Genomic DNA, 50,425 nt, shown 5'->3' with positions numbered 1-50,425 from the left:
ATACCAAGGACATCAGCTTCACCGTCAACCGTTCCACAATCGAGACTTTGGAGATGTTGTCGTCGCAGATGATGCCCTTGCCGCCGCAGCGCTCGTTGATGTCCTCCATCAGTTCGAGCGCGAGCTGCTTGTTGGAACGGTTGACGGTGAAGCTGATGTCCTTGGTATCGTCACGGCCGATCGACTGGAGGATGATGTCGACGTTGACCTTTTTCGCGGCAAGCTGGGAGAAGATTTTAAACGCGATTCCGGGCTGGTCGGGCACCCCGATGATCGAAATGCGGGCCACGTCGTTATCGCGCGCCACCCCTCTGATGAGCATCTTTTCCACTTTGACAGCCTCCTTAATCTTGGTGCCGGGGTTCTTGGTATAGCTGGAGAGCACCTCCAGGTTGACATTGTATTTTTTCGCCATCTCCACCGAGCGGTTGTGGAGCACCCCCGCGCCGAGCGTCGCGAGCTCGAGCATCTCGTCGTAGGTGATCTCGTCGAGCTTGTGCGCGCCGGGAACAAGCCGCGGGTCGGCGGTGTACACGCCGTCGACGTCGGTGTAGATCTGGCAGAGGTCCGCGTGCAGCGCCGCCGCCAGCGCGACCGCGCTCGTATCCGAACCGCCGCGCCCGAGGGTGGTGATATCGTCATAGCGGTTGATCCCCTGGAATCCCGCCACGATCACGATGTTGCGTTTGGCAAGCTCGTTGTCGAGCCGCTCCTTGTTGATGCGGCGGATGCGCGCCGCGCCGTGGGTGGAATCGCTCAGGAAACCGGCCTGCCACCCCGTCAGCGAGATGACCGGCAGCCCCATCCGCTCGATGGCCATCGCCAGCAGCGACATGGAAATCTGCTCGCCCGTGGAGAGCAGAACGTCCATCTCCCGCTTGGATGCCATCGGGTTGATCTCCTGCGCCTTGGCAATGAGGTCGTCGGTCGTGTCGCCCTGCGCGGACACCACCGCCACCACGTTGTTTCCCGCGCGGTAGGTGTCGGAGATGATCTGCGCCACGTTGAAGATGCGTTCGGAATCCTTCACGGACGACCCGCCGAACTTCTGTACAACCAGGTTCATATGGTTTTCCTCCAGATCTATGTAGTACGCCCGGGGGAACTTTTGAAAAAGTTCCCCCGGGACCCCTTCAAAACTTTACGTCAGGCCGGCCGCCCTGCCTCAGCAGCAGGCGCTACCCGTGCTCAAAAACATGCCCGGGCCTCTTTCTAAACCCGTTCGATGACGGTGCCGGCATTATCTATAGACAGTGTATGCACCTGCCAGCCGTCCAGTCCCAATTCCGGGAGCCGCCGGGCGATACAGTCGCCGAAATCGCGCAGGTTCGCGTCGACAATCGCCATGATGGTGGGCCCCGCGCCGCTCAGGTAGGCCGCGTAGGCGCCGAGTTGAAAGCAGGCGTCCATCACTTCCCCGCCGCCCTTCACGAGCCCCATGCGGTAGGGCTGGTGCAGGCGGTCGTCCGCCGCGACGCGCAGGTTGTGGTAGTTTCCGCTGTAGAGGGAGACGGACATGAGCGCGGCGCGGGAGAGGTTGAAGACCCCGTCCCGGCGGGGCACCGTGTCGGGCAGGACGCCGCGCGCCTTCGCGGTCGACAGCTCGAAATCGGGGATGATCGCGACAAAGCGCAGGTCGTTTTTGATCTCCTGCTTGACGTACCACACCTTTTTTCCGTCGAAGACAGCGGTGACAAGCCCGCCGGTCAGCGCGGGGGTGGAGTTGTCGGGATGCCCCTCGATCCCGGCGGCGAGGTTCAGCAGCTCGTCGTCCGAGACGGGGTTCCCCATCAGGCGGTTCGCGCCCTTGAGCCCGGCGATCACGCAGGCGGAACTGGAGCCCAGCCCGCGCGTCAGCGGGATATTGTTGATCTGGCCGATTTTGAGCCCCCGGAAGGGCACGCCGCACAGCTCGTAGAGCCGTTTGGCGGTCGTATAGACGAGGTTCGTCTCGTCGGTGGGAATCTCCTTGCCGTCGAGCGATTCGATGGCAAGCCCGTCGTACTCCTCCAGCGTGACATAGTTATAGAGGCCGACCGCCAGCCCGATCGAGTCAAAGCCCGGCCCGATGTTGGCGCTGGTGGCCGGAATCCGCAGCTTCAGCATCAATAGTCGAGCACCCGGATCTTGCTGAGGATCGTCACGCCCTTCTCCTCGAGCTTTTTGCAGGCGGCGTCGATCTCCCGCTCGGTCGCGGCGGGGGTGATGAAAGCGGCCTCGTTGGAGGGCTTGCCGTCGCGGGAGAGCGCCTTGACCTTGCCGAAGAGCTCCACCGCGTCCTCGAGCGAATTGCTCTCGAAGGAGCGGCAGCGCAGGTACATCGCGGTGACGTTGTCCTCACGCGGGGCGACGTTGCCGCCGTTCGATTTCTCCCAGCGCAGCGAGGGGCTGGTATCGGTGGCCTTGGCGCACTCGATCACGTCCCCGACCACCGCCGAGGCGGTCGGGTATTTGCCCGCGCCCTTGCCGTAGAAGACCACGTCGCCCGTCGCGTCGCCGCGCACGAGGATGCCGTTGAAGACGTCGTCCACGTTGCCGAGCTGGCTGTCGTGGCTGACGAACGCGGGCGTCACCATGGCGGTGATGGGCGCGCCATTCACCCCCCGTTTGGCGCGGCCGATCAGCTTGATGACGCTGCCGCACCCGGCCGCGTAGGCCACGTCCTCCTGGGTGATCCGCGTGATCCCCTCGGCGTAGACGTCCCGCGGATAGACGTGGGAACCGAACGCCAGCGAGGCGAGGATGCAGATTTTGCGGCAGGCGTCCTTGCCCTCGACATCGTCGGCGGGGTTGCGCTCGGCATAGCCGAGCTTCTGGGCGAGCGCGAGCGCGCTGTCAAAGGTGACGCCCTCGCGGAACATCTTGGTCAGGATGAAGTTGGTGGTGCCGTTGAGGATGCCGGCGATCTCCTCGATGCGGTTGGCCGCCAGGCACATGTGCAGCGGGCGGATGATCGGGATGCCGCCGCCGACGCTCGCCTCAAAGAGGTAGTTGACATGGCGGCTGTGGGCGATGTCCAACAGCTCCGCGCCGTACTGCGCGACCAGCTCCTTGTTGGAGGTGACCACGCTCTTGCCCCGCTCGAGGCAGGCACGGGTATATTCGTGGGCGGGCTCGAGCCCGCCGATCACCTCGACGACGATCGAAATGCTGTCGTCGTTCAGGATGACGTTGAAATCCTTGACGAACCGGTCGGCATAGAGGCTGTCGGGGAAATCGCGCACATCGAGGATGTACTTGAGATCGAGCTCCTGTCCCGCCTTCCTTTCAAGACTCTCCTTATTTTTGAAAAACACGTCGACAACGCCGGAACCGACGGTGCCGCAGCCCAGAACCGCGATATTGATCATGACATGGTACCTCCAAACGTATTTTGACGGGAAAGGGATCAGATCGTCTTGGCCTCGACGATTCCGTCGAGCGCGCCGAGCATTTCGATCATCTCCGAGCGGGAGAGGCTCGACTGGTTGGTGCGCACCGACACCGTCGCGATCGCCACGCCGTCGACCGGGATGTTCTGGTTGACGGTGATGATGTTCGCGCCGGCCTTGTAAAAGGAGCTCAGCAGCGAGGAGAGCACGCCGGGGCGGTCCTCGAGCGTCAGGTAGAAGGTCACGAGGTTCTCGTTCATCCGCTCGTCGTACAGATAGATCGCGTCCTTATACTTATAGAACGCGCTGCGGGAAATGCCCGCCATCTGCGCCGCCTGCGAGGAGCTTTTGGCCTTGCCCTGCGCCAGCAGCATCTTCGCCTGCACGACCTTAAGGAATACATCCGGCAAAACCTGCGCGTCGACCAGCAGGAATTTCAAATTTTCGGACAAAGCGTCCACCCCTCGCATACTTTTGTATTACAGACAAATACACTATACCACACCTACCCGCCAAAGTAAACCGTCACTTTGTCACAGATTCGCAGATTTTGCAGATCGGTTCTGGTGAAGATGTCCATGGGAAACTGCCTGGCTGGATTTTTTCCATTCCGGCAGCAGTCCTGCCAATGTTTTCGCACCGTCCGAACCGGTGTTTTTTCGCCGCCGTCTGCATACCCTTTATAGGGACCATTTTGTTGAAGGGAGGCGGCGGCGTGCAGGCGGACGACAAATTCCGTGTCGTGGTGGATATCCTCTATTATGCGGCGCTCGGCGCGGCGGTCTATTTTGCTGTGCGCTACCTGCTTTGCTGGACGCTGCCCTTCTTCCTGGGCGCGGGGGTGGCGGCGCTGCTGCGCCCCGCGACGTTGAAATTCGCGAAAAAAACGCGCATGAAGGAGTCCTGCGCCGCCGTCCTTGTGCTCCTCTTTTTCTACCTCGTGGCGGCGGGGATGCTCGCCCTCTTCCTTACCATCCTGCTCGCCCAGCTCTACGAGCTGCTGCTCCGCCTGCCCGAGCTCTACGCCGAAAACGTCGCGCCGCTGTTCGACCAGCTCAGCGGCTGGTTCTACGGGCTCGCCGGGCGCTTCGGGGCCTCGGCGGAGGGCGGACTTGAGCAGTTTTCGGGCGCGGTGTCCGACACCATCCGCCAGGCGGCGGTCGACGGCTCCACCCACCTCGTCAGCTGGGCCGCCGGGCTGGCGGCTAAATTGCCCATCCTGCTGATCGCGGCGGTTTTCACCGTCGTGATCAGCATGCTCACCGCGACCGGCTACCGGCAGGTGGGCGCCTTCCTCTGCGGGCTCTTCCCCGGCAAATGGGAGGAACGCCTGCGCGGGCTCCAGCGGTTCGGGCGGGAGACGGTGTGGAAGATGGTGCGCGCCTACACGGTCATCGTGGCGGTCACCTTCCTGGAACTGCTCGCCGGACTGTGGCTGCTCGGTTTCCAGTATGTGCTTCCGGTGGCCGCCGCCATCGCCCTGCTCGACATCCTGCCCCTCATCGGCACCGGCACCATCCTCGTCCCGTGGGGGATCGTGCTGATCGCGGGGGGCGACCTTGTGGGCGGCGTGGGGCTCATCCTGCTCTTCGCGCTCATCGAGGTGCTGCGAAACATCCTCGAGCCGCGCATCGTGGGCAACCAGATCGGCCTGCACCCCATCGTGACGATCACCGCCATGTACGCGGGACTTAAAATCGCGGGATTCTGGGGGATGCTTGCCGCGCCGGTCGCCGTGCTGCTCGGACGCTACCTGTGGACGGGAGCGGCCCCCGAACGGCGGGCCGAGGCTTAAAGGGCGGTCAGCCGTTCGATCGCTTCGGGCAGCTCGCCCGCGCTTTTGACCTCCGCGTCCGCGCCCGTGACCTCCGTGGGAAACAGCCCGTAGAGGCAGCCGACGAAGGGAACCCCGTTTTCCCGCGCGGCCGTCCTGTCGAAGTGCCGGTCGCCCACCATGACGGCCGCGCCGGGGCGCTCGGTTTCGAGGATGTGGGCCAGCAGCTGCGGCTTGTCCCAGCCGTCCCGGCCCTCGGGCGTGCCGTCGAAGAGGGGCAGCAGCCCGATCTGTCCGAGGACGAGATCGGTATATTCGCGCCGCGCGTTGGAGCAGAGATAGATTTTATAGCCGAGCCTCCGGAGTTCCCGGAGGCTCTCTTCCACCCCCGGATAGGCGCGCGCCAGACCGGGAATCGTCTCCCGGATCGCCTGGACGACGTGGAAATTGAATTCCTCGTATGTCTCCATCGAGCCGTCGGGTGAGATCACCCTGGCGTTGTCGGCGGCGGTCCCGCCGATCAGCGTCAGCAGCAGGCTGTCCGGCAGAGGGTCGCGCCCGGTGAGCGCAAGCGCCTTGCGGTAGGCGGGCAGCAGGAACCTGTCCGATTGGCTCAGGGTCCCGTCGAGATCGAATGCGGCCAGTTTTTTCATCCATACATCCTCCATCCATATGATACCTGTTTTAGTATATCACACAAAAAATCGGAATCATATTGTGCAACATCGAGAAATATTGCCGCGAAGCAAGGAATTTTTTGCCCACCCTCCCACGGATTTCCCCCGCACCGCTCCAATAAAATATTCCTTTGTTTTTTGGGGGGATCATGATATACTGATAATATCTATCAGACCATTCCACGAACCATCGGAAAGGATGTCGAATTATGGGAGAAGCGGGGACTTTTAAGACCACCACTTTTGGCGGCTTTGATAAGAAATCGGTGCTCAGCTATATTGATGCGCTCAACGAGCAGTTCCACGCCGCGGAGGCGGACTATTCCGCAAAGCTGGAGGAATACGCGCGCGCGCAGGACTCGCAGGTCGCGCACATCAAAAAGCTGGAAGCCCAGCTCGCCGACCAGGAGGGCAAGCTGACCGCCGTGGCCGAGCAGCTGGAAAAGGAACGCGGCATCGCGCGGCAGGCGCAGGAGATGATCTCCGAGCTCGACACCCAGAACAAGGCCCTGCAAAAACAGCTTTCCGACAGCGAACGCGAGCTGCAGATCCAGATCGAACGCGGCCGCCAGCTTCAGTTCAAGGCGGAGAGCCTCGACTATAAGAGCAAAAAATACGACGAGCTGTCCGGCCAGATCGGCGACGCGATGATCGAGGCGAAGCGAAATGCAGACCAGATCATCGCCGAGGCAAACGGCAAGGCCGCGCAGATCACCGACCAGGCGCACGCCTACATGCGCAACTTCTACAGCGAGCTCGGCAGCTTCAAGGGGGACGCGGCGCGCCTGCGCAAGTCGATCGAGGAGATCCTCTTCGTGCTCAACGACCGCATTGACGTGATGCAGGAGGTCGTGCGGCAGGTCGAAAAGAAGTTTGGCGACGACACGCGGCTGGATTACACTGAGGAGCAGCCACCCTTCTCCGAGCCCGCGGACGAAGCGGGATACCTGGGAGGTGCCGTGGATGAACACCTTCCGGATTGATGCCTCCGCGCTCTCCGAAAAGGCCCCGGAGTTGCGCGCGGGCGACCGCGTCCTGCTGTCGGGCACCATCTACACCGCGCGCGATGCGGCGCACAAACGGATGATGGCCGCGCTCAGGGCCGGGGAACCGCTCCCCTTTCCGCTTGAAGGCGCGTGCATCTACTTCGCGGGGCCGACCCCCGCGCCCGCCGGTATGGCGATCGGCTCCTGCGGACCCACCACCTCGGGACGCATGGACCCCTACACCCCCGCGCTGATGGACCGGGGGCTGGCCGCCACCATCGGCAAGGGCGGCCGCTCGCGGGAGGTCTATGACGCGATCGTCCGCAACCGCGGCGTCTATCTCTGCGCGATCGGCGGGGCCGGCGCGCTCGCGGCGCAGTGCATCACCTCCTGCGAGGTCATCGCCTACGAGGATTTGGGGTGCGAATCGGTCAAGCGCCTCACCGTCCGCGGCTTCCCCCTCATCGTCGCGGCGGACTGCGCCGGTCAAAACCTCTTTGACGCGGGGCGCGCCGCATACCGCAAAGAAGCGTAGCGCACGAGCGCCGGAGACGAAAGTCTCCGGCGCTCTTTTTGCGTCCTGAAGCCGCGAGGCGTGCCGCTGGGGGCGAGGCTCGGGGGGCGGGACGCGCCGTCCCCCGGACGGCGCGGGCGGGCTCCGCCCGCCTCGCCCTGCCTGCGGCAGGGCGGTCCCGCCCCCGGCCCGTCTTTCCCGCCGCGCCAAAAAGGCGGGCCGCTCACGCGGCCCGCCCGATATTTCCCGTCTATGGTTCCGCGCGCTCCCCGGCGGCAAAGAGCCCGCCGAGTTCGAGCCCCGCGCGCCGTGCCATCTCGGAGGCGAGCGCGGCGTCCTCCGCGAGCTCCCCGGCGGAAAAGCCGGGCAAGCCGCCTCCGAGCTCCGCGAGCGGGTCGGCGATCCGCTCAAACGCCGCGAGCGCGGAAGTGAACGCCTCCCTCCCCACGCCGAAGGAGGCGGCGAGCGCGGCGGCCTCGCCGACGCCCCGCATGAGCTGCGCAGCAAGCGCCCGGCAGATGACGCGCATCGCGCGCCCGCGGCCGGGCGGGCCCGCGTAGTGGCAGTCGGGCGCGAAGCAGCGGATGAGCGGCAGCGCCGCGGCGAACGCCTCGCTGTCGCCCCCCGCGAAGAGGATGAACGGCCCGTCGAGCCCCTCCCGGCCGAACACGCCGCAGTCGATATAGGCCGCGCCGAGGCGGCGCATCCCGTTTGCGGCCGCGTGCGCGAGCGCGGGGGAGGTGTCGGTGAGGTCGATGAAAATCTGCCCCGGACGCACGAAGGGCGCAATGCTGTTGCAAAGGCGCGTCAGGTCGGCGGAGGCGTCAAGCGCGACCACGATCCGATCGCAGCGGTCGCAGAGCTCGGCCGCCGTGGCGCAGACGTTTACGGCGCGGCGGACGCTCCTGCCGTCCGGGTCGTAGACCGAGAGGTTCCGCGCCGTCTTTTCAAGCAGCTGTCCGACGACCGCGCGGCCGTTACCGCCCAGCCCGATCACGCCGATCTCCATGCGCGCACCCCTTCCGCTTTGATGGTTTCATTATAACAAAATCCCCGAAAGATTGCCACAGGAAATAAATATCCCCCGGCAGGGCCGGGGGATATTGGAGATTACGGATTGAGGGAGTAGTTCGGAGCTTCCTTGGTGATGTAGATGTCGTGCGGATGGCTCTCCTTGAGACCCGCGCCGGTGATCTTGATGAACTGGGCGCGCTCGTGCAGGTCGGGGATCGTCCTGCAGCCCGTGTAGCCCATGCCGGCCTTGATGCCGCCGATCAGCTGGTAGATCGTGTCCGCAACGGTGCCCTTGTAGGGGACGCGGCCCTCGACGCCCTCGGGGACAAATTTCTTTTTGCCCTCCTGGAAGTAGCGGTCGCTCGAGCCCTCGCCCATGGCGGCGAGCGAGCCCATGCCGCGGTAGACCTTGAAGCTGCGGCCCTGGTAGATTTCGACCTCTCCCGGGCTTTCCGCGCAGCCCGCGAGCAGCGAGCCGAGCATGACGGTCGATGCGCCGGCGGCAAGCGCCTTGACGATGTCGCCCGAATATTTGATGCCGCCGTCCGCGATGACGGGCACGCCGTATTTGGAGGCGGCGCAGGCCGCGTCGTAGACGGCGGTCAGCTGCGGCACGCCGATACCCGCGACGACGCGGGTGGTGCAGATCGAGCCGGGGCCGATGCCGACCTTGACCGCGTCCGCGCCCGCCTTGATGAGGTCCTCGGTGCCGGAGGCGGTGGCCACGTTGCCTGCGATGATGGGGATTTCGGGATATTTCTGCTTGATGGCTTTTAAGCAAGTGAAAATGTTGGTCTGCTGCCCGTGGGCGGAGTCGAGCACGAGCACGTCGACGCTCGCCTTGATCAGCTCGTCCACGCGGTCCATATAGTCGTGGGTGATGCCGACCGCGGCTCCCGCCAGCAGCCTCCCGCCTCTGTCGCGCGCGGAATTGGGGTACTGGACCGCCTTTTCAATGTCCTTGATCGTGATGAGTCCGCGCAGGTACCCCTCGCCGTCGACGATCGGGAGCTTTTCGATCTTGTGCTTGCGCAGGATCTGGCGGGCGTCGTCAAGGGTGGTGCCGACCGGGGCGGTGACCAGGTGGTCCTTGGTCATGACCTCCTTGATCTTGATGCCGTAGTCCTCGAGGAAGCGCAGGTCGCGGTTGGTAAGAATGCCGACGAGCTTCCCGTTCTCGCAGATGGGCACGCCGGAAATCTTATACTTGCCCATGATCTCGTCCGCGTCATAGACGAAATGCTCGGGCGAAAGGTAGAACGGGTTGGCGATGACGCCGTTTTCCGAACGCTTGACGGTGTCGATCTCGTCGGCCTGCCGCTCGATGCTCATGTTCTTGTGGATGATGCCGATGCCGCCCTCGCGCGCGATCGCGATGGCCATCTTGGAGGTGGTGACGGTATCCATCGCGGCGGTCAGAAAGGGGGAGTTGAGCCGGATTCCCCTGACCAGCTCGGTGGAGATGTCCACATCCGCGGGGACCACCTCGGAACGCGCGGGAACCAGCAGCACGTCGTCGAAGGTGAGCCCTTCCTTCGTGAATTTTTCACTTGCATTCGTATTCAGCATACGTCCTCCATTCCTCATCTCATCAGTATTCCGCGCCCTTACAGGCGGTTATATTTTTACTATCATAGCACTTATCCCTGACGCAATCAATAGCCTTTATTGCTAAATTTTGCACCCCCGAGCACTAAATCCTGTATGCGGTGCACTGCGGCGGTTCTGTGCGCCGAAGAAATACAAAGGACGCCGCGGACGGCGGCTCCTGCCGGTCGTCCGCCTCTCTCCACCCCGGCGGAACAGCGCCGTATTGTCCGCTGTCGGCAGGCAGCTCCACCCCGCCCGGACCAGCCGCGGAGGACGCGGGGCCGGTTGACCGCGCGCCCGGCGCATGATAGAATAGGTCCAGATAGAAATGACGACGTCAGGAGGCGTTTTAATGAAAAGGTTTTTGACCGGCACGCTCTGCGTGCTTCTGATCCTGTCGCTGGCCCTGTCGGGCTGCGCTTCGCGGGAGGCCTCCCCCGTCCCCGAGGAGGAACCGGCTTCCCAGAGCGAGCCGGAGGAACCCGCCAGCGAACTGGAGGAGCCGGAGCCCCAGTCGTCCGAGCCGGACGAGCAGGAGCCAGAATACCCCCTGCCCGAATTGACCGACGCGGACATGAAGCTCATCAACCAGTCGCTGAACCAGTTCCTCAACTATTTCGGCGGCACGGAGAGCCTCTCCTCCACCTCCGAGCTGGACCCCGACCGCGTGCTCTTCTTCTGTCAGATGGAGGCGTTCCGGATGAAGGACCTGCTCGGCTATTTCTTCGACCAGGACGACAAGGGCAACTACCTCATCCCCGACACGGTGATCGATGATATGGCCCAGCGCCTCTTCGGCATCGAGGGCTTCTCCTTCACCGATTCCCCCCGCTACGACCCGGACATGCAGACCTACGGCTACACCCTCGGCTATGAGGGGGAGCTGCAAAACTTCGCGACCTCCGAGCCGAAGGGCGCGCCCGACGGCGGCATCGCCTACGACGTCGACTTCTTCGAGGAGGGGGACACCTCCTTCCTGAGCCCCGTGCGCGCCTCCCTCTTCACCTTCCGCGTCAACCGCCTCAATGGAATGCCCTTCCTCCAGCTCGTCTCGATCGAAGCGAAATAATCCCGTTTGAAGAAGCCGGCCCCGCTTTCTCGTTTAAGAAAGCGGGGCCGGCTTTGCGATCTTTATTTTGCGATATAACCAAAATCCTTTTCCAAGATCCCCCATTCTCCAAGCCGTTTTTCCTTGTGATATTCTTTCCCATAGACATCATGGAACGAGATCGACACCTCCACTCCGGTCAGAGCGTCCTTAACCGCCTGCCGTATGGATTCACTCTTAGGATTAATGGCAATGAGGACGATTTCCTGCGTAGGCAGGATCGTCCGTCCTTCAATCTCGAGGGAAAAGCCCTCCCACTTCTGCTTGACCTTGGGCATCATCTCGATCAAATTGCCATGGACCTCTTCTCCACGTGTCATCATGGCCTTGTCAATTGTCATCGCGCCCAAACCCAGGTTCCTGATCAGAACCGCAAGATTCCCTTCATGGCATTTTTCCACAATAAAGCATATCGGCAAGGTACTGATCCGGTCATGTTTTTTCTGGATATAGGCCGTAAAAACGGAAACAAAGAGCGCACAAGCCGCGATAACCACACTGCAAATTTCAACAATCATGAAACCCTCTCCTTGCTACGGCGTCCAAGATGCATTCGCGATCATTCCATTCCGTGCCGCTGCCGGTAATCGGCGAGCAGCAGGTCGACCATCCGGCCGTAGCTCTTGACGCCGTCCGACTGGTTGTTGGCGCGCAGGTAGGTGTTGTTGACCGCAGTGCTGACCTCGGCGACCGGGCCCTCAAACCGCGCCCAGTAGGCGTTGTTCGCCGCGAAGTCGCGCCGCACCCCGTCGGAAAGCAGCGCGTCCACCTGGAAAAAGAGCTCCCTGTCGGCGGCGTAGAGCCGGTTCTCGGCGTGCACCAGCGCGAGCATCACGCCGCTGTAGCGGAATTCGGGCGAATCGCTCTTCCGGCAGGCGAGGTACCCGATGAAGTTCGCCTCGTCCTCCCGCATGAACCCCCGCGTGTGCGCGAGCTCGTGGCACATCGTGGCGGGCACCGAGTAGTCGGGCGCAAGGGTGTTGATGTTCGCCTCAAAGGTGAGCAGGGTAAATTCCCCGGTGATCTGCGCCATCGACATCAGGGTGGAGTTGAGCACCGGCTTGGGGGTGATCGCAAAGGCCGGGAGGACGTTGTAATCCTCCTTCAGCTTCGCGAAATCCGCCCGCGCCCGCGCAGCGTTTCCCGAAAAATCCTCCGTGAGCCGCATGACGCCGGATGCGTCCTCGGGCAATCCCTCGCGCAGGGCGTTCGCCTCCAGCGCGAGCTCGCCGCAGAGCGCGGCCAGCTCCTCTGCGGAGGAGTCGCGCACCGCCAGTCCGCTGAACGCGGCGAACTCGGGGCGGTAGTAATTGAGCCCGCAGGTGGTGACGAAGAGGAAAAAGAGGATGCTCAGTCCGTTGACGAGCAGCCACAGCGTCTTCCCGAACCGGGGCGGCTCTCCCCTTCCGCGCAGGAAGCGCGCGAGCCGGAAAATCCCCCGTCCGATCCACAGGAGCGCGGCGGCCAGCAGGACGATCACGCCCATCTCGAAGAGGGAGAAGGGCAGCAGCGAGGTCAGCGCGCCGACGGGGCGCGCGAGCAGCGGATAGAGCCCCTCGGAAAAGAGGCGCTCGGTCCCCCACGGGTCCCGCCTCGCGAGCCAGACGAGCAGAAGCCCGGCCGGCGTCAGAAGCACTGGCCACCATCGGCGCAACAGCCCGCGCGGGCGCAGCCGTTCCCGGACGGCGGCGCGCATCAGAGCACCACCAGCGTAACGCCCCGGTTTTCACGGGCGAAATCGCGGTCGCGGGAGAGCTCCGGGCAGAGCGCGAGCGCATTGCGCGCCTGCTGCGAAAAGGGGGAAAATTCCTCCCCCGGGACAAATTCCCGGATTTTGCCCTGCGACTTCATCCGGGCGAGATGGCTATGTACGCCGTCGTGGATCGCGCCGCCCCGGCCGCTGCTTCCGTAGCCGTGGATGAGGCGCACCGCGGCCGCATGCCGCATCCGCGCGTCGGAGAGCCCCAGCTCGAGCCGCCGGAGCGCGATCTCCACCGTGGGCATGCCCGCCTCGAGGTTTACCGCCGCCACCATCTCACTGCTCCAGCGCGGCGATGTCCGCCTCGCTGAGGGTGAGGTCGCAGGCGGACATGCTGTCCTCGAGCTGTTCGAGCGTCGAGCAGCCGATCACCGCGCTGCCCGGCAGCCTGTTCGAGGTGATGTAGCCCAGCAGCACCGCCGCCGGCGACGCGCCGGTGCGCGCGCAGATCTCCCGGAGCGCCGCGAGCCTGCGGCGGTTCTCCGGGCCGTCGTACCGCTCGGCAAATTTGGGCTGGAGCGGCTCGCCAGAAATCATTTTGGAAAAATACCCGCCCGCCTGCGGCGAAAACGCCATGACGGGGATGCCGAGCGCGAGATAGCCCGCGTACTCCTCCGGGGTCATGCTCACAAGGGTCGGGTCAGGCCACGCGCCCGGCTTCACGTAGGCGACGCCCCACTGGATCTGGGACACCGTAAAGGGCGTTTTCCCGTTCGTGCGGGCGTAGGCGTTCGCCTCCGCGATGCGCGCGCAGGTCCAGTTGGAGGCGCCCAGCGCACGGATCCTGCCCGCCTTCACATGCCGGTCGAGCGCGTCCATGATCTCCGAAACCGGCTTTTCCGGGTCATCTCGGTGGAGGAAGTAGATGTCCACGCTGTCCACCCCCAGCTCGCGCAGGGAGGTTTCCAGGTCGCTGTCGATGCAGGCGCGGTTCACCCGCTTTTGCGACGGGTCCTCCATCACATGGTGCGCGCCCTTGGTGATGAGCACCACCCTGTCGCGCGTCCCGCGTGATTTGAGCCACCGCCCGACGATCGGCTCGCTGTTGGAATAGGACGCGTCGCGGGCCTCCGCGCGCCCGTAGATGCGGGCGGTGTCGATGACGTTGCCGCCCAGCTCGAGGTAGCGGTCCATCAGGGAAAACGCCCGTTCCTCGGGGATGCGCACCCCGAAATAATCGGCCCCGCGCGCGATTTTCGCAAGTTTCAGCGTGCCTCCGGCGGCCTGCACGTCCATGAATTTCATCCGAAGCCCTCCTTGTTCGTCCGCATATTCAGCCCTGCGCGGCAGGGAAATTCTTTATGGACATTATATCGAAATTTTGCCTTTTTTACAAGCGCGTGTCGGGATTTGGCGCTGCCAAAGTCAGGCGGATTCCCTTCCTCATTTTACATGCGCGTGGAAACGGCAGATTTACATCCGACCGCATTGAATTGCTCAAACTAAGGTGTTACAATAAACTACAGAACTTCTGATACAGGTGATAGCATGAACGGCAACGATCTGATCCGCGTGATCTCCTTCAACCTCAAGCGGGACTTCGGCCTCCCGCTGAACCGCTCTCATAAATGGTCGGAACGGCGCGCCCTCGCCGCGCAGTACATCCGCGAGAGCGGCGCGACGATCATCGGCGTGCAGGAGCTGCTCCCAAATATGCGCGAGGACGTCAGCCGCCTGCTCGACGTCGACTACAGCGTCCTCGGCTTCGGCCGCTATTCGGGCATCCGGCCCCAAAGCGACGAGCACAGCGACATCATCATCAAAAACGACAGCGCCAAGGTGAATCTGATCAAGACCTTCTGGCTCTCCAAGGAGCCCGAGCACCTCTCGCGCGCCTATTACGCCATCTTCCCGCGCATCTGCACCGTCGCGGAGATCTACCTCAAGGATCTCGGGCGTTCGATCCGCGTCTTCAACACCCACCTCGACCACATCTGCGGCATCGCCCGCACGCTGGGCATCCGCGTCATCCTCGGCTATATGGAGCGCTTCAACGAGGAGCGCGCGCTACCGACCGTGCTGATGGGCGACTTCAACGCCAAGCCGGGCAGCCGCCCGGTCCGGATGCTCCACAGCCAGCTCGAGGAGTTCCCCGGCATCCACCTCACCGACGTCTACTCCCGCTTCGAGCCTTCGGAGGTCCACAACACCCTCCACAACTTCAGCGGACGGGTGAAGCCGGGCTCCCAGCCGATCGACTACATCTTCGTCTCCGACGAGTTTGAGATCGTCGAGAGCCACGTGGTCACCGACCCGATCGACGGCCGCTACCCGTCCGACCACTACCCGCTCGAGGCCACCCTCCGCCTGCGCACCGAGGCGCGCACCTGCACCGCATGACCGCGTCCATACCGAAATAAAAAACGTCCGTGGCGATTCGCCGCGGACGTTTTTCACCGGGTTCCTTTACTTGCACTGAAAGGACAGGCAGTCGGTGCACTGATCCATGGTCGGGTTCATCTCGTGGGTGCCGACGCGGATGCGGTCCAGCGCGCAGAAGTTGGAAGTCTCGCAGTGGTTCCGGCACTGGGTGACGGTGCACTCGATGCACTTGTTCGCTTTGCAGTTGTCCATGAAAAAACGCCTCCTTAAATTCTCGCACGTGTTGCAAACGGGGACGTAACCCATCTTGTTACGTCCCGATTAGTATGTCCCGCGCGCGCGAAAATATGAATCGGGCAACTGGAAAAACAAATCCGCCCCGGCCGGACGGCCGGGGCGGATTCGCGGAAAAGTCAGTTTGCGTTTTTCAGACGGAGCCGCAGCTTGTCGGCGATCATCGCGACGAATTCGCTGTTGGTCGGCTTGCCGCGGCCGTTGTGGATCGTATAGCCAAAGTAGCTGTTGAGGGTGTCGACGTCGCCGCGGTCCCACGCGACCTCGATCGCGTGGCGGATCGCGCGTTCAACGCGCGAGGCGGTGGTGCCGAACTTTTTGGCGACGGTGGGATAGAGCAGCTTTGTGACCGAGTTGATGATCTCGGGCGTCTGGACCGCCAGCATGATCGACTCCCGGACATAGTGGTAGCCCTTGATGTGCGCCGGGACGCCGATCTGGTGGATGATCTCCGTGACCATGAGTTCGAGGTTCGGTTCCCCGCCGGCGGCGTGTTCCGCGCCCGCGCCGATCGGCGCGGAGGGAACGCCCGCCAGCTTGACGATCCGCTCCACCATCACCTCCGGATCGAACGGCATGAGGAAGAAGTAGCAGGCGCCTGCGGACATCAGTTCGTTTTCCAGCATCTGGTTGCTGAAGGTCGAGGTGACCATGAAGCGCGGCTCGTAGCCGAGCCCCATCTCCTTGACCGAGTTCATGACCCCGATGGCGTCGAGCCTCGGCATGAACACATCCATCAAAACCACCTTGGGACGGGTTTCCCCGATCAACTGCGCGACGGCCAGTCCGTCTTTGGGCGCGACCACCGTGTCGAATCCGTAGGTTTTCAGGAGAGACGCGCATTTCGCGCAATATTCTCCGCCACCCTCCACGATTAGCACTTTTGTCTGATCCTTCACTTACTAATACGCCTCCATGTCCTCCCGTTTCCCTGATAAGATCTTATCACTTTTTGGAAATTATGACAACCATTTTCCCGTAAGTTTGACGAAGAAATCCGCGCCCGAAATTGTTAAAAGTTTGTTGAATTTCCCGGTGTCATTCCCGCCCTCTTTCGACGGATGACGACATCTTTTCCATGTTTTCCGCAAAAATTCCGTAGCCTCGAGTCGGATCGTTGACGAAAACATGTGTCACAGCGCCCACCAGCTTGCCGTTTTGCAGGATCGGGCTGCCACTCATTCCCTGCACAATCCCGCCGGTTTTTGCCAGAAGCTCTGAATCGACCACGCGGATTACCATATTTTTGGTCGGATTGTTTTCCCCGATACTGACTTTTTCGATGTTTATCGCGTACTCCTTCGGCCCGCTGTCGTCAAGGGTGCAGCGGATGGTCGCCGGACCCTCGACCACCTCGTAGCGCAGCGCCAGCGGCACCGGCTCGGCCCCCGCGGACGGCTGCCCGCCGGTCCCGAAGATCCCCACCTGCGAGTTGATCAGCAGCTCGCCCGTCCGGGAGCCGGTGAAGCTGCCGCGCAGCTCGCCGGGCGCGCCGCTCTCCCCCTTATGCACGCCGGTGATGCTCACGTCGACGATCTCGCCCGAGTGCAGCGGCATGATGTTGCCCGTGTCCACGTCGCAGATCGCATGTCCCAGACCCGCAAACACGTCGCTCGACGGGTTATAATAGGTGAGGGTTCCGATGCCCGCGGACGAGTCGCGCACCCAGATGCCCGCGCGGTAGCTGCCGTCGTCGCTCTTGACCGGCGTCATGCTGCAGGAGAGCTCCTGCCCGCTGCGCTGGAATTCGATGCTGACCGGCTTTCCGCCGCTGGCCGTCACGACCGCTCCGACGTCCTCGTTGGTCTGTACCGCGTGCCCGTCCATCGCGGTGATGATGTCGCCCACCTTGACGCCCGCCTCCTTGGCGGGATTGCGGCTTTCGCCGCCGCAGGGAATGTCGCTCATGCCGACGACGATGACGCCCTCGGTGAACATTTTAATGCCGAACGGCGTGCCGCCCGGGACCACCATCGAGCGGTCGACCACCTGGACCTGGACCTGCTTGATCTCGATGCCGTAAGGGAGCTTGAGGTCCACATTATAACTGTTGCCCGCGGTGGAATAGGCTTCGACGGGCAGGCTGTCGCCCGAGGATTCCGTCGTGATGGGTAGCGTGGAATTGATCGTGAGGGTCTCGCCCGCCGCCACATAATAGTGGTCGGGCAGGACCGCCTGTGTATAGAGCGCGAGCGATTGTACGGCGACGACCGCCAGGCAGAGTGCTCCCGCGACTTTTTGTATCAGCTTTCTCATTGGAATAATCCCCCTGTATTCATCAAATTCAAAAAAGAAATTTCACGCTTTTACTGTTCCACCGGATAATCTGAATATTGCGGGGAATAACTTCAATGATTTTTGGGAGCAAAAAATATTTGAGCCCGAACGCCCGCGCCGCCGCGCGCCCTGATTTTGCCTGCGCACGGTGGTAAAAAGTTCCGGTATCTGCTATACTGGATCTGGGTGGAGCGCCGCCGGTTTTTTTGAAAAAAAGGCAGCGGAAAGGACGGATGGAAATGCGGGTGGCAATCATCGGGTCCCGGGAAATTTACGGATACGGCCTGGACGAGCTCATCTCCCACATCCCGCAGAACGCCTCCGAGCTGGTGAGCGGCGGCGCCGCGGGCGTGGACGCGCTCGCCGAGCAGGCCGCCGGGCGGCTGGGGCTGCCGATCCGCGTCTTCCGGCCCGATTATGATCGGGACGGGCGCTTCGCTCCGCTCGTGCGCAACAGCGAGATCGTCGGGTACGCCGACCTTGTGCTCGCCTTCTGGGACGGTCGGTCGCGCGGCACGGCGGACACCCTGCGCAAATGCGTTGAAACTGGCACGCCCTTCCGGATCATCCACATTCCATAATTCCCAATTTTTCGATAAATTTTTTTTAAAATAGTCATATGACGGTAACAATACATAAAAGTCGAGTCGGCTCTCAGACGAGCGCCGACCCGGCTTTTTCTTCCGCGCAAGCGCTTATCTGTTACCGGCGCCCGTCCGGTCGATCTCGCAGGAGACCGCCACGTTGTACCCGCAGGAGGCGAGCGCCTCCCCCCAGTTCTCCCGGTGCGCCTCGTAGTAAGCGGGGTACCGCTGGCGCATCAGGCGGGAGAGCCCGAGCAGATCGTATCCCCGGCGCAGGGAGGAAGCCACCATCTCCTCGATCTCCGCGCGAATTTTGATCTCCTGCAGGGCGGAGGCGTACCGACGCGTCCGGTCGTCGAAGCCGCCCGAGAGGAGGCGGCTCTCCAGCGCGGTGCTGCGCACCTCCAGCCGGATGTCGAAGACGGGGACCTCCCCCGACATCTCGACAGTGATCTTCGCCTTCTGCCGGTGGGTCACCGCGGCCACCTCGCCGAGCTGGCCGTCCCCCACCGAGAGGACGCACGCCTTCGCGCGGTTCTGGGTCCACTCGAGCCCGCACGCCGCCGCCGGGCTGATGGAGGCTTCCATCCGGTGCCCCACAAAAACCGCAGCCCCGCCGAGCGAGAGCTTTTTTTCAGGCGGCTTCTCCGCCGCCTGCCGCGCCTCGGAGCCCGTCCCGCCTTCCTCAGACGACGCCTCCGAAGACGGCGACCCGCTTTTCGGCGAATCGGGGGCGCTGTAGCGCAGCAGCGTGACCGCGCCCGCGGCGTTCTCGGCGTTCGCCGCGCCCATCAGGTCCTTGAGGCGGCTGGGCGGCGAAAAGCCGCCCTTGCCCGCGCTTTCGAGCACGTCCGCCAGCCCCTCCGCCGAGAGGGCGGGGTCCTTTTCGCCCGCGCGGATGAGCTCCCCCGCCTCTCCCTCCGCCACCGCGACGAGGGTCGCCGGAGATATCTGGTGATTGGAGTTGAAGAACCCGAGCGGCCCCTCCGCCCCCGCGCGCGCGGCCTCCTGCCCAAACACGATCACCCGGACGCTCCCCAAAAAGAGCTGCCGCCCCTGCGTCGCCGAGGCGCGGGCGAGCAGTTCGGTCATCGTCGCGCCCGTCTCCTCGACCAGCACGGTTTTGGCGTCCTCGGGCGACTGGTTCGCGCCCGCCGCCGCGCCGACCGCCTCGCGCACCTGCATCGTCGCGCGGTAGCCGCCCTCCTCCGCAAGGTCGATGCCGATCGCCTGCACGACTCCCCGCTCGTTGAGCCGCACGCTCGGGACGCACCCGGCCAGCAGAACCAAAATTGCGCAAAGCGCGGCGATCCGTCTCATTGCGCGGCCTCCTTTCCATCCTCCACGGGGCTTTTTGCGCGCGGGAAGCAGAGGGTCACAAGCGGCGCCGCGACCGCCAGCAGCAGAAGCGGCACGCCGCTTTCCCACGCGGAACCGGCCGCCTCCCACAGCGGCGCCGCGGCTGCCGCGGCGATTCCCGCCGCTAGGGCGCAGAGCGCGGAAGCCGCGCCCATCCGCACCTTCGGGAAGAGCCGCCGCAGGCAGGTACAGCCGCAGTAGAGCCACGCGGCGGCGCGTAGGAAGGCGGTAATGATCCACACGGTGATGTGCACGAGGTCCATCCGCCCAAAGACCGACAGGTTCGCCACGGCGGCGGCGGTCTGAAGTGGGAAAAGGCGGGTGCCCGCATAGTCCCCGAGCGCCGTCAGAACGAAGAAGCAGAGCACCCACCACACCGCCGCGGTGAGCGCCACCCACCAGAATCCGGTCTTTCCGCTCCCGCCGCGCACCCGCGGGAAGAGCAGCAGGAAAAGCAGGATATCCGCGTTGCCGGCCACGCCGCGAAGCGTCCCCGCGGCAAGCGCGCCGGGGTCCAAAAAGGGGCTCGCGAGGTTCGCGAGGTCGACCTCGGGCAGCAGCGCGAAGAGCAGGAGCGCCCCCGCCGCCATCGCCGCCGCGAAAAAGAAGCCGCCCGCGCGGGAAAACGCCTCCAGCCCGAGGGCAGCGGCATAGGCGGCCGCCAGCAGGAAAAGGAGGACGAACACCCACTGCTTTGCATTCTGGTAGACGGTGCTCACGAGGAAAAAGCTGAAGTGCCCGGCCGTCGAAGCGGCCATGTAGACGCAGAAGAGCCCGCAGGCGGCGGTGAGCGCGGCGCCGAACGGCCTGCCGACCCGCCAGAAGGCGGTGAGCATGTCGCTGCCCGCCTTCCGCCGCAACAGGAAGAAGGGCAGCAGCATCAGCAGCGCGCCGGCCGCCGCGAGCGGCACGGCCGCCAGTACCGCCGGCCCGGAGAGGTTGTTTTCGGAGCGGGAGGTATAGGTGAAGAGGACAAAAAGACGGCAGAGCAGGAGCAGCATGACGAGCTGCGCCGGAGAGATGTCACGCGGACGGCTACCGGTCATCTGCGGTCCCCTCCCCTCGGATGTCGCTTCCCGCCAGATCCTGCACCCGCAAGTCCTCCTTCGCCAGCGTGCGCCATCCCCAGCGGAAGAGCACGTCCCGCATCGGGTAGAGGGAGAAGGGGGTGGCGGGCGAGGTCGCGGGGACGCCGAGCGGGTTCACGGCGCAGAGGTTGACGATCACGGCGCACAGCGCCAGCACGACGCCGAAGACGCCCGACAGCCCGCCGATCAGGATAAAGGCGAAGCGAAGCACCGTCACCGGCTCGTAGAGGCTCGGCACGACAAACGAGCTGATCGCGGTGACGGCGACGACGATGACCATCGGCGCGCCGATGATGCCCGCGCTGACCGCCGCGTCTCCGATGACGAGCGCGCCGACGATGCTCACCGCGTGGCCGACCGCCTGCGGCATCCGCAGCCCCGCCTCCCGCACGATCTCATAGATGAAAAAGACGGCCAGCGCCTCGAACATCAGCGGGAAGGGGGTCGTCTCCTCGCTGACGACGAGGCTCGTCAGGATCGTCGCGGGCAGCAGCTCGGGGTGGAAGGAGCCGACCGCGACATAGAGCCCCGGCAGCAGGATGGAGAGGGCGAAGGCCGCGTATTTGAGCCAGCGGATGAAGGTGGCGAAATAGGGCCGGTGGGAGTAGTCGTCGAGGCTCTGGAAGTTTTCGGCAAAGAGATAGGGCACGATGAGCGCGTAGGGAGTGCCGTCGACGAGCAGGCCGACGCGCCCCTCCGCGACCTTGGCGCAGAGGGTGTCGGGCCGCTCGGTGACGCCCACCCCCGAAAAGAGGGAGAGCGGCTTCGAATCGAGGAAGGGCTGAAGGTAGCCGCTTTCGAGCACCACGTCGATCTTCACCTTGGAGAGGCGGTATTTGACCTCGCGCAGCAGCTCGTCCGACACCGCGCCGCGCAGGTAGACGAGGGTGCAGTCGGTGCGGCTCTTGTCCCCGAAGACGGTCATCTCGAAGATCAGGTCGGGGGATTTGAACCGCCGCCGCAGCAGCGACATGTTGGGCCGCAGCATCTCGGAAAATCCCTCGCGGGAGCCGCGCACGTTGGTCTCCCCCGCCGGTTCGCCGACCGAGCGGCCGGAGAAGCCCTGGATGCCGAAGACCGAACCGCCTGCGATCCCGTCGATGAGCAGCACGACAAAGCCGGACATCATGAACCGGAAGAGCTCGCCGAAGGTGTGGATCTCCTTCTGGTCGGGCGCGAGCAGAGACTGGTGGCGCACCCAGTCGAGCACCGAATCGGGGCCGGGCTTTTCGAGTCTCAGGCGGGTGAGCGGCTCCGCGAACATCTCCGAAAAGGTCTGGGTGTTCACCATGCCCTCGCACATCAGCACGGCGCAGGGCACGCCGCACACCTGCACCTCGTGGATGATGAGGTCCCCGGAGTCGGTGAACATCGCGCGCACCCCGATCAGGTTGTCGAGCAGCGCGCTCCCCAGCTTTTTGTCCGCGCCCTCGTCCGGGCGCGGCGGCGCGTAGGCGGGCGGCGGTGCGAACAGCCCCTTCAGATAACGGATGACACCCATTCCCATTCCTCCCGTTTTACAGTTTGATACAGCGTTAGTATTGCCAGCAAAGCGGCGGGAATATCCATTCGCTTTCCGGCCAGACTAAGAGTCAGTAAAAATCGATGGAGGTTCGATGGCTTTTGTATATTGTATTCATCCGCGTGCTGATCATCTATGCGCTGATCATTCTGAGCCTTCGGCTGATGGGCAAACGTCAGATCGGCCAGCTCCAGCCCTCCGAGCTGGTCGTCACCATCCTGGTCTCCAACATCGCGACAATGGCGATCGAGGACAGCAACGTGCCGCTGATCGGCGGCATCATCCCCATCCTCACGCTGGTTTCCTTCGACGTTCTCATCTCCGCGATGACCCTGCGCTATAAAAAGATGCGCCGCATCGTCTCGGGTACGCCGCGCGTTATCATCCGCGACGGCAAGATCGACCAGAAGCAGCTCAAGGAGCTGCGCTTCACGATCGACGACATGATGGAGGAGCTGCGCGGCAAGGATATCTTCGACGTGCGCGACGTGGCGTTCGCGATCGTCGAAACGACCGGCTCCCTCTCGGTCTACCCCAAATTCACCGCCCAGCCCGCCACCGCCGGGATGCTCAATCTCCAGGCCCCTCCCGGCGCGGACGCGCCGCCCGTCGTGCTCATCGCGGACGGGGTCGTGATCGACAGCGCGCTTGGCTACTGCAACCTCAAATATGAGTGGCTCGAAAAAACGATCACCGACAACGGCTACACCACACAGGACATCTTCCTGATGACCTGCAACCGCCAGGCCGACTACCTGATCGTGCCCAAAGCACAGCTCAAGCTCAAGGACCGGAAGGAGGATGCGTCATGAAACGGGTCGTTGCAGTCTGCGTCATCATCGCGCTCATCCTCGCGGCGAGCACGGCCGCGCTCATGCACCTGCTGCGCGTGTCGGACGAGATGGAGGCCTCCCTCTCCGCCATTGCGGACGCCATCGACCGGGACGACATGCCGCGGGCCGCGCGGCTCACCGACGAGTTCCACGAGCAGTGGGAGCGCAACGAAACGGTCATGACGCGCTATATCCACCACGACGAGCTCGACACGATCACCGGCATCGTGGCGCGCCTGCCCATGCTCGCGAAATACGGCGAAACCGCCGAATACGCGGCGGAGGTGGCGCGCCTGCGCCACCTGATCTCCCACATCCGCGACGCGGAGATCCCCACGCTGCCGAATATCTTTTAGCACGGGCACAAAAAAGAGGGCCCATCCGGATATCCGGATGGGCCCTCTTTTCGTTTCAAATCATTTTCCGTCCCCGTCGCGGGAGCTCAGCAGGGTCTGGAGCTCCTTCATAAACGAGTCGATGTCCTTGAACTGCCGATAGACCGACGCGAAGCGCACGTAGGCGACCTCGTCGATGCCGCGCAGCTTCTCCATGGCGAGCTCGCCGATCTTGTAGGAGGGGACCTCCTTTTCCAGCGAGTTGCGCAGCGTCATCTCGATGTCCCGCACCGCCTCCTCGAGCACGTCGAGCGGCACCGGGCGCTTTTCGCAGGCGCGCACCATGCCGCCGAGCACCTTGCCCGAGTCGAACTCCTCGCGCGACTTGTCCTTCTTGATGACGATCAGCGGGGTGGTCTCGACGACCTCATAGGTGGTGAACCGCCGCCCGCACTTGATGCACTCGCGGCGGCGGCGGATGCGCTCCGACTCGTCGGTCGGACGGGAATCGATGACTTTGCTTTCGACATATCCGCAGTATGGGCACTTCACAGGACCATCTCCCTCATTCTGTTGGGGCGCTTGTTTATACTATCTGTATTACCCGTATCATAACACAAAATGCCCCGCAAAACAAGGAATTTTAACCATTTTCCGCGTGGATCGCCGCAAGAATCCGTGCATAACTGTCATCGAGCTCCCCATACCCGCCGTAGCTGTCGCGGTAAAGCTCGAGCATCACGCCGCCGTCGAAGCCGTACCCGCGCACCCTTCCGAGCAGCGCGGCAAGGTCGAGCTCCCCCGCCCCGAGCGGCAGGCAGTCGCCGCGCGCCCCGTGGTCGCTCACGTGCAGATGGACAAGGCCCTCCCCCATCGCGCCGGCCATCTCGGCGGGCGAATAGCCCGCCCGCACGCACTGCTTGATGTCGAGGACGAACCGCGCGCCGGGGAGATAAGCGCGCATGTCGGTGAAGAAATCGGGGCAGTAGCCCGCGCAGCGCGGGACGTTCTCCTGCGCGACGGTGACCCCCATCCGCCTCCCCGCCTCGCAGAGCTCCGCGAACCGGTCGAAATAGAACCGGCGGGAGCGGGTGGTGTTCCTGCGGTCGCCGTGGAAGACGAAGAGCTTCGCGCCAAGCAGGTTGGCGGCGTGGAAGTACCGCTGGTAGAAGGCGATCCCGTCCGCGAAGCGGCGTCGGTAGTCGGAGAAGAAGAGCAGCGGCTCGAGCCCCGAGGTGAACGGATGCACCGAGAGGATGCGGGTGCCGCCGCCGTCCGCCGTCCGGCGCAGCTCGCGCAGGTAGCCGTCGTCCAGCTCGCTCGGCGCGTTAAAAAAGACCTCCGCCGCCTGCGCGCCCAGGCCCGCGATATAGGAAAGCCCCCGCTCGGTGAGCTCGGGATAGAAACACGCGGTGGATATTCCGGCCAGCATCGGCCTTCCCCCTTCCGCCCCGCGGGGCAGTGACTTTTTCCATGATATGCGCGCCGTCCGCGCGCTGTCAAAATGGAGATGGGCCGCCGGCAGTGCCGGCGGCCCAAGAATGGCCCAGCCTTACTTTTTCGCGAGCTTGTGCTCCTGCCAGAGCGTCCAGAGGGAGCCGGAAATGAACATCGAGGAGAAGAATCCGGCGAACATGCCCACCAGAAGCGGGAAGGAGAAGGTCAGGATCGAGCTGACGTTATAGACGAGCGACATCACGCACACGCAGCCGACCGCGATGACGGTCGAAACAGTGGTGTTGATCGAACGGGACATCGACTGGTTGACCGAAATGTTGACCAGGTCCTTGTAGGAGGTCTTGACCGGCAGCAGCCTGCGGTTCTCACGGATGCGGTCGTAGACGATGATCGTGTTGTTGATCGAGTAACCCAGGATGGTCAGCATGACCGCGATGAAGCTGTCGTTGAGCGGGAAGCCGCAGACGACGAACGCGCCGTAGGCGATGATCAGGTCGTGGACGAGCGCAGCCACCGCGATGACGCCCGCCGACCAGCCGTTCATCTTGCGGAACCGGAAAGCGATATAGACGATCATCAGGATGGAGGCCACGGCGACCGCGACCACCGATTTGAGCAGGAAGTCGCGCCCGATCGACGGGTCGACGTTGCTGATGCTGGCGGTCTGGATGTCCGCGCCGGGGAACTTCTCGTTGAGCGCCGTGTTGACCGCGATCTGCTGGTCCGGCGTGACGCCCGACTTGGAGTTGAGGGTAATCACGTAGTTGGTGGCGCCGGTGTTGACGTCGTTCTGCTCCCGCAGCGAGACCTTCTGGCCCAGCGAGTTTTCGATGGAGCTCTGGAACTCGCCCTTGTCGAGGTCGCCGTTAAAGGAGTAAGTGACGATCGTGCCGCCGCTGAACTGGATGTCCAGCTTCACGCCGGGGAAGAAGGAGGCCAGGATGGCGATGACAATCAGGACAATCGAAATTGTGAACCAAATCTTTCTGCGTCCGACAATATCAATCTGTTTCATTATTTGTCACCTCCATACAGCCACGCCTTTTTAAAGGGCTTGAATTTGGAGATCGACTTGAGCATCAGGCGGGAAGCGGTGACGCCCATGATGAAGTTGAAGATGACGCCGACGATCAGCGTATAGCCGAAGGAGTAGATCGCGCCGGTGGCGGAGGCGCCGAACCAGCGGAAGATGGGGCTGAAGATGGTGCCGAAGATCGAGCTCGGCGGTCCGAACGCGCCCATCAGGATGATCGCGACGAGCACCATCGTGATGTTGCCGTCGAAGATGGCCGCGAAGGTGCGCTGGAAGCCCGAATCGATCGCGCCGTCCAGCGTCTTGCCGTTGCGGAGCTCTTCCTTGATGCGCTCGGAGGTGATGACGTTCGCGTCGACGCCCATGCCGATCGAGAGGATGATACCGGCGATGCCCGGCAGGGTGAGCGTAAAGGAGGGGAACGGCGCGAAGAAGCCGGTGAGGCAGGCGATCATGCCCGCCACCTGGCCGACCAGCGCGATCGTGGCGACCACGCCGCTCATGCGGTAGATCAGGATGATGAAGAGCGCGACCAGGATGAAGGCGATCACGCCCGCGGTGACCATCGCGTCACGCGCGCCGAGGCCGAGCGTCGGGGAGATCGAGGAGAAGTTCTCGGTCTCGAGCTTGAAGGGCAGCGCGCCGGCATTGATCTTTTCAGCGAGGTCCTGCGCGCCCTTGACGTCGAAGCCGCCCGAAATGGTGGCCACGCCGTTGGGGATCTGGGTCTTGACGGTCGCCGAGCTGATGCGGTTCTCGTCCATCCAGATGGAGATCGGCTGCCCGACCAGGCGGCCGGTCGCCTCGGAGAAGAGCTGGGCGCCCTCGGTGTTGAGGTTCAGTTCGACCATCGGCTCGTTGGTCTGGGAGTTGAGGACGGCGCGCGCCGAGGTGACGTGCTTGCCCTCGATGACCACGGGGCCGGTGTACTCGTTGCCCTCGCGGAAGGTCAGCAGCGCGGTTTCACCGAGCTCCTTGACCGCCTGCTCGGGGTTGAAGTCCGACTCGCCCTGCTTCCAGGGGAAACGGACGATGATGCGGTCCTTGCTGTCGTCCACATAGGTCTCGTAGTCGGTGATGTTCTGGGAGACCATACGGACCTTGATAATGGATTCCGCGGCCGCCATCTCCTCGGGAGAGGCGTCATAGTCCGCGGGCGGGGTAAATGTGACGTCCACGCCGCCGCGGATGTCGATGCCCCAGCGGATATCGTCCACACCTTTGATGTAGGTGTGGGTGTTATCCCCGTAGGCGGTCGACACGCCGAAGAACGACAGCGCGGTAAACGCGGCGATCAATATCAGTACGACAAAGAACACCGGTTTTCCAACCTTTTTCATCTGCTTGTCCTCCTTGCAAAACCACAACTGCAAAAACAGCCGGCAGCCGCTGCGCGGCTGCCCGTGGTTTTCCTCTGGCCTCCCCCGGCCGTCCGCACGGCGGCCCGGACAACTTCACGCCGCGCATCCTCCGCGGCCTGAAACTGCCCGCCCCGCCGGGCTTTCCCCCGGGTTTCCGGCCATGCCAAACATCCGCCGGGACGCGCCCGGCCGCAATGCGGCACTTTTTTAATTATATTGGATATGAACGGAAAAGTCAATCGGTTTTTGCCGCGCGGGCGCGGATTATACCGAAAGCTGCGCCCGCTCGCCGAGCAGGGAGCGGTTCGCCTCGAGCACCGGGTTCACCACATCGCGCAGGTATTCCTCCACCTGCTCGGCGCTGCGGCCGGTAAAGCGGGCCGGGTCGAGGATCGCGTCGACCTCTTCCCTCCGGAGCCCGAACGCCGGGTCGGCGCAGACGCGCTCGATCAGGTCGTTGTCGCCGCCCTCCTCCTTGACGTGCCGCGCGGCCGCCATCGAGTGCTCCCGCAGCCGCTCGTGCAGCTCCTGCCGGTCGCCGCCGCGGCGCACCGCGTCCATCATGATGTTTTCGGTCGCCATGAAGGGCAGCTCCTTCATCACCCGCTGGCGCACCACCTTGGGATAGACGACCAGCCCGTCGCAGACGTTGAGCATGATCCCCAAAATCGCGTCGGTGGCGAGGAACGCCTCCGCCACGGCGACCCGCTTGTTGGCGCTGTCGTCGAGGGTGCGCTCGAACCACTGGGTCGCGGCGGTGAACGCCGGGTTGAGGGAGTCGGTCATCACATAGCGCGCGAGCGCTGTGATCCGCTCGCTGCGCATCGGGTTGCGCTTGTAGGGCATCGCCGACGAGCCGATCTGGTGGGCCTCGAACGGCTCCTCCATCTCCTTGAAGTTCTGGAGGATGCGCAGGTCGTTGGAGAACTTGCTCGCGCTCTGGGCGATGCCCGCGAGGACGCCGACCACCATGCTGTCCACCTTGCGCGAGTAGGTCTGCCCCGAGACGGGCACGACCGCGTCAAAGCCCATCTCCCGCGCGATGTCCTCCTCGACCGCCCGGATCTTCGCGCTGTCCCCGTCGAAGAGCTCGACGAAGCTCGCCTGGGTGCCGGTGGTACCCTTGCTGCCCAGCAGCTTCAGGGAGGCGATGCGGTGCTCGAGCTCCCCGTAGTCGAGCATCAGCTCGTTGAGCCAGAGGGTCGCGCGCTTGCCGACGGTGGTGAGCTGCGCGGGCTGCAAATGGGTGTAGGCGAGCGCGGGCATGTCCTTGTAGCGGTCCGCGAAATCCGCCAGCAGCGAAACGACGTTGAGGAGCTTGCGGCGGATGATCCGCAGGCCCTCCCGCATGACGATCACGTCGGTGTTGTCGCCGACGTAGCAGCTCGTCGCGCCCAGGTGGATGATCCCCTTCGCCGAGGGGCACTGCACCCCGTAGGCGTAGACGTGGCTCATCACATCGTGACGGACCTCCTTCTCCCGCGCCTCGGCGACGTCGTAGTTGATGTCGTCCGCGTGGGCCTCCAGCTCGGCGATCTGCGCGTCGGTGATCGGGAGGCCCTGCCTTTGCTCCGCCCTGGCCAGGGCGATCCACAGCTTCCGCCAGGTTTTGAACTTGTGGTCGGCGGAAAAAACGTATTGCATTTCATCGCTCGCGTAACGGGTGCAAAAGGGGCTTTCGTATCTGTCGTGGGCCATCTTTGTCCTTCCTCTCCGGTTTCTGATTCCGTCCCTGCCGGGATGATGCAATGTGATTAGTATAACACAGGGCGGGCAATTGAAACAATTGCCCGCCCGCATTTTCTGTAAATTTTTCCCCTTTTACGCGGCCAGCAGCTTTTCCACCGCCGCGAGCTGCACACTGATGCAGAGCAGCTCGACCGCCTGTTCGAGCTCGGGGACGGTCGGGTAGGTCGGCGCGACGCGGATGTTGCGGTCGCGCGGGTCCTTCTTGTAGGGATAGGTGGCGCCCGCGCCCGTCAGCACGACCCCCGCCTCCTTGCAGAGCCGGACCACCCGCCTGGCGCAGCCGTCCATCACGTCGAGCGAGATGAAATAGCCGCCGTTGGGGGCGAGCCATTCGGCGATCCCCTTGCCCGCGAGTTCCCGGTCGAATGCGTCGAGCACCGCCGCAAACTTGGGCCGCAGGAGCTCCGCCTGCTTATCCATGTGGCGCATGACGCCGTCGAGGTCCCCGAAGTACCGCGCGTGGCGCAGCATGTTGAGCTTGTCAAAGCCGATCGTCTGGAAGGAGAGCAGCTCCTTCATCCGCTTCATGACGGCCTCCGAGCAGGCGAACACCGCGATGCCCGCGCCCGCATAGGAGATTTTCGAGGTGGAGGCGAAGATCATGACCCGGTCGGGATCGCCCGCCTTCTTGCACTCGTCGAGGATGTTGAGCAGCGTGTCGCGGCGGTCGGGATAGAGGTCATGGACCGCGTAGGCGTTATCCCACATGATCATGAAATCGTCCGCGGCGGTCTTCATCCGCGCGAACCGGCGCACCGTCTCGTCGGAATAGGTGATGCCCTGCGGGTTGGAGTACTTCGGCACGCACCAGATGCCCTTGATCGACGGGTCGGAGCCCACCAGGCGCTCGACCGTGTCCATGTCCGGGCCGTCGGGGGTCATCTCGATGGGAATCATTTCGATGCCGTAGAGCTCGGTAATTGCAAAATGGCGGTCGTAGCCGGGCGCCGGGCAGAGGAATTTCACCTTGTCGAGATAGCGCCACGGCTTCGCGCCCGGGCGCACGCCGAGCAGCATCATCTTGCCGATCGCGTCGTACATGACCGACAGGCTTGAGTTGCCGCAGACGAAAAGCTCCTCCGGCGCGACGCCGAGCATGTCGCAGAAAATCTTCTTGCACTCGGGGATGCCGTCGAAATCGCCGTAGTTGCGGCAGTCCGCCCCGTCCTCCGCCCTGGTGGACGACTGGGAGGTCACCGTGTCAAGCAGCCCGGAAACCAGGTCGAACTGGTCGGCGGCCGGCTTGCCGCGCGACATGTCGAGCCTCAGCCCCTTCGCCTTGAACGCCTCGTACCGCCCGAGCAGCTCCCCGTGCAGCGCCTCGAGCTCCTCACGGGAAAGCTCCGCATATCCTGACATCACCGCTACCTCCTGCGCCTCGCGGGAAACCCCGCGTTCATTTGCCATCATTGTCAAAACACCCGCCTATATCATATGTAATGGAAAGTTTGTCATACGCCCGCGCGGCTTTCCCGCCGTTTGGACCCTATGCTATAGTATATGCCAATTTCGCCCGTTTTGCAAGATGAATTTTTGAATCCTGCAAAATTCATGATTCCGCACCAAAACAGGCCCCCGTAAACAGGGGAAATCTGGTCGATCGGCACAGGATTTTCCGGACAAGCTGCATCGTTTCCCGCACCCGTACGCAGAAAAAATCCGCCGCGGGCCAGTGCCCGCGGCGGATCCGTGTTCTTTTTAATACTCCGCCGAACCGGTCGTGCGCGGGAATGGCAGCACGTCGCGGATGTTGGAAACGCCGGTGATATACATGATGAGTCGGTCGAAGCCGAGGCCGTAGCCCGCGTGCTTCGTGCCGCCGAACCGGCGCAGGTCGAGGTACCAGTGGTAGTCCTCCTCGCGCAGGTCGAGCTCCTTCATGCGGGAAAGCAGCACGTCGAGCCGCTCCTCACGCTGGCTGCCGCCGATGATCTCCCCGATGCCCGGCACCAGCAGGTCGACCGCCGCGACCGTCTTGCCGTCGTCGTTGAGGCGCATGTAGAACGCCTTGATCTCCTTGGGGTAGTCAGTGACGAACACCGGGCGCTTCATGATTTCCTCGGTGAGGTAGCGCTCGTGCTCGGTTTGCAGGTCGCAGCCCCAGTAGACGGGGTACTGGAAGCGGTCCTTGACCTTTTCCAGCAGCGCGACCGCCTCGGTGTAGGTGACGCGGCCAAAATCGGACGACACGATTCCCTCCAGACGCTCGATGAGGCCCTTGTCGTAGAAGCTGTTGAAGAACGCCATCTCCTGCGGGCACTGCTCCAGCACGTAGGACAGGACGTATTTGATCATCTCCTCCTCGAGCTGCATGTTGTCCTCGAGGTCGGCAAACGCGATCTCCGGCTCGATCATCCAGAACTCCGCCGCGTGGCGGGGGGTGTTGGAATTCTCGGCGCGGAAGGTCGGGCCGAAGGTGTAGATCTTGCCGAACGCCATCGCCATGCACTCGCCCTCAAGCTGGCCGGAGACGGTCAGGCTCGTCTGCTTGCCGAAGAAGTCCTGCGAGTAGTCGACCTTGCCGTCCTCGGTGAGGGGCGGGTCCTTCGGGTCGAGGGTGGTCACGCGGAACATCTCCCCCGCGCCCTCGCAGTCGCTGCCGGTGATCAGGGGGGTGTGCGCGTAGACGAAGCCGCGCTCGTTGAAGAATTTATGGATTGCGAACGCCGCCACCGAACGCACCCGGAACACCGCCTCAAAGGTGTTGGTGCGGGGGCGCAGATGGGCGATCGAGCGGAGGAATTCGAGCGAATGGCGCTTCTTCTGGAGCGGATAGTCGGGCGTGGAAAGGCCCTCAACCTCCACTGATTCCGCGTGGATCTCCAGCGGCTGCTTGGCCTCGGGAGTCAGCACCACCCGCCCGTGCACGGTGATCGCGCTGCCCACATTGAGCTTCACGATCTCGGAGAAGTTCGAAAGGCTCCCCTGCTCGAGGATGACCTGCAAATTCTTGAAGGCGGAGCCGTCGTTGAGTTCGATAAAGCCGATCGCCTTGGAATCGCGGATGGTGCGTACCCAGCCGCAGACGGTCGTCTCTGCGCCGTCGAAATCCTGCGGCGCGGAGAAGAGCTGTTTGATCTCTGTCCGTTTCACAATACTACCTCTTTCCAGATGATATTCACTCCACTAATATACCACAGGATGCCCCGGATTTGCAATAAAAAACCAATCCAAACGGAACCGTCCCGTTCAGAGGACCCACTCGGGTTCCCGGCGCGGGCTGTTTTTCTTCGCGAACGGCTTTTCCGCCACCGACAGCATGAGGCCGTTCACCCTGCGCGCCCCCGCCGGGCAGATCTTGACGCACCGCATGCAGGAGATGCAGCGGCTGTTGTCCGTTTTGGAGGGGTCGTCCGCCGGGATCGCCCCGGCGGGGCAGTTTTCGGCGCAGGCGCCGCATTTGACGCACTTTCTGTCCGCCTGGGGCTTGAGCGGCACGCCGGAAAATTCCCGGTAGGGCCGGTTCCCCTTGACGGCAAGCGGGCCGAATTCCCCCGCCCCCGCCGCCCGGGCGAGCTTCTCCCTCGCCAGTCCGGCGAACGTCCGGACCGCCTCCAAATCCGCCGCGTCGGGACGGCCGCGCGCGACCGAACGGAAGATCGAGTGCTCGGCGAGGAAGGCCCCCGCCCCCGCCGGGCGAAAGCCGTTTTCCTCCGCGAGATCGCAGAGCTCGAGCAGCGCGTCGTCGTAGTCCCGGTTGCCGTAGACCGCGACGAGCAGCGCAGGGGTGCCCTCCCCCTTCATCCGCGCGAACCTCTTCGCCGCAGGCGCGGGAATCCGCCCGCCGTAGACCGGCGCGGCGAAGAGGACGAGCTCGTCCGGGCCGAAGCGCTCCTCCTCCGCGTCCGCGCAGGTCAGGTCGACGATGCGCGCGCCGGGCAGAAGCGCCTCTGCCAGCGGCTTCGCGACCGCCGCCGTCGTGCCCGTGGGACTGAAAATGAACGCCGTCAATTTGGTGATCTCCATAATATGTACCTCCACTTTCTTTACGGTCTTAGCGGTTCCTCCGCCCTTTCCAGTTCCTCTACGCCGAACGCGATCATGCTGACGATTACGCGGTTGACGCTCACGTTCTCCCGCCATGCGATGCGTTCCACTGCCTCGATAAGCCGCTCCGCCAGATCGATCGACCGATAGACCGACGGGTCCCTCCGCACACCATGAATCTCCAACGGCACGGCAACCACCTCTTCACGCATTGTGCTATCAGGATAGCACAATTGCCAATGATATGTCGTCGGTATTCCGTTGGGTTTTCGCTGTTTCTGCAAACAGAGGTTGCGTTTGGAGCGGCAACCGCCGCTCCGTTTCTCTTTACGCCGCCCGCGCCGCGCAGAGCTTCCCCGCCGCCGCGCCCGCGAGGCAGAAAACCACGCTCAGCAGGACGTTTGCCGCCGCCAGCCACGGCCGGCCCGCCTGGAAGAGGTTCACCGTCTCAAGGCTGAAGGTGGAAAAGGTCGTGAAGCCGCCCATAACGCCCGTCGTCAAGAAGAGGCGCAGCCGGTTCCGGTCGGGACAGACACGCGCGAGCAGCTCCGACAGGAATCCGATCAGGAACGCCCCGGCCAAATTGACCGCGAAGGTCCCCAGCGGGAAGCCCCGGGTATCGAGCCGCCCCGCCGCCAGCGAGACGAGGTAGCGCGCCGACGCGCCCAAAAAGCCGCCGCAGCCGACGGCCAGAAGATTTCCCATGCCGCTCCTTCCTTCCGCGAAAAAATAGACGCACGCGCACCTGCCCTCCATTCGGAGGGCAGGTGCGCGCAAAGGGCGCCCCGCCGGGGTGGGGCACACGGGGAGGGGCGGCCCGCCCCTCCCCGTGAGGCGCATCGAGCGGGCGTCGCGCGAAGCGCGCTTCGGCGCGCCGCGAAGGCGGCGCGCCGAGCAGTCCCGCGAGCGGGGGCGCTTTGGTCGGGACGCCAAAGCGCCATGCGCCTTTAGCCCGGAGGCCAGGTCATGTCGCGGCCCGCCAGCACGTGGAAATGCAGGTGGCCGACCGTCTGGCCAGCCTTGGGGCCGCAGTTGGTGACGACGCGGTAGTCGTCGCCCGCGCCGAGCTCGGCGGCGACCTTCGCGATCACCGCGAAGATGTGTCCGACAAGAGACGCGTTCTCCTCGGTGATCCGGTTCGCGCCGGTGATGTGCTCCTTGGGAATCACGAGGAAGTGCACCGGCGCCTTGGGGTCGATGTCGTGGAACGCGTAGCAGCGCTCATCCTCATAGATTTTCCTGCTGGGGATTTCGCCCGCGATGATCTTGCAGAAGATGCAGTCGCTCATGGTATGCCCTCCTTCCCGTATGGTGCATGTTTATTCGACCAGCCTGCTCACGATGGAGGTCAGCTGGGCCATCGCCTCGTCGACGCGGAAGATCTCCGACGTGCCGCCCTGCGCGCTGTCGGGACGGCCGCCGCCGCTGCCGCCGCAGAGGGCGGCGAGGTCCTTGACGATCTTGCCGGCGTGCGCGCCCTTCTCGACCGCCTGCTTACCGCAGACTACGAGAATGGACGCCTTGCCGTCGTTGGTGGTGGAGAAGGCGCAGACAATGTCGGAGAACTTCTCGCGCACCCGGTCGCCCATCGTGCGCAGCGCCTCGATCTTCGCGCCGGTCATCGCGACCGACGCGACCCGCACGCCGCCGACGATCTGGGAGTTTTCCAGCACGTTGCCGAGCTGCGCCTCCGCCAGCTTGCCTTCCGCGCCCTCCAGCTTGCGGCGCAGCTCCTTCATTTCGCCGTTCAGCGCCTCGACGCGCGCCGGCAGCTCGGCGGGGCTCGCCTTGACGGCCGCCGCCGCCTGCTCGAGCAGCGCCTCCTGCTCGCTAAAATAGCGCAGCAGGTTCTTGCCGGTGACCGCCTCGATGCGGCGTACGCCCGCCGCGACCGACGACTCCTTCACGATCTTGAAGAGCCCGACCAGCGCGGTGTTCTCCAGATGGGTGCCGCCGCAGAACTCGGTCGATTCGCCCGGAATGTCGCACACGCGCACAACGTCGCCGTATTTTTCCCCGAAGAGGGCCATCGCGCCCAGCTTCTTGGCCTCCTCGATCGGCATCTCGTCGACGTGCACGTCGACCGCCGCGAGGATCATCCGGTTGACGATCTCCTCGACCTTTTTGAGCTCCTCCGGCGTAACCGCCGAGAAGTGGCTGAAGTCGAACCGGCAGACGCTGTCGTCATAGAAGGCGCCCGCCTGGTGCACGTGGTCGCCCAGCACCTGCCGCAGCGCCGCCTGAAGCAGGTGGCAGGCGGTGTGGTTGCGCATGATGTCGCGGCGGCGGTCAGTGTTGATGGCCGCAGTCACCCGGTCGCCCACGGCGAGGGTCCCGACCGTCAGTTCGCCCACATGGACGAAATGCCCGCCCTTGGACTTTTTGCAGTCGTAGACGTTGAAGGCGTTCCCGCCAGCCTTGATAAAGCCGCTGTCGCCCGCCTGGCCGCCGCTCTCGGCGTAGAAGGGGGTCACGTCGAGGACGACCGAGCCCAGCTCGCCGTCGTGCAGCTCGTCGACGCGCCGGTTGTCCTTCACGAGCGCGACGATCCTCGCCTCGGCGGTGTTCTCGGTGTAGCCGACAAATTTCCCCGGCGCGCCGAGGTCCGCGAGCACGTCCTCCTCCCAGCCGAGATCGCCCAGCGCGGCGCGCGCCTCGCGGGCGCGCTGCTTCTGCGCCTGCATCTGGCGGTCGAACTCCGCCTCGTCCAGCTCGATGTGCCGCTCGGAAAGGATCTCGCGGATGAGGTCGACCGGGAAGCCGTAGGTGTCGTAGAGCTTGAAGGCGTCCGCGCCCTTCATGACCTTCCGGTCCATCTGGGAATCGATCTTGTCGATGAAGCTGCCGAGCAGCTCCATGCCCTGGTCGATCGTGCGGGCGAAACGCTCCTCCTCGACCTTGATGACCTTGACGATGTAGTCCTTGTGCTCGACCAGCTCGGGATAGGCGTTCGCGTTCTCCCCGATGACCGTTTCGCAGACCTTGTAGAGGAAGGGCTCGTTGATGCCGAGCAGGCGACCGTGGCGCGCCGCGCGGCGCAGCAGACGGCGCAGCACATAGCCACGGCCCTCGTTCTGCGGGAGGATGCCGTCGCTCACCATAAAGGTGGTGGAACGGATGTGGTCGGTGATGACGCGCAGCGACACGTCGGTTTTGGCGTCCTTGTGGTACTCGACGTCCGCGATGCGCGCGACGTGCTTTAAGATATTCTGCACCGTGTCGACCTCGAAGAGGTTGTCCACCCCCTGCATGATGCAGGCGAGGCGCTCGAGGCCCATGCCGGTGTCGATGTTCGGGTGCTCCATCTTCTCATAGTGGCCCTCGCCGTCGCCGTTGAACTGGGAGAAGACGAGGTTCCAGAACTCGACGTAGCGGTCGCAGTCGCAGCCGGGGGCGCAGTCGGGCTTGCCGCAGCCGTACTGCTCGCCGCGGTCGAAATAGATCTCCGAGCAGGGGCCGCAGGGACCGGAGCCGATCTCCCAGAAGTTGTCCTCCTTGCCCAGCCGCACGATGCGCGCCGGGTCGACGCCGACCTCCTTGGTCCAGATCTCCTCCGCCTCGTCGTCGTCCAGGTAGACCGACACCCAGATGCGGTCGACCGGCAGGTCGAGCTCCTTGGTGATGAACTCCCACGCCCACGCGCACGCCTCGTGCTTGAAGTAGTCGCCGAAGGAGAAGTTGCCCAGCATCTCGAAATAGGTGCCGTGGCGGGAGGTCTTGCCGACATTCTCGATGTCGGGGGTGCGGATGCACTTCTGGCAAGTCGTCACCCGGTGGCGCGGCGGCTCCTCAATGCCGAGGAACCACTTTTTCATCGGGGCCATGCCCGAGTTGATGAGCAGCAGGCTCGCCTCGTCGGCGGACGGCATCAGCGGGAAGCTCGGCAGCCGCAGATGCCCCTTGCTCTCAAAAAAGCTGAGGAATTTTTCACGCAGTTCGTTGAGTCCGGTCCATTCCATTGTTTTCAATCGCTCCTTTAACCTTTTCCGGCGGAAATACAAAAAGATGCTCCTCGCCCCAAAAGTTGGGACGAAAAGCATCTGCCTTCCGCGGTACCACCCAAATTGCGCGGGAAACCCCCGCGCCGCTCGCTGCGGTTAACGCCCGCCTGCGTCCGGCTCGTCGCCGGAAGGCTCCGGGGCGGCGCCCGCCTCTTCCGCAGCGCGCTCCCACCAGCCGCGCGCCTCTCTGTGCCGGAATCCACGGATTGACCCCATCTTCGCCGTTATCTCTTTGTAGTATACCCTCCCGCGCGCCCGATGTCAACCGCAAAAACGCGCGGGAAGCGGGTTTACGCGGCCTGCCCGCGCGGAGCGGGGCCCGGCGGCTCCTCCGCGAGCGCGGCCGAGGCGGCGATCGCGTCGAACCCGGCGTGCTCCGCCTCGAAGGCCGCCGCCGGGCAGGTCATCACCGCCACCGCGAACCGCCCCGAGTAGCCGGAAAATTCGATCAGCGTGAAATAGTAGGCGGTTCCTCCCGCCTCTAACAGCACCGACGTAAAGGAGTGTCCCCCGTCGGCGCGCTCCTCCTTTCCGCCCGGCTCCCCCGCGTCCTCCAGCCGGGCGCAAAAGTCCTCCACGTGGAAGTCGAGCGCCTCGGACGGCTCGAACGGCATTGCCGCGCCCTCGCGCGTGTAGGAGAACACGCCCGCCGAGAGCTCCCGCGCCTCGTCGCGGCAGACGAGGTCGAAGGCGCGGCTTTCGGCGTCCGCCGTCCAGCCCGCCGGGAACGTGAAGGTCATCCGCCCGTCCTCCGTCGCGAAAAGCGCGCTCCCCGCGTCCGCGGGCTGTGCGGCGCAGCCGCAGCAGACCAGCAGGGCCGCCAGCGCGGCCATTCCCCGTCTCCTGTTCATCCGTATCCTCCAAACCGTCGTCTATCCCCCGGCGCCCGGCTCCACCCGGTTGCCGAGATAGTTCCAGCTTCCGTCCTCTCCGGGCAGGACGGTCAGGTAATACCGTCCCGACCAGTCGTCCGGGCGAACCCAGTCGACCCGCAGCGTCATGCTGCCGTCGGGGTGATCGGTTTTATCCGTCACTTCCAGGTCCCCGCCCACAAAGGTACCGCTTCCCTGGAAATACTGCATCCGGTAGGTCTGTGTGTCCGGGCGGTAGTTGGGCAGCGCCCGCAGTTCCTCCGCGGTGACCGGGAAATATCCCGTCAGCAGCCCTTCCACGTCGGCGGCGGGCACCTCGTAGGTGTCATAGGCGTCCTCCACCGCTTCATAGGTATCGGAAAGCTCCTTCCCCACGCTGCTCGAGAGCGAGACGAACACGAATTCCCACCACACGTCGCCGTGGTTTTCCGCGTCCCAGTCGCGCGTCAGCACGTTGCTGTGGTCCCCGGCGACGGGCATGACGTATTTTTCGCAGAGACCCCAAAGCTCCTTCGGCAGCGGGACGATCCGCTCCTGCTCCGGGAGCTCGTCCGGGGAACGGCTCCATTCGATCCAGCCGTCCTCCCGGAATTTGACGCCGGACAGCGTCTCCACCGTCGTGGAATCCGCCGAGGGCGACGGGTCCCCGAATTTCCAGCACCGGTATTCCCGGGAGAGCGTCCCGTCCGCCGCCGTCATCCGGTACTGCGCGGCCTCTTCGGCGCCGACCCAGTACCAGGCGGTTTCGGCGTCCTCGCCGCGCCGGAAGGCCTCGCAGAACTCCGCAATTGCCTGCCAGCCCTCGATCCCGCGCTCGCTGTTCCCGTAGTCCCACAACTTCGCGGGGACGCCCAGCGCCGTTACCGCCGTGAGCAGCCGTTCCCGTTCCGCCTCGGGGAACGCCGCGATTACCTCCCCGTACTCCGCCGTAATCTCCTGGGCGGCCGGAGCGGCGGCCTCCACCACTCGGGCGAACTCCTCATCCACGGCGGGCGCTTCCTCCGTGGGAACGCTCACGGATTCCGGAGCGGCGGGCGGCACGGAGGATTCCGGCGCGGCGGGCGCGGGAGCCTTCCCGCAGGACGCCAGCGTCAGGCAGCAGAGCAGCGCGCACACCGCGCGCAGGGACTTTCCATTCATCATCATCTTTCGCCTCCATACCATACCAAACCATCCGCGGCGGAAGAACGGGACAAAACCGCAGAAAACGGGGCGGGCGTTCCGCCCGCCCCGGATGGGCTTTCGTTTATATGCCAGTCCCGAGCAGCCGCGCCTTACCGAGCGCGCGGGAAAGCGCGCTGGCGAGCGCCGCGGAAAGCAGGATCTTGACGGCGTCCATCGGAACGAAGGGCGCCACGCAGGCCACCAGCGAGGCGGCGAGCCCGGTGTTCGACACAAACATGAACCACGCGGTTCCCACCGCGTAGCAGAGTGCGAGCGCCATCGTCATCGCGGCGCAGTATTTGAAGAAGCCGCGCCCCCAGCGGCGTGTGACGGCCGAAACCGCCAGCGCCATGAGCGGATAGACGAAGAGGTAGCCCCCCGTGGGCCCGGCGAGCTTGTGCAGGCCGCCGGAAAAGTAGGAGAAGACCGGCGCGCCGGCCGCGCCGGCCAGCAGGTAGGCGAGTTGGGAAAGGAAGGCCGTCCGCGGATCGAGCAGCGCCCCGCACAGGTAGATCGCGATCATCGCGCAGGAGAAGGGCACCGGCGTGAAGCCGAGCGGGAAAATGATCTGGGAGGCCACGGCGGTGATTGCCGCGAACATCGCGGCGAGCACCATCCGGGTGACTTTCTGATGCCGCATCACGAACGCCCCCGGGTCATTCGACCGAGATGATGAAGTAGTAAACCGGCTGCCCGCCCTTGATGAGCGCGACCTCGACGTCGTCGGGCAGCTTGTCGGCCACCGCCTCGCGCACGCTCTCGGCCAGCCCGTCCTCGATCTCCTCGCCGTAGAGCAGCGTCACGAAGCTGCTGTCCCGGTGGGTGAGGGCCTTGGCCAGCCGCACGACCGCGCGGGTGAGGTCCTTCTCGGTGAAGGCGAGCCTGCCGTTTTCCAGCGCGAGCAGCTCGCCCTCCTTAATCTTGTGGCCGTCGAAGTCGCTGTCCCGCGCCGCGAATGTCACCTGGCCGGTCCCGACCCGCTCGAACGCCTTCTGCATCGCGAGCTGGTTGGCCGTCGCGTCGGCATCGGGGTCGAAGGCGAGCATCGCCGACAGGCCCTGCGGGATCGTGCGGGTCTGGAGCACCACCACCCTGCGGTCTGCCAGCTTGGTCGCCTGCTCGGCGGCCATGATGATGTTCTTGTTGTTGGGCAGCACGAAGACCGTCTTGGCCGGGGTCGCGTGCACCGCCGAGAGGATGTCGTCGGTCGACGGATTCATCGTCTGGCCGCCGCTCACGATGTTGTCGACGCCGAGGTCCTCGAAGAGCTTCTGCACCCCTTCGCCCGCGGCGACCGCAACAAAGCCGTATTCGCGCGACGGGTCGACCGCCGCGTATTTGAAGCCGGCGTCGCTCTCCGGCTCCACGATGCTCGCCTTCTGCGCCTCGTACTGCTCGCGCATGTTCTCGATTTTGAGGCTGGTGAGCTGCGCGCCGTTCGTCCCCGCCTTCTCCAGCGCCTGGCCGGGATGGTCGGTGTGGACGTGGCATTTGATGATGTCGTCGTCGTCGACCACGACCACGCAGTCGCCGATCGATTCGAGGAACTCGCGCAGATCCTGCGGGTCGATCGAGTTTTCCGTCTTTTTGACGAGGAACTCGGTGCAGTAGGTGTGGGTGATCTCCCCCACGTATTCGCCCGCCGCGTTGCGGTCGGGATGGATCGAATCGCTGTCTGCCGGCTTCTCCTCGCCCGGCTCGACGCCCGGGCGGCCGTGGAAGACCTCGGCCATGCCCTCGAAGACGACGATCAGCCCCTGCCCTCCCGCGTCGACGACGCCGGCCTTTTTGAGCACCGGCAGCAGCTCGGGGGTCTCGGCAAGCGCCTCCCTGCCGGCCTCGAGGATGACGTCCCAGATCTCCTCGGTGGTGGTGTCGGCGTGGAGCTCCTCGCGCGCCCTCATCGCGGCGACGCGCGCCACGGTAAGGATGGTGCCCTCGGTGGGCTTCATGACCGCCTTATAGGCCGATTCCACGCCCTTTTCCAGCGCGCGCACGATGTGCTCGGCGTCCGCCTCGGTCTCGTTTTTGAGCCCGCGGGAGAAGCCGCGGAAGAGCAGCGAAAGGATGACGCCCGAGTTGCCGCGCGCGCCGCGCAGCAGCGCCGAGGCGCACACGTCCGCCACGCGGGAAACGGTCGCGTCGTCGGGGATCCGCTTGAGCTCCCGCCTGGCCGCCGAGGCGGACATCGACATATTGGTTCCCGTATCGCCGTCCGGCACCGGGAAGACGTTGAGCGCGTCGACCGCCTGCCGCTGGTTGGAAATGTTGTTTGCTCCCGAGATAAACGCATCCCTGAGCATCCGTCCTGTAATCACGATCTTATGACCCCCATCTCAGAAGTTTTGCATCCGTTATGCGTTCTCGGTTTTCATCGCGTCGACAAAGACGTTGACCTTTGCCACCTCGAGCCCGGTGGCCTGCTCCACCGTATAGCGCACCCGGTTGACGATGCTGCGGGTGACCGCCGCGATATTCATGCCGTAGATGACCACGATGTGCAGGTCGACGATGAGCCCGCCGCCCGAGGTGCGCACGCGCACCCCCTCGTCGGGGGTCTTTTTGCCGCGGATGGCGGCGCGCAGCCCCTGCGCGGGGGAACTGACCATGCCCACGACGCCGAAGCACTCGGACGCCGCCTTCCCGACCAGGTTGGAAAAATACTCCTGGGAGATCTCCACCGTGCCGTATTGGTTCTCGATGCTGATCAAAACGAAAAACCTCCATTCTATCTGCCAGCGCAATGTTACGAAATCACGCGGGGTAAAGTTCTACCATTCCATTATATTATAGAAAATATCCTGCTCCGTTGCAAGGATTTCCGCCTGGAAGGCCCGTTCGAACGAGACCGCCCCCTGCCGGAAGACGAGCGGGATGAAGGGCGTCTGGGCGGAGAACGCCTCGCAGAGCGTCCCCACGCCGGTCCCCGTCGCGCGGTAGGCGCGCGCCAGGTCGCTCAGGTACTCGCTGTAGGGGGCCGCGTAGCCGAGGGCCCCGCCGTTTAAGAGCAGGGAAAAATCCATGTTGTCCATCAGCCGCGTCTCGCCGATATAGAGATCGTAGTTGTAGCCGGCGAGGCTCGACTGGTACTGGGAAAACGACTGGGACACGACCTCCACCCTGATCCCCAGCCGCGCGAGCTGCTCGGCGATCAGCGCGGCCGCCGCGGTGCGCGCGGCGTTCTCGCTGTTGACGAGCAGGCGCAGGGTGACGGGCGCGCCGTAGCGCAGCCGCCAGCCGTCGTCGTCCTTCTGCCGCAGCCCGAGTTCATCGAGCAGCTCCCCGGCCCTGGTCAGGTCGCGCGGCGCGGAGAGCTCGATCGACTCCATGCGGTAGAAATCGGGGTTCAGCGGGTACATCGTCGCCCGCGCGCGGGAGACGTACGCCTTCTGCACCAGCTCGTCGCGGTTGACCGCCAGCGAGAGCGCCTGCCGGAAGGCCGGCTCCGCCAGAAGGCCGCGGCTCCCGTTGATCCCGATATAGACGAGGTTGTTGAGGGATACGGGCGCGCTCTGGGCGGAGAGGTTCGAGAGCTCGGGGTCGCTCAGGTCGGAGTAGACGAGGTCCACATCCCCCGTACGCAGGCTGAAGCCGAGCGCGCCCGGGTCGGACACCCCCACCAGCAGTACCTTTTTGATGCTGCCCGCCTCCTGCCAGTAGAGGGGGTTCTGCTCGAGGACGACCCCCTGCCGCCAGGTGCCCGAGACGTAATACTTGCTGACGCCGACGGGAAAGTCCTCCCCCGCCGTGCCCTCCTTGACGATTGGGAAGGAGAGCAGCGCAGGGAAATCCGCGTCGGCGGAATAGAGCCGGAAGACGACGTCGCCGTCGCTGTTGACTGAGCAGCCCGACACGTTCTGAAGCATCTGCTTCCAGTTGGAGTCGGAGGCGACCGCAGTCGTGAACGAGTAGATGACGTCCTTGCCGTCCAGGCGGGTGCCGTCCCAGAAGAGCGCGTCCCCGCGCAGCTTCACGACGTACTGCTTGCCGTCCGTCTGCGTGATCTCCCGCGCCAGCAGGTTTTCCGGCCGCCAGGTCTTGTCGGGCCGGGTGAGGCTGTCGTAGAGCAGCGGAACGAGCTGCCGGTTGAGCTGGGAGGTCATCGTATAGGGGTTGAGGGAATCCGAGGGGTCGTAGGCCACGCGCACCTCGCCTTCGACGGGCGCGGCGGATTCCTCCGCCTCCGTCGCGGACGGGGCGGACTCCTGCAGTTGGCCCGTAATATCCACCTGCTGCTGGTCGCTCAAATCGACGGGGGCGCAGCCGCCCAAAAGGACCGCCAGCGCCGCCAGCAGCGCATAAAACCGTTTTTTCATCCCGCACTCCCATGCCATCGTCCCGGCGGCCTGCGGCCGCCCAACGGATTCCGCTTCATGTAAATCCTAAATATTATACCCCATAGGCCGTATAATTTCAACGCAGCTTTGTGAACATTCGTAAAAAACGAAAAATCCCCCGCGGCCGGCAGGGCTGCGGGGGATTTTTATCCGGTTTTCCATTCTTCGTCAGGGGACCCGGACCCGTTCAATCCGCTCGACCTTCCCGGGCGTCTTCCCGAACACGAGCAGCACGCCGCACAGTTCGATCTGTTCCGGGTCGTTCTGGAAGCGCACCGGCAGCCCGGTGCGCAGCCGTTCGATCGCCCGTTCCTTCTCCACCCCAAGGATCGAGTCCCTCCCGCCGCACATCCCCGCGTCGGTGATGTAGGCGGTCCCCCGCGGCAGCAGGCGCTCGTCGGCGGTCTGCACATGGGTGTGGGTGCCGATCACCGCCGACACCCGGCCGTCGAGGTAGTGGCCGAGCGCGAGCATCTCCGCCGTCGCCTCCGCGTGGAAATCCACGAGGATGTTGGTGCAGTCGATTTTGGAGAGCAGCGCGTCCGCCGTGTCGAAGGGACTTGCGAGCGGCGGGTCCATATAGACGCGCCCCTGCAGGTTCACCACCGCGAACGGGAAGGCGGGATTGTCGTGGAGGAACCAGCCCTTCCCCGGCGCGGACGGATGGAAATTCGCGGGGCGCACGATGCCGTTCCCCTCCTCGAGCAGGTCGTAGACGTCGCGGCGGCGCAGCGCGTGGTTGCCCGTCGTGAGCACGTCCACCCCGCTCGCAAAGAGGTGCTGCGCGCTGTAGGGGGTGATCCCGTTGCCCTCGGCGGAATTTTCCCCGTTGGCGACCACGATCCCGGCGGACAGCTCTTTTTTCAGCCGCGGCAGCTCGCGGCGGACCTTTTCACAGCCCGCCTGGCCCACCACGTCCCCCAAAAACAGTACGTTCATAGTGCCTCCATCCGGCGAAAATTCCGCAGGGGCGCGCGGCGCCCCTGCGGTCAGTCGGCAATCCTATAGAATCTTGGACAAAAAGTCCCTGGTGCGCGGGTTCTGCGGGTTCGCGAAGAACTCCTTGGGCGTGTTCTGCTCGAGGATCTGTCCCTCGTCCATGAAGAGCACGCGGGTCCCCACCTCGCGCGCGAAGCCCATCTCGTGGGTGACGACGACCATCGTCATCCCCTCCTCCGCGAGCTGGATCATCAAATCGAGCACCTCGCCGACCATCTCGGGGTCGAGGGCGGAGGTCGGCTCGTCGAAGAGCATCACGTCGGGGTTCATCGCCAGCGCCCGCACGATCGCGATCCGCTGTTGCTGGCCGCCCGAAAGCTGGCTCGGATAGGCGTTAGCCTTTTCCGCCAGCCCGATGCGGTTCAAAAGCTGCATCGCCTTCTCGTCCGCCTCGGCGGGGGTCATGATCTTGAGCTTGGTGGGCGCCAGGGTGATGTTCTCCTTGACCGACAGGTGCGCGAAGAGGTTGAACTGCTGGAACACCATGCCCATCTTCTGGCGCAGGCGGTTGATGTTGCACTTGGGGTCGCAGATGTTGGTCCCCTCGAACCAGATCTCGCCCCCCGACGGCTCCTCGAGCCGGTTGAGGCAGCGCAGGAAGGTGGATTTGCCCGAACCGGACGGCCCGACGACCACCACCTTTTCCCCCTTGGCGATCGTCTCGTTGATGCCGCGGAGCACCTCGAGACCCTTGAAGGACTTGCGGAGATTTTTAACCTCGATCACTGCGCGCCAGCCTCCTTTCCAGCCGTGCGAAGAGGCTCGACAGCCCCAGCGTCAGGCAGAGATAGATCACCGCCGCGGAGAGCAGCGGCACCCACGCGTTGAAGGTCGCGTTGCGGATCATGTCGCTGGCCTTGGTCAGGTCCATAAGCGCGATGTAGCTGGCGACCGCCGTCTCCTTGATGAGCACGACGAACTCGTTGGTGTAGGTGGGGAGCACCGCCTTGACCGCCTGCGGGATGACGATCGACCACATGGTCTGCGCCCTGCCCAGCCCGAGCGACCGCCCGGCCTCCGTCTGCCCGAGCGGGACTCCCTGGATGCCCGCGCGGAAGATTTCCGCGCAGTAGGCGCCCGAGTTCACGCCGAAGCTGACGATCGCGATCGCGAGCTTCGGCATGCCGGTGGGGGCGAAGATGATGAAGTTGAAGATCATCAGCTGGGTCACCATCGGGATCCCGCGAATGACCGTGATGTAGCCCCTGGCGATGCCGCCGAGGACCCGGTTGCCCGACACCCGCATGAGCGCCATGGCGGCGCCGATCAGGGTGCCGATCACGATCGCGCCCAGCGCGATGATGATCGTGGTGCCCAGGCCCTCGAGAATCAGCTTCCAGCGGTCCATGGCAATCAGGTTTTGATAGATCGCATGCATTGGCGTTCCTCCCTAAAATGGAGCGGGGCGGGACCGCAAGGCCCCACCCGATATCCCCGTTTCAATATCGCTTATTTGCGGACGATGACCACCTGCTTGGAGGAGTAGTAGGGCTCGGAGAAGTCCACGTTCTGGCGGCGCTCCTCGGTGGCGGTCATGCCGGCGGCGACAAAGTCGATCGTGCCGGTGTCGAGCGCGGAAAGCAGGCTGTCGAACGCCATATCCTCGACCTGGAGCTTTCTGCCCATGTCCTTGGCGACGTTCTGCGCCATCGAGATGTCGAAGCCGACGATTTCGGAGGTGCCGGCGTACTCGAACGGCTTGAAGGCCGCGTTGGTGCCCATCTTGATCACGTCGCCCGAAGTCTCGATCGTCTCGGGGACCTTGATGGCGGCTTCGCCCTCGGCGGGCATGAAGGCGTTCACGAGCGCCTCATAGGAGCCGTCGGCCTGCATCCGGGCGATCGTCGCGTTGATCGCGTCGAGCAGCTCGGTGTTGCCCTTCTTGACGGCGATCGCGTACTCCTCGGGCTCGAGGTTGAAGTCGATGATCGTCAGGTCGTCGTTCTGCGCGACGATCGATTTTGCCGGAAGCTCGTCGAGCATGACCGCGTCGATCTTGCCGTTCTTGAGGTCGAGCGCCGCGTCCATGCCGGACTTGTAGCTGCCGAGCTGGGCGTCGGTGACGTTTTCCTGCACGTAGATTTCGCCGGTGGTGCCCGCCTGGACGCCGATCTTCTTGCCGTTCAGGTCTTCGACAGAGTTGATGGCGACCTGCGCCTTTTTGCCGCACGCCGCGAGGGAAAGCACCATCAGGGCCGCGAGGGCCAGAGCCATTACCTTTTTCATTTTCCGTTCCTCCCAATCTGATCCCGCGTATGTCACGCGGGCGCTGTTCTGTATATCGTGTTATAATTATACATCCGTTCCCCTATTTTGCAAGGGGTTTTTTCAAGAAATATGCACTCTCCGCAATTTTCATACATATTCACCATGTTTGCGCACAATCGGGCGCCAACTTTTGCATATCTTTTGGGACGGGCGCGCGCACGGTGAGCGAAACGCCGCTCACCGGATGGGTGAAGGAGACGCCCGCGCAGTGCAGCGCGTGCCGCCCGATAAGCGCCCGGTCCCCGCCGTAGAGGGCGTCCCCGAGCAGCGGGCAGCCGATGTGGGCCATGTGCACACGGATCTGGTGGGTGCGCCCCGTCCCGAGGGTGCAGCGCACGAGGCTGTAGCCGGAAAACGCCGCGAGCGTCTCATAGTGCGTCACGGCGGGCTTGCCGTCCGGTGTGACCCGGCGGCGCGGGTCCGCCCGGTCGGGCTGCCCGACCGGCGCATCGACCGTCCCCGCCCGGGGCTCCGGCGCGCCCGTCACGAGCGCGAGGTAGGTCTTCTCCACCTGCCCGGTGAGCGCGGCGGCCGCAAACGCGTTCTTCGCAATCACCACCGCGCCCGACGTGTCCCGGTCGAGCCGGCCCATCAGCCGGCAGACCGCCTCCTGCCCCCGCGCGCGGCAGTCGCGCGCGAAGACGTTGGCGAGCGTCCCGCTCTGCATGCCGCGCACCGGGTGGCAGGCCATTCCGGCGGGCTTGTCATAGACGGCGATATCGTCGTCCTCATAGAGGAGCGGCACGGACGGCGTGCCGTCCGGCTCCGCCCCGCCCATGCCGTCGCGCAGCGTGATCGCCAGCCGGTCGCCCGCCCGCAGGCGGTCGATCGTGCGGGCGCGCGCGCCGTTCAAGAGGATGCCGTCCTCCTTCGTTTTGAGGGAGCGCACGAGCGTATAGGAGCACCCCGCCTCCCCGCGCAGGAAGTGGACGACCTTGCGCCCGTCATAGTCGGGCGGCACAGTAAATTCAAGCCTCCGCGTCATCGTCCCCGGCGTCCCGGCCGGTCCCGGTGTAAATGGTGTTGTCGTTGCCGCAGACAATGCCCGCCTTGATCGGCGCGATCAGAAAGCCGATCACCATGCCGATGCATAAAAATACAGACGCCCACAAGAATTTCTCAGATTTCCGCATAAATATTCCCTCTTTCCCGCTTCATCGATTCGTAGCGTTCCTTTGTGATCCGGTAGATGAGATGGGGCATTTCCCTCCCGCGGTAGATCTTCACGAACGCCCCCGCCTCCTCCATGCCGAGCGCGGCCGCGACCCGGCGGGAGGCGGCGTTTTCCGGGCGGATGTCGGCGGCCGCCTCGGGCGCGCCGAGCGCCTCGAGGACATGCCGCACACAGGCGGCCGCGCCCTCGCGGGCGAAGCCCTCCCCCCAGCGGTCCCGGCGGAGGATATAGCCGACGCTCCACGCCTCGCGGTCCCCCATCGGTTCCCACACCGGGCCGATCGTGCCGACAAAATCCCCCGACGCGCGCTCGATTGCCGCGAGGTGGCCCGCGCCCTCCCGCGCATAACGCGCCCGGCTTCGGGTGATCCAGTCCCGCACCTCGGCGTCGCCGAAGCCGTGCTCCCACGCGTACATCACCCGCGGATCGCCGAGGATTTTTTGCAGCGCGGAAAAGTCGGCCTCCTCCAGCGGGCGCAGGAGCAGGCGCCTGGTTTCGATCCGCATCAGCCGCGCCTCCTTCCGGATACAAAAAACGCAGCCGCGGTTTCCGCGGCTGCGCACTTTGCAGCAAACTTACTTGTCCATGCCAAAACGCTTTTTGAACCTGTCAACGCGTCCGCCCGTATCAACCAGCTTCTGACGGCCGGTGAAGAAAGGATGGCACTTGGAGCAGATTTCAACGCGGATGTTCTCCCTCGTCGAGCGCGTATGGATCACTTCGCCGCAGGCGCAGGTGATCGTCGTATCCACATACTTGGGATGGATTCCCTCTTTCATTTGTTTCACCTCTTTCTGACATCGGAGATAGATGCCATAAATGCAACATTAAAACTATACCACACGTCTCTCGCGATTGCAAGCGGTTTTTTACGGAAACCGCAGGATTTTGCGTATTTTCCCTATTTTGCCCGCTCAGACGCCCATGATGCGCTTGACGTCCGCGCCCATCGCGGCGGCGCGCGCGTCGATTTCGGCCATGTCCCTGCCGACGACCGACAGGTAGAGCTTGATCTTCGGCTCGGTGCCCGAGGGGCGCACGATGGCGGTGCAGCCGTCGGCGAGCGCGTATTCGAGCACGTTCGATTTCGGCAGGTCGATCGGCGAAGCCTTCCCTTCGCAGGTGGAGGTGGATTTCTCGTAGTCGCTCACGCAGGTGACCTTCTGCCCGGCGATCTCGGCGGGCGGATTCTCCCGCAGCTTCTCCATCATGCCGGCCATGATCTTCATGCCCTCGGCGCCCTCGAACTGGAAGTTGGAGACGCTCTCGCGGCAGATGCCGAACCGTTTATAGAGATCGTTTAACGCGTCGACGAGGCTCATACCCCTCTGCTTATACCAGGAGGCCATCTCGACGATGAGCATCGAGCCGACGACCGCGTCCTTGTCGCGGACGTAGGTGCCCGACAGGTAGCCGTAGCTCTCCTCGAAGCCGAAGAGGAACCGCTCGGGATGCCCGGCGGATTCAAGCAGCGCGATCTGCTCGCCAATGTACTTGAAGCCGGTCAGCACGCTGCGCACCTCGACGCCGTAGGCCTTGCCGATCATCTGGGTGAGCTTGGTGGAGACGATCGTCGTCACCGCGACTGGGTCCTTGGGCATCGTGCCGTTTTCGGTGCGGCAGCGGCAGATGTAGTCGAAGAGCAGCGCGCCCACGTGGTTTCCGGTGAGCAGGGTGTAGTCCTCCCCCTCCTTCACCGCGATGCCGACCCGGTCGCAGTCGGGATCGGTGGCGAGCATGAGGTCCGCGCCCGTTTCGCGCGCGAGCTCGAGCCCCTTGGCGAGCGCCTCCTTGATCTCGGGGTTCGGGAAGGGGCAGGTCGGGAAGCTGCCGTCAGGGTGCTCCTGCTCGGGCACGACGGTCACGTCCCGCGCGCCGATCGCGGCGAGCACGCGGCGCACCGGCTTGTTGCCCGCGCCGTTGAGGGGGGAATAGACGAGCTTGAGGCCCGCTTTTTCGCAGACGCCCGGATTGACCTGCTGGGCAAGGACGTTGTCGATAAAGCGGTCGACGACCTCCTCGGGGATGTAGGAGACGATCCCGGAGGCGAGCGCGTCCTCGAACTTCATCGTCTTCGCGCCGGTGAGCACGTCGAGGCTGTTGATCTCTTTGAGGACGGCGTCGGCGGCGTTCTCGGTCATCTGGCAGCCGTCGCTGCCGTAGACCTTGTAGCCGTTATATTTGGCGGGGTTGTGGGAGGCGGTGACCATGATGCCCGCGTCGCAGCGAAGCTCGCGGGTCGCGAAGGAGAGCGCCGGGACGGGCATCAGCTCCCGGTAGATCGACACCCGGATGCCGTTGGCGGCCAGCACCCCCGCCGCTTCCCGTGAGAAGAGGTCGGATTTGATGCGGCTGTCGTAGGAGATCGCGACGTGCGGCTCCTCCGACTGGGCGAGCAGGTAGTTGGCGAGACCCTGGGTCGCGCGGCGGATGGTATAGATGTTCATGCGGTTGTTGCCCGCGCCGATCACCCCGCGCAGCCCCGCGGTTCCAAAGGCGAGGTCGCGGTAAAAACGGTCGAGGATTTCGGCGTCCCGCCCCTTGATCGACCGGAGCTCCGCGGTCAGGTCGGGGTCCTCGAGGGACGCGGCCAGCCAGCGCTCATACAGCTCGTT

General features: G+C 64.1%; 52 protein-coding genes (1 of these 52 only partly in view). 8 read left to right on the top strand and 44 right to left on the bottom strand.

From position 1 onward, the window contains the following. The 4 genes from ACZO3G_RS01980 to ACZO3G_RS01965 form a co-directional block, all read right to left on the bottom strand. Positions 1-1,066, bottom strand: a 1,066-nt coding sequence (locus ACZO3G_RS01980) for an aspartate kinase (protein WP_486846740.1), incomplete at its 3' end; no start/stop codon positions are given. Positions 1,067-1,212: 146 nt separating this feature from the next. After that, positions 1,213-2,106 carry a homoserine kinase gene (gene thrB, locus ACZO3G_RS01975; RefSeq protein ID WP_101553233.1) on the bottom strand — a complete coding sequence of 298 codons (894 nt, stop codon included), beginning with the start codon at positions 2,104-2,106 and terminating at the stop codon, positions 1,213-1,215. Further along, the gene (locus ACZO3G_RS01970) at positions 2,106-3,350 is read right to left on the bottom strand and encodes a homoserine dehydrogenase (protein WP_101551162.1); all 1,245 of its coding nucleotides are present in this window, start codon (positions 3,348-3,350) and stop codon (positions 2,106-2,108) included. Before ACZO3G_RS01970 ends, thrB begins: the two co-directional genes overlap by 1 nt. 38 nt (positions 3,351-3,388) lie before the next feature. Beyond that, complete coding sequence (locus ACZO3G_RS01965; RefSeq protein ID WP_242970844.1) at positions 3,389-3,832, bottom strand: ACT domain-containing protein; 444 nt, start codon at positions 3,830-3,832, stop codon at positions 3,389-3,391. A gap of 254 nt (positions 3,833-4,086) precedes the next feature. Here ACZO3G_RS01965 and ytvI point away from each other — a divergent pair, with 254 nt between their 5' ends. Beyond that, positions 4,087-5,166, top strand: a complete 1,080-nt coding sequence (gene ytvI, locus ACZO3G_RS01960; protein ID WP_276870898.1) for a sporulation integral membrane protein YtvI — start codon at positions 4,087-4,089, stop codon at positions 5,164-5,166. Here ytvI and ACZO3G_RS01955 read toward each other — a convergent pair. Then, positions 5,163-5,798: an HAD family hydrolase gene (locus ACZO3G_RS01955; RefSeq protein WP_276870900.1), complete on the bottom strand. Its 636-nt coding sequence runs from the start codon at positions 5,796-5,798 to the stop codon at positions 5,163-5,165. The genes ytvI and ACZO3G_RS01955 overlap by 4 nt on opposite strands. A gap of 233 nt (positions 5,799-6,031) precedes the next feature. Between ACZO3G_RS01955 and ACZO3G_RS01950 the strand changes: the two genes are divergently transcribed. Next, positions 6,032-6,805 carry a hypothetical protein gene (locus ACZO3G_RS01950; RefSeq protein WP_276870902.1) on the top strand — a complete coding sequence of 258 codons (774 nt, stop codon included), beginning with the start codon at positions 6,032-6,034 and terminating at the stop codon, positions 6,803-6,805. After that, entirely contained in the window at positions 6,786-7,343 is a 558-nt protein-coding gene (locus ACZO3G_RS01945) for a FumA C-terminus/TtdB family hydratase beta subunit (RefSeq protein ID WP_276870903.1), read from the top strand. The genes ACZO3G_RS01950 and ACZO3G_RS01945 overlap by 20 nt, the downstream gene beginning before the upstream one ends. A gap of 229 nt (positions 7,344-7,572) precedes the next feature. Here the strand turns inward: ACZO3G_RS01945 and ACZO3G_RS01940 are convergent, their stop codons facing one another. Together ACZO3G_RS01940 and guaB are read right to left on the bottom strand one after the other, a co-directional pair. After that, positions 7,573-8,331, bottom strand: coding sequence for an NAD(P)-binding domain-containing protein (locus tag ACZO3G_RS01940; protein WP_277138455.1), 759 nt, complete (start codon positions 8,329-8,331; stop codon positions 7,573-7,575). 101 nt (positions 8,332-8,432) lie between these two features. Beyond that, complete coding sequence (gene guaB / locus ACZO3G_RS01935) at positions 8,433-9,905, bottom strand: IMP dehydrogenase (RefSeq protein WP_172439228.1); 1,473 nt, start codon at positions 9,903-9,905, stop codon at positions 8,433-8,435. A gap of 373 nt (positions 9,906-10,278) precedes the next feature. Between guaB and ACZO3G_RS01930 the strand changes: the two genes are divergently transcribed. Beyond that, positions 10,279-10,995: a hypothetical protein gene (locus ACZO3G_RS01930; RefSeq protein ID WP_276870309.1), complete on the top strand. Its 717-nt coding sequence runs from the start codon at positions 10,279-10,281 to the stop codon at positions 10,993-10,995. Positions 10,996-11,057: 62 nt separating this feature from the next. Here ACZO3G_RS01930 and ACZO3G_RS01925 read toward each other — a convergent pair whose 3' ends face one another. The 4 genes from ACZO3G_RS01925 to ACZO3G_RS01910 are packed head-to-tail and all read right to left on the bottom strand — an operon-like array spanning position 11,058 to position 14,038. Continuing rightward, positions 11,058-11,552 carry a hypothetical protein gene (locus ACZO3G_RS01925; protein WP_276870310.1) on the bottom strand — a complete coding sequence of 165 codons (495 nt, stop codon included), beginning with the start codon at positions 11,550-11,552 and terminating at the stop codon, positions 11,058-11,060. Positions 11,553-11,593: 41 nt separating this feature from the next. After that, the gene (locus ACZO3G_RS01920) at positions 11,594-12,670 is read right to left on the bottom strand and encodes a DUF3810 domain-containing protein (RefSeq protein WP_276870311.1); all 1,077 of its coding nucleotides are present in this window, start codon (positions 12,668-12,670) and stop codon (positions 11,594-11,596) included. Between the two features lie 59 nt (positions 12,671-12,729). Beyond that, positions 12,730-13,068, bottom strand: coding sequence for a Smr/MutS family protein (locus ACZO3G_RS01915; protein WP_101551182.1), 339 nt, complete (start codon positions 13,066-13,068; stop codon positions 12,730-12,732). A gap of 1 nt (position 13,069) precedes the next feature. After that, entirely contained in the window at positions 13,070-14,038 is a 969-nt protein-coding gene (locus ACZO3G_RS01910; protein WP_276870313.1) for an aldo/keto reductase, read from the bottom strand. Between the two features lie 243 nt (positions 14,039-14,281). Here ACZO3G_RS01910 and ACZO3G_RS01905 point away from each other — a divergent pair, with 243 nt between their 5' ends. Beyond that, positions 14,282-15,133, top strand: a complete 852-nt coding sequence (locus ACZO3G_RS01905) for an endonuclease/exonuclease/phosphatase family protein (RefSeq protein WP_276870315.1) — start codon at positions 14,282-14,284, stop codon at positions 15,131-15,133. Between the two features lie 66 nt (positions 15,134-15,199). Here the strand turns inward: ACZO3G_RS01905 and ACZO3G_RS01900 are convergent, their stop codons facing one another. The 3 genes from ACZO3G_RS01900 to spoIVB all read right to left on the bottom strand — a co-directional run bounded on the left by ACZO3G_RS01900 (position 15,200) and on the right by spoIVB (position 17,665). Then, complete coding sequence (locus tag ACZO3G_RS01900; RefSeq protein WP_101551189.1) at positions 15,200-15,367, bottom strand: DUF1540 domain-containing protein; 168 nt, start codon at positions 15,365-15,367, stop codon at positions 15,200-15,202. Positions 15,368-15,528: 161 nt separating this feature from the next. After that, the gene (gene spo0A / locus ACZO3G_RS01895; RefSeq protein ID WP_101551191.1) at positions 15,529-16,308 is read right to left on the bottom strand and encodes a sporulation transcription factor Spo0A; all 780 of its coding nucleotides are present in this window, start codon (positions 16,306-16,308) and stop codon (positions 15,529-15,531) included. Positions 16,309-16,447: 139 nt separating this feature from the next. Beyond that, positions 16,448-17,665: a SpoIVB peptidase gene (spoIVB, locus tag ACZO3G_RS01890; protein WP_101551193.1), complete on the bottom strand. Its 1,218-nt coding sequence runs from the start codon at positions 17,663-17,665 to the stop codon at positions 16,448-16,450. Positions 17,666-17,859: 194 nt separating this feature from the next. On the opposite strand from spoIVB, the gene ACZO3G_RS01885 reads away from it, so the two are divergent. Beyond that, the gene (locus tag ACZO3G_RS01885; protein ID WP_486846742.1) at positions 17,860-18,267 is read left to right on the top strand and encodes a DNA-processing protein DprA; all 408 of its coding nucleotides are present in this window, start codon (positions 17,860-17,862) and stop codon (positions 18,265-18,267) included. A 114-nt stretch (positions 18,268-18,381) separates the two neighbouring features. On the opposite strand, the gene ACZO3G_RS01880 is transcribed toward ACZO3G_RS01885, so the two are convergent. The 3 genes from ACZO3G_RS01880 to ACZO3G_RS01870 are packed head-to-tail and all read right to left on the bottom strand — an operon-like array spanning position 18,382 to position 22,218. Beyond that, on the bottom strand, positions 18,382-19,590 hold the full coding sequence (locus ACZO3G_RS01880) for a Ger(x)C family spore germination protein (RefSeq protein ID WP_302549847.1): 1,209 nt from the start codon (positions 19,588-19,590) through the stop codon (positions 18,382-18,384). Further along, positions 19,587-20,675 carry a GerAB/ArcD/ProY family transporter gene (locus ACZO3G_RS01875; protein WP_276870326.1) on the bottom strand — a complete coding sequence of 363 codons (1,089 nt, stop codon included), beginning with the start codon at positions 20,673-20,675 and terminating at the stop codon, positions 19,587-19,589. Before ACZO3G_RS01875 ends, ACZO3G_RS01880 begins: the two co-directional genes overlap by 4 nt. Further along, entirely contained in the window at positions 20,665-22,218 is a 1,554-nt protein-coding gene (locus ACZO3G_RS01870; RefSeq protein ID WP_276870329.1) for a spore germination protein, read from the bottom strand. Before ACZO3G_RS01870 ends, ACZO3G_RS01875 begins: the two co-directional genes overlap by 11 nt. A gap of 122 nt (positions 22,219-22,340) precedes the next feature. On the opposite strand from ACZO3G_RS01870, the gene ACZO3G_RS01865 reads away from it, so the two are divergent. Both ACZO3G_RS01865 and ACZO3G_RS01860 read left to right on the top strand, forming a co-directional pair. Next, entirely contained in the window at positions 22,341-23,051 is a 711-nt protein-coding gene (locus ACZO3G_RS01865) for a DUF421 domain-containing protein (RefSeq protein ID WP_242970845.1), read from the top strand. Beyond that, positions 23,048-23,428, top strand: coding sequence for a DUF4363 family protein (locus ACZO3G_RS01860; RefSeq protein ID WP_101551201.1), 381 nt, complete (start codon positions 23,048-23,050; stop codon positions 23,426-23,428). The genes ACZO3G_RS01865 and ACZO3G_RS01860 overlap by 4 nt, the downstream gene beginning before the upstream one ends. A gap of 60 nt (positions 23,429-23,488) precedes the next feature. Here ACZO3G_RS01860 and nrdR read toward each other — a convergent pair whose 3' ends face one another. From nrdR to ACZO3G_RS01725, 27 genes are all read right to left on the bottom strand, one after another. Continuing rightward, a complete protein-coding gene (gene nrdR, locus ACZO3G_RS01855) occupies positions 23,489-23,959 on the bottom strand; it encodes a transcriptional regulator NrdR (RefSeq protein WP_276870334.1) in 471 nt (156 codons plus the stop codon). A gap of 91 nt (positions 23,960-24,050) precedes the next feature. Continuing rightward, positions 24,051-24,839, bottom strand: a complete 789-nt coding sequence (locus ACZO3G_RS01850; RefSeq protein ID WP_101551205.1) for a sugar phosphate isomerase/epimerase family protein — start codon at positions 24,837-24,839, stop codon at positions 24,051-24,053. Positions 24,840-24,959: 120 nt separating this feature from the next. Then, a complete protein-coding gene (gene secF / locus ACZO3G_RS01845) occupies positions 24,960-25,880 on the bottom strand; it encodes a protein translocase subunit SecF (protein ID WP_276870338.1) in 921 nt (306 codons plus the stop codon). Then, positions 25,880-27,238 (bottom strand): preprotein translocase subunit SecD, encoded by a 1,359-nt coding sequence (locus tag ACZO3G_RS01840; RefSeq protein ID WP_101551209.1) that lies wholly within the window; start codon positions 27,236-27,238, stop codon positions 25,880-25,882. Before ACZO3G_RS01840 ends, secF begins: the two co-directional genes overlap by 1 nt. Positions 27,239-27,523: 285 nt before the next feature. Then, positions 27,524-28,957 carry an adenylosuccinate lyase gene (purB, locus tag ACZO3G_RS01835; protein WP_121585905.1) on the bottom strand — a complete coding sequence of 478 codons (1,434 nt, stop codon included), beginning with the start codon at positions 28,955-28,957 and terminating at the stop codon, positions 27,524-27,526. A 123-nt stretch (positions 28,958-29,080) separates the two neighbouring features. Next, positions 29,081-30,367, bottom strand: a complete 1,287-nt coding sequence (locus ACZO3G_RS01830; protein ID WP_276870344.1) for an aspartate aminotransferase type Ic — start codon at positions 30,365-30,367, stop codon at positions 29,081-29,083. A 339-nt stretch (positions 30,368-30,706) separates the two neighbouring features. Beyond that, positions 30,707-32,101 (bottom strand): asparagine--tRNA ligase, encoded by a 1,395-nt coding sequence (asnS, locus tag ACZO3G_RS01825; protein WP_276870345.1) that lies wholly within the window; start codon positions 32,099-32,101, stop codon positions 30,707-30,709. A 96-nt stretch (positions 32,102-32,197) separates the two neighbouring features. Further along, positions 32,198-32,974: a 4Fe-4S binding protein gene (locus tag ACZO3G_RS01820; protein ID WP_276870347.1), complete on the bottom strand. Its 777-nt coding sequence runs from the start codon at positions 32,972-32,974 to the stop codon at positions 32,198-32,200. Between the two features lie 20 nt (positions 32,975-32,994). Then, on the bottom strand, positions 32,995-33,186 hold the full coding sequence (locus tag ACZO3G_RS01815; RefSeq protein ID WP_276870348.1) for a hypothetical protein: 192 nt from the start codon (positions 33,184-33,186) through the stop codon (positions 32,995-32,997). Between the two features lie 136 nt (positions 33,187-33,322). Beyond that, positions 33,323-33,700, bottom strand: coding sequence for a fluoride efflux transporter CrcB (gene crcB / locus ACZO3G_RS01810; RefSeq protein ID WP_276870349.1), 378 nt, complete (start codon positions 33,698-33,700; stop codon positions 33,323-33,325). Between the two features lie 242 nt (positions 33,701-33,942). Then, positions 33,943-34,284 carry a histidine triad nucleotide-binding protein gene (locus ACZO3G_RS01805; RefSeq protein ID WP_288234054.1) on the bottom strand — a complete coding sequence of 114 codons (342 nt, stop codon included), beginning with the start codon at positions 34,282-34,284 and terminating at the stop codon, positions 33,943-33,945. Between the two features lie 30 nt (positions 34,285-34,314). Further along, on the bottom strand, positions 34,315-36,954 hold the full coding sequence (gene alaS, locus ACZO3G_RS01800) for an alanine--tRNA ligase (protein ID WP_276870353.1): 2,640 nt from the start codon (positions 36,952-36,954) through the stop codon (positions 34,315-34,317). 332 nt (positions 36,955-37,286) lie between these two features. Then, on the bottom strand, positions 37,287-37,847 hold the full coding sequence (locus ACZO3G_RS01795; protein WP_146021710.1) for a hypothetical protein: 561 nt from the start codon (positions 37,845-37,847) through the stop codon (positions 37,287-37,289). Positions 37,848-37,868: 21 nt separating this feature from the next. Then, complete coding sequence (locus ACZO3G_RS01790) at positions 37,869-39,011, bottom strand: DUF6070 family protein (protein ID WP_277138541.1); 1,143 nt, start codon at positions 39,009-39,011, stop codon at positions 37,869-37,871. A gap of 103 nt (positions 39,012-39,114) precedes the next feature. Next, positions 39,115-39,672, bottom strand: a complete 558-nt coding sequence (locus tag ACZO3G_RS01785; protein ID WP_276870356.1) for a biotin transporter BioY — start codon at positions 39,670-39,672, stop codon at positions 39,115-39,117. 16 nt (positions 39,673-39,688) lie between these two features. After that, positions 39,689-41,350 (bottom strand): DAK2 domain-containing protein, encoded by a 1,662-nt coding sequence (locus ACZO3G_RS01780; RefSeq protein ID WP_276870358.1) that lies wholly within the window; start codon positions 41,348-41,350, stop codon positions 39,689-39,691. 36 nt (positions 41,351-41,386) lie between these two features. Beyond that, on the bottom strand, positions 41,387-41,743 hold the full coding sequence (locus ACZO3G_RS01775) for an Asp23/Gls24 family envelope stress response protein (protein ID WP_101551237.1): 357 nt from the start codon (positions 41,741-41,743) through the stop codon (positions 41,387-41,389). 60 nt (positions 41,744-41,803) lie between these two features. After that, positions 41,804-43,348: an ABC transporter substrate-binding protein gene (locus ACZO3G_RS01770; RefSeq protein WP_276870361.1), complete on the bottom strand. Its 1,545-nt coding sequence runs from the start codon at positions 43,346-43,348 to the stop codon at positions 41,804-41,806. A gap of 189 nt (positions 43,349-43,537) precedes the next feature. Further along, the gene (locus ACZO3G_RS01765) at positions 43,538-44,308 is read right to left on the bottom strand and encodes a TIGR00282 family metallophosphoesterase (protein WP_276870362.1); all 771 of its coding nucleotides are present in this window, start codon (positions 44,306-44,308) and stop codon (positions 43,538-43,540) included. Between the two features lie 63 nt (positions 44,309-44,371). Next, positions 44,372-45,094, bottom strand: a complete 723-nt coding sequence (locus ACZO3G_RS01760) for an amino acid ABC transporter ATP-binding protein (RefSeq protein ID WP_121585930.1) — start codon at positions 45,092-45,094, stop codon at positions 44,372-44,374. Next, complete coding sequence (locus tag ACZO3G_RS01755; protein ID WP_276870364.1) at positions 45,081-45,746, bottom strand: amino acid ABC transporter permease; 666 nt, start codon at positions 45,744-45,746, stop codon at positions 45,081-45,083. The genes ACZO3G_RS01760 and ACZO3G_RS01755 overlap by 14 nt, the downstream gene beginning before the upstream one ends. Positions 45,747-45,817: 71 nt before the next feature. Then, positions 45,818-46,594: a transporter substrate-binding domain-containing protein gene (locus tag ACZO3G_RS01750; RefSeq protein ID WP_276870366.1), complete on the bottom strand. Its 777-nt coding sequence runs from the start codon at positions 46,592-46,594 to the stop codon at positions 45,818-45,820. Between the two features lie 139 nt (positions 46,595-46,733). Beyond that, positions 46,734-47,621 carry an RluA family pseudouridine synthase gene (locus tag ACZO3G_RS01745; RefSeq protein ID WP_276870367.1) on the bottom strand — a complete coding sequence of 296 codons (888 nt, stop codon included), beginning with the start codon at positions 47,619-47,621 and terminating at the stop codon, positions 46,734-46,736. Continuing rightward, the gene (locus tag ACZO3G_RS01740) at positions 47,605-47,769 is read right to left on the bottom strand and encodes a hypothetical protein (RefSeq protein WP_158595529.1); all 165 of its coding nucleotides are present in this window, start codon (positions 47,767-47,769) and stop codon (positions 47,605-47,607) included. The genes ACZO3G_RS01745 and ACZO3G_RS01740 overlap by 17 nt, the downstream gene beginning before the upstream one ends. Beyond that, the gene (locus ACZO3G_RS01735; protein WP_276870370.1) at positions 47,756-48,316 is read right to left on the bottom strand and encodes a GNAT family N-acetyltransferase; all 561 of its coding nucleotides are present in this window, start codon (positions 48,314-48,316) and stop codon (positions 47,756-47,758) included. The genes ACZO3G_RS01740 and ACZO3G_RS01735 overlap by 14 nt, the downstream gene beginning before the upstream one ends. Positions 48,317-48,385: 69 nt before the next feature. Next, the gene (gene rpmE, locus ACZO3G_RS01730; protein WP_101551254.1) at positions 48,386-48,589 is read right to left on the bottom strand and encodes a 50S ribosomal protein L31; all 204 of its coding nucleotides are present in this window, start codon (positions 48,587-48,589) and stop codon (positions 48,386-48,388) included. Positions 48,590-48,724: 135 nt separating this feature from the next. Beyond that, positions 48,725-50,425: the 3' portion of a phospho-sugar mutase gene (locus ACZO3G_RS01725; protein ID WP_276870373.1), read on the bottom strand. It continues 9 nt past the right edge of the window; 1,701 of the gene's 1,710 nt are visible here — the last part of the coding sequence; the start codon falls outside the window, past its right edge; it ends in the stop codon at positions 48,725-48,727.

Source organism: Anaerotruncus sp. (assembly GCF_057433415.1).
Note: the sequence above shows the minus strand (reverse complement) of the source record. Positions and strands in the feature narration are given on the sequence as shown.

Bases quoted from the DNA above. Each gene is read 5' to 3' on its own strand.
- ACZO3G_RS01770 (WP_276870361.1), bottom strand. From the start codon at position 43,348: ATGAAAAAACGGTTTTATGCGCTGCTGGCGGCGCTGGCGGTCCTTTTG.
- ACZO3G_RS01795 (WP_146021710.1), bottom strand. From the start codon at position 37,847: ATGAACAGGAGACGGGGAATGGCCGCGCTGGCGGCCCTGCTGGTCTGC.
- crcB (WP_276870349.1), bottom strand. From the start codon at position 33,700: ATGGGAAATCTTCTGGCCGTCGGCTGCGGCGGCTTTTTGGGCGCGTCG.
- ACZO3G_RS01955 (WP_276870900.1), bottom strand. From the start codon at position 5,798: ATGAAAAAACTGGCCGCATTCGATCTCGACGGGACCCTGAGCCAATCG.
- purB (WP_121585905.1), bottom strand. From the start codon at position 28,957: ATGGCCCACGACAGATACGAAAGCCCCTTTTGCACCCGTTACGCGAGC.
- ACZO3G_RS01970 (WP_101551162.1), bottom strand. From the start codon at position 3,350: ATGATCAATATCGCGGTTCTGGGCTGCGGCACCGTCGGTTCCGGCGTT.
- ACZO3G_RS01905 (WP_276870315.1), top strand. From the start codon at position 14,282: ATGAACGGCAACGATCTGATCCGCGTGATCTCCTTCAACCTCAAGCGG.
- ACZO3G_RS01850 (WP_101551205.1), bottom strand. From the start codon at position 24,839: ATGCTGGCCGGAATATCCACCGCGTGTTTCTATCCCGAGCTCACCGAG.
- ACZO3G_RS01950 (WP_276870902.1), top strand. From the start codon at position 6,032: ATGGGAGAAGCGGGGACTTTTAAGACCACCACTTTTGGCGGCTTTGAT.
- thrB (WP_101553233.1), bottom strand. From the start codon at position 2,106: ATGCTGAAGCTGCGGATTCCGGCCACCAGCGCCAACATCGGGCCGGGC.
- ACZO3G_RS01820 (WP_276870347.1), bottom strand. From the start codon at position 32,974: ATGGAGATCACCAAATTGACGGCGTTCATTTTCAGTCCCACGGGCACG.
- rpmE (WP_101551254.1), bottom strand. From the start codon at position 48,589: ATGAAAGAGGGAATCCATCCCAAGTATGTGGATACGACGATCACCTGC.
- ACZO3G_RS01915 (WP_101551182.1), bottom strand. From the start codon at position 13,068: ATGGTGGCGGCGGTAAACCTCGAGGCGGGCATGCCCACGGTGGAGATC.
- ACZO3G_RS01875 (WP_276870326.1), bottom strand. From the start codon at position 20,675: ATGACCGGTAGCCGTCCGCGTGACATCTCTCCGGCGCAGCTCGTCATG.
- ACZO3G_RS01755 (WP_276870364.1), bottom strand. From the start codon at position 45,746: ATGCATGCGATCTATCAAAACCTGATTGCCATGGACCGCTGGAAGCTG.
- ACZO3G_RS01940 (WP_277138455.1), bottom strand. From the start codon at position 8,331: ATGGAGATCGGCGTGATCGGGCTGGGCGGTAACGGCCGCGCGGTCGTC.
- guaB (WP_172439228.1), bottom strand. From the start codon at position 9,905: ATGCTGAATACGAATGCAAGTGAAAAATTCACGAAGGAAGGGCTCACC.
- secF (WP_276870338.1), bottom strand. From the start codon at position 25,880: ATGAAACAGATTGATATTGTCGGACGCAGAAAGATTTGGTTCACAATT.
- ACZO3G_RS01880 (WP_302549847.1), bottom strand. From the start codon at position 19,590: ATGAGACGGATCGCCGCGCTTTGCGCAATTTTGGTTCTGCTGGCCGGG.
- ACZO3G_RS01945 (WP_276870903.1), top strand. From the start codon at position 6,786: ATGAACACCTTCCGGATTGATGCCTCCGCGCTCTCCGAAAAGGCCCCG.
- spoIVB (WP_101551193.1), bottom strand. From the start codon at position 17,665: ATGAGAAAGCTGATACAAAAAGTCGCGGGAGCACTCTGCCTGGCGGTC.
- ACZO3G_RS01805 (WP_288234054.1), bottom strand. From the start codon at position 34,284: ATGAGCGACTGCATCTTCTGCAAGATCATCGCGGGCGAAATCCCCAGC.
- ACZO3G_RS01930 (WP_276870309.1), top strand. From the start codon at position 10,279: ATGAAAAGGTTTTTGACCGGCACGCTCTGCGTGCTTCTGATCCTGTCG.
- ACZO3G_RS01765 (WP_276870362.1), bottom strand. From the start codon at position 44,308: ATGAACGTACTGTTTTTGGGGGACGTGGTGGGCCAGGCGGGCTGTGAA.
- ACZO3G_RS01840 (WP_101551209.1), bottom strand. From the start codon at position 27,238: ATGAAAAAGGTTGGAAAACCGGTGTTCTTTGTCGTACTGATATTGATC.
- ACZO3G_RS01860 (WP_101551201.1), top strand. From the start codon at position 23,048: ATGAAACGGGTCGTTGCAGTCTGCGTCATCATCGCGCTCATCCTCGCG.
- ACZO3G_RS01790 (WP_277138541.1), bottom strand. From the start codon at position 39,011: ATGATGAATGGAAAGTCCCTGCGCGCGGTGTGCGCGCTGCTCTGCTGC.
- ACZO3G_RS01830 (WP_276870344.1), bottom strand. From the start codon at position 30,367: ATGTCAGGATATGCGGAGCTTTCCCGTGAGGAGCTCGAGGCGCTGCAC.
- ACZO3G_RS01910 (WP_276870313.1), bottom strand. From the start codon at position 14,038: ATGAAATTCATGGACGTGCAGGCCGCCGGAGGCACGCTGAAACTTGCG.
- ACZO3G_RS01740 (WP_158595529.1), bottom strand. From the start codon at position 47,769: ATGCGGAAATCTGAGAAATTCTTGTGGGCGTCTGTATTTTTATGCATC.
- ACZO3G_RS01785 (WP_276870356.1), bottom strand. From the start codon at position 39,672: ATGCGGCATCAGAAAGTCACCCGGATGGTGCTCGCCGCGATGTTCGCG.
- ACZO3G_RS01735 (WP_276870370.1), bottom strand. From the start codon at position 48,316: ATGCGGATCGAAACCAGGCGCCTGCTCCTGCGCCCGCTGGAGGAGGCC.
- ACZO3G_RS01750 (WP_276870366.1), bottom strand. From the start codon at position 46,594: ATGAAAAAGGTAATGGCTCTGGCCCTCGCGGCCCTGATGGTGCTTTCC.
- ACZO3G_RS01745 (WP_276870367.1), bottom strand. From the start codon at position 47,621: ATGACGCGGAGGCTTGAATTTACTGTGCCGCCCGACTATGACGGGCGC.
- ACZO3G_RS01900 (WP_101551189.1), bottom strand. From the start codon at position 15,367: ATGGACAACTGCAAAGCGAACAAGTGCATCGAGTGCACCGTCACCCAG.
- alaS (WP_276870353.1), bottom strand. From the start codon at position 36,954: ATGGAATGGACCGGACTCAACGAACTGCGTGAAAAATTCCTCAGCTTT.
- ACZO3G_RS01870 (WP_276870329.1), bottom strand. From the start codon at position 22,218: ATGGGTGTCATCCGTTATCTGAAGGGGCTGTTCGCACCGCCGCCCGCC.
- ACZO3G_RS01925 (WP_276870310.1), bottom strand. From the start codon at position 11,552: ATGATTGTTGAAATTTGCAGTGTGGTTATCGCGGCTTGTGCGCTCTTT.